This window comes from Paenibacillus sp. R14(2021) (assembly GCF_019431355.1).
Taxonomy (GTDB): domain Bacteria; phylum Bacillota; class Bacilli; order Paenibacillales; family Paenibacillaceae; genus Paenibacillus_Z.
Genome location: NZ_CP080269.1, coordinates 1,552,817 through 1,610,487, shown reverse-complemented (window position 1 = coordinate 1,610,487; position 57,671 = coordinate 1,552,817). Strand labels below are relative to the sequence as shown.

General features: G+C 45.5%; 55 protein-coding genes, 5 pseudogenes and 1 riboswitch (1 of these 61 cut by a window edge). Of the genes and pseudogenes, 44 read left to right on the top strand and 16 right to left on the bottom strand.

Features of this window, described 5'->3' with window-relative positions; genetic code table 11:
• Nucleotides 1–1,321, top strand: the 3' portion of a protein-coding gene (ltrA, locus tag KXU80_RS07745) for a group II intron reverse transcriptase/maturase (protein ID WP_219837646.1). It extends 59 nt beyond the left edge of the window; 1,321 of the gene's 1,380 nt are visible here — the last part of the coding sequence; its start codon lies beyond the left edge, outside the window; its stop codon occupies nt 1,319–1,321.
• A gap of 146 nt (nt 1,322–1,467) precedes the next feature.
• Nucleotides 1,468–1,635 (top strand): hypothetical protein, encoded by a 168-nt coding sequence (locus tag KXU80_RS07740; protein WP_219837645.1) that lies wholly within the window; start codon nt 1,468–1,470, stop codon nt 1,633–1,635.
• 113 nt (nt 1,636–1,748) lie between these two features.
• Here the strand turns inward: KXU80_RS07740 and KXU80_RS07735 are convergent, their stop codons facing one another.
• Nucleotides 1,749–2,252: an RsfA family transcriptional regulator gene (locus KXU80_RS07735; protein WP_219837644.1), complete on the bottom strand. Its 504-nt coding sequence runs from the start codon at nt 2,250–2,252 to the stop codon at nt 1,749–1,751.
• Between the two features lie 1,275 nt (nt 2,253–3,527).
• Between KXU80_RS07735 and KXU80_RS07730 the strand changes: the two genes are divergently transcribed.
• The 9 genes from KXU80_RS07730 to KXU80_RS07685 all read left to right on the top strand — a co-directional run bounded on the left by KXU80_RS07730 (nt 3,528) and on the right by KXU80_RS07685 (nt 10,415).
• Nucleotides 3,528–3,698 carry a DUF2524 domain-containing protein gene (locus KXU80_RS07730; protein ID WP_219837643.1) on the top strand — a complete coding sequence of 57 codons (171 nt, stop codon included), beginning with the start codon at nt 3,528–3,530 and terminating at the stop codon, nt 3,696–3,698.
• 465 nt (nt 3,699–4,163) lie between these two features.
• Nucleotides 4,164–4,979, top strand: a complete 816-nt coding sequence (locus KXU80_RS07725; protein ID WP_258171313.1) for an SDR family oxidoreductase — start codon at nt 4,164–4,166, stop codon at nt 4,977–4,979.
• Nucleotides 4,980–5,256: 277 nt separating this feature from the next.
• Nucleotides 5,257–5,532, top strand: coding sequence for a hypothetical protein (locus KXU80_RS07720; protein WP_219837642.1), 276 nt, complete (start codon nt 5,257–5,259; stop codon nt 5,530–5,532).
• Between the two features lie 311 nt (nt 5,533–5,843).
• Nucleotides 5,844–6,296 carry a hypothetical protein gene (locus KXU80_RS07715; protein ID WP_219837641.1) on the top strand — a complete coding sequence of 151 codons (453 nt, stop codon included), beginning with the start codon at nt 5,844–5,846 and terminating at the stop codon, nt 6,294–6,296.
• A gap of 185 nt (nt 6,297–6,481) precedes the next feature.
• Entirely contained in the window at nt 6,482–7,288 is an 807-nt protein-coding gene (locus KXU80_RS07710; RefSeq protein WP_219837640.1) for a class I SAM-dependent methyltransferase, read from the top strand.
• A 651-nt stretch (nt 7,289–7,939) separates the two neighbouring features.
• Nucleotides 7,940–8,365 (top strand): MarR family winged helix-turn-helix transcriptional regulator, encoded by a 426-nt coding sequence (locus KXU80_RS07705; RefSeq protein ID WP_219837639.1) that lies wholly within the window; start codon nt 7,940–7,942, stop codon nt 8,363–8,365.
• 64 nt (nt 8,366–8,429) lie between these two features.
• Nucleotides 8,430–8,780: a DoxX family protein gene (locus KXU80_RS07700; RefSeq protein WP_219837638.1), complete on the top strand. Its 351-nt coding sequence runs from the start codon at nt 8,430–8,432 to the stop codon at nt 8,778–8,780.
• A gap of 227 nt (nt 8,781–9,007) precedes the next feature.
• On the top strand, nt 9,008–9,289 hold the full coding sequence (locus KXU80_RS07690) for a hypothetical protein (RefSeq protein WP_219837637.1): 282 nt from the start codon (nt 9,008–9,010) through the stop codon (nt 9,287–9,289).
• 217 nt (nt 9,290–9,506) lie between these two features.
• A complete protein-coding gene (locus tag KXU80_RS07685; RefSeq protein WP_219837636.1) occupies nt 9,507–10,415 on the top strand; it encodes an AbiTii domain-containing protein in 909 nt (302 codons plus the stop codon).
• Between the two features lie 318 nt (nt 10,416–10,733).
• Here KXU80_RS07685 and KXU80_RS07680 read toward each other — a convergent pair.
• The 3 genes and pseudogenes from KXU80_RS07680 to KXU80_RS07670 all read right to left on the bottom strand — a co-directional run bounded on the left by KXU80_RS07680 (nt 10,734) and on the right by KXU80_RS07670 (nt 13,972).
• Nucleotides 10,734–12,067: pseudogene (locus tag KXU80_RS07680) on the bottom strand (transposase).
• A gap of 125 nt (nt 12,068–12,192) precedes the next feature.
• A complete protein-coding gene (locus KXU80_RS27930; protein WP_258171312.1) occupies nt 12,193–13,017 on the bottom strand; it encodes a squalene/phytoene synthase family protein in 825 nt (274 codons plus the stop codon).
• 271 nt (nt 13,018–13,288) lie between these two features.
• Entirely contained in the window at nt 13,289–13,972 is a 684-nt protein-coding gene (locus KXU80_RS07670) for a TetR/AcrR family transcriptional regulator (protein WP_219837635.1), read from the bottom strand.
• A gap of 166 nt (nt 13,973–14,138) precedes the next feature.
• On the opposite strand from KXU80_RS07670, the gene KXU80_RS07665 reads away from it, so the two are divergent.
• Nucleotides 14,139–15,377: an NADH:flavin oxidoreductase/NADH oxidase family protein gene (locus KXU80_RS07665; RefSeq protein ID WP_219837634.1), complete on the top strand. Its 1,239-nt coding sequence runs from the start codon at nt 14,139–14,141 to the stop codon at nt 15,375–15,377.
• 19 nt (nt 15,378–15,396) lie between these two features.
• Here the strand turns inward: KXU80_RS07665 and KXU80_RS28410 are convergent, their stop codons facing one another.
• Nucleotides 15,397–15,537 (bottom strand): hypothetical protein, encoded by a 141-nt coding sequence (locus tag KXU80_RS28410; protein WP_374987781.1) that lies wholly within the window; start codon nt 15,535–15,537, stop codon nt 15,397–15,399.
• A 96-nt stretch (nt 15,538–15,633) separates the two neighbouring features.
• Here KXU80_RS28410 and KXU80_RS07655 point away from each other — a divergent pair, with 96 nt between their 5' ends.
• The 3 genes from KXU80_RS07655 (at nt 15,634) to KXU80_RS07645 (ending at nt 19,431) form a co-directional block, all read left to right on the top strand.
• Entirely contained in the window at nt 15,634–16,488 is an 855-nt protein-coding gene (locus KXU80_RS07655) for an SDR family NAD(P)-dependent oxidoreductase (protein WP_219837633.1), read from the top strand.
• A 550-nt stretch (nt 16,489–17,038) separates the two neighbouring features.
• Nucleotides 17,039–18,028 (top strand): oxidoreductase, encoded by a 990-nt coding sequence (locus tag KXU80_RS07650; RefSeq protein WP_219837632.1) that lies wholly within the window; start codon nt 17,039–17,041, stop codon nt 18,026–18,028.
• 380 nt (nt 18,029–18,408) lie between these two features.
• Nucleotides 18,409–19,431, top strand: a complete 1,023-nt coding sequence (locus KXU80_RS07645; protein WP_219837631.1) for a quinone oxidoreductase family protein — start codon at nt 18,409–18,411, stop codon at nt 19,429–19,431.
• A 655-nt stretch (nt 19,432–20,086) separates the two neighbouring features.
• On the opposite strand, the pseudogene KXU80_RS07640 reads toward KXU80_RS07645, so the two are convergent.
• Nucleotides 20,087–21,420 (bottom strand): annotated as a pseudogene (locus KXU80_RS07640) (transposase).
• Between the two features lie 243 nt (nt 21,421–21,663).
• Here KXU80_RS07640 and KXU80_RS27925 point away from each other — a divergent pair.
• The 4 genes from KXU80_RS27925 (at nt 21,664) to KXU80_RS07620 (ending at nt 25,827) form a co-directional block, all read left to right on the top strand.
• Nucleotides 21,664–22,038: an HAD-IA family hydrolase gene (locus tag KXU80_RS27925; RefSeq protein WP_308858297.1), complete on the top strand. Its 375-nt coding sequence runs from the start codon at nt 21,664–21,666 to the stop codon at nt 22,036–22,038.
• Nucleotides 22,039–22,151: 113 nt separating this feature from the next.
• Nucleotides 22,152–23,603, top strand: coding sequence for a spore germination protein (locus KXU80_RS07630; RefSeq protein WP_219837630.1), 1,452 nt, complete (start codon nt 22,152–22,154; stop codon nt 23,601–23,603).
• A complete protein-coding gene (locus KXU80_RS07625; protein WP_219837629.1) occupies nt 23,596–24,690 on the top strand; it encodes a Ger(x)C family spore germination protein in 1,095 nt (364 codons plus the stop codon). The genes KXU80_RS07630 and KXU80_RS07625 overlap by 8 nt, the downstream gene beginning before the upstream one ends.
• Nucleotides 24,691–24,708: 18 nt before the next feature.
• The gene (locus KXU80_RS07620; protein ID WP_219837628.1) at nt 24,709–25,827 is read left to right on the top strand and encodes a GerAB/ArcD/ProY family transporter; all 1,119 of its coding nucleotides are present in this window, start codon (nt 24,709–24,711) and stop codon (nt 25,825–25,827) included.
• A 407-nt stretch (nt 25,828–26,234) separates the two neighbouring features.
• Here the strand turns inward: KXU80_RS07620 and KXU80_RS07615 are convergent, their stop codons facing one another.
• Nucleotides 26,235–27,596 carry a catalase gene (locus KXU80_RS07615; RefSeq protein ID WP_219837627.1) on the bottom strand — a complete coding sequence of 454 codons (1,362 nt, stop codon included), beginning with the start codon at nt 27,594–27,596 and terminating at the stop codon, nt 26,235–26,237.
• A 515-nt stretch (nt 27,597–28,111) separates the two neighbouring features.
• On the opposite strand from KXU80_RS07615, the gene KXU80_RS07610 reads away from it, so the two are divergent.
• From KXU80_RS07610 to KXU80_RS07600, 3 genes and pseudogenes are all read left to right on the top strand, one after another.
• The gene (locus KXU80_RS07610) at nt 28,112–28,468 is read left to right on the top strand and encodes a VOC family protein (RefSeq protein ID WP_219837626.1); all 357 of its coding nucleotides are present in this window, start codon (nt 28,112–28,114) and stop codon (nt 28,466–28,468) included.
• Between the two features lie 91 nt (nt 28,469–28,559).
• A complete protein-coding gene (locus KXU80_RS07605; protein WP_219837625.1) occupies nt 28,560–28,877 on the top strand; it encodes a hypothetical protein in 318 nt (105 codons plus the stop codon).
• Between the two features lie 171 nt (nt 28,878–29,048).
• A pseudogene (locus KXU80_RS07600) lies at nt 29,049–30,330 on the top strand (IS110 family transposase).
• 566 nt (nt 30,331–30,896) lie between these two features.
• Here the strand turns inward: KXU80_RS07600 and KXU80_RS07595 are convergent.
• From KXU80_RS07595 to KXU80_RS07570, 6 genes are all read right to left on the bottom strand, one after another.
• Nucleotides 30,897–31,328, bottom strand: coding sequence for a hypothetical protein (locus tag KXU80_RS07595; protein WP_219837624.1), 432 nt, complete (start codon nt 31,326–31,328; stop codon nt 30,897–30,899).
• Between the two features lie 406 nt (nt 31,329–31,734).
• Nucleotides 31,735–32,031 (bottom strand): spore coat protein, encoded by a 297-nt coding sequence (locus KXU80_RS07590; RefSeq protein WP_127462733.1) that lies wholly within the window; start codon nt 32,029–32,031, stop codon nt 31,735–31,737.
• Between the two features lie 13 nt (nt 32,032–32,044).
• Nucleotides 32,045–32,248: a hypothetical protein gene (locus tag KXU80_RS07585; RefSeq protein WP_219837623.1), complete on the bottom strand. Its 204-nt coding sequence runs from the start codon at nt 32,246–32,248 to the stop codon at nt 32,045–32,047.
• 31 nt (nt 32,249–32,279) lie between these two features.
• Nucleotides 32,280–33,416 (bottom strand): zinc-dependent alcohol dehydrogenase, encoded by a 1,137-nt coding sequence (locus tag KXU80_RS07580; RefSeq protein ID WP_219837622.1) that lies wholly within the window; start codon nt 33,414–33,416, stop codon nt 32,280–32,282.
• Nucleotides 33,413–33,799 (bottom strand): spore coat protein, encoded by a 387-nt coding sequence (locus KXU80_RS07575; RefSeq protein WP_219837621.1) that lies wholly within the window; start codon nt 33,797–33,799, stop codon nt 33,413–33,415. Before KXU80_RS07575 ends, KXU80_RS07580 begins: the two co-directional genes overlap by 4 nt.
• 12 nt (nt 33,800–33,811) lie before the next feature.
• The gene (locus tag KXU80_RS07570) at nt 33,812–34,054 is read right to left on the bottom strand and encodes a spore gernimation protein GerQ (protein WP_219838920.1); all 243 of its coding nucleotides are present in this window, start codon (nt 34,052–34,054) and stop codon (nt 33,812–33,814) included.
• Between the two features lie 190 nt (nt 34,055–34,244).
• Between KXU80_RS07570 and KXU80_RS07565 the strand changes: the two genes are divergently transcribed.
• From KXU80_RS07565 to KXU80_RS07540, 6 genes are all read left to right on the top strand, one after another.
• On the top strand, nt 34,245–34,526 hold the full coding sequence (locus KXU80_RS07565) for a hypothetical protein (protein WP_219837620.1): 282 nt from the start codon (nt 34,245–34,247) through the stop codon (nt 34,524–34,526).
• 1,007 nt (nt 34,527–35,533) lie between these two features.
• Nucleotides 35,534–36,622 carry an L-dopachrome tautomerase-related protein gene (locus KXU80_RS07560; RefSeq protein WP_219838919.1) on the top strand — a complete coding sequence of 363 codons (1,089 nt, stop codon included), beginning with the start codon at nt 35,534–35,536 and terminating at the stop codon, nt 36,620–36,622.
• A 692-nt stretch (nt 36,623–37,314) separates the two neighbouring features.
• Nucleotides 37,315–37,530, top strand: coding sequence for a CDGSH iron-sulfur domain-containing protein (locus KXU80_RS07555; RefSeq protein WP_219837619.1), 216 nt, complete (start codon nt 37,315–37,317; stop codon nt 37,528–37,530).
• A 165-nt stretch (nt 37,531–37,695) separates the two neighbouring features.
• Nucleotides 37,696–37,941, top strand: a complete 246-nt coding sequence (locus KXU80_RS07550; protein ID WP_219837618.1) for a hypothetical protein — start codon at nt 37,696–37,698, stop codon at nt 37,939–37,941.
• Nucleotides 37,942–37,967: 26 nt separating this feature from the next.
• Nucleotides 37,968–38,174, top strand: coding sequence for a UPF0158 family protein (locus tag KXU80_RS07545; RefSeq protein ID WP_219837617.1), 207 nt, complete (start codon nt 37,968–37,970; stop codon nt 38,172–38,174).
• Nucleotides 38,175–38,746: 572 nt separating this feature from the next.
• Complete coding sequence (locus KXU80_RS07540; protein WP_219837616.1) at nt 38,747–39,871, top strand: PLL family lectin; 1,125 nt, start codon at nt 38,747–38,749, stop codon at nt 39,869–39,871.
• Nucleotides 39,872–40,393: 522 nt separating this feature from the next.
• Here the strand turns inward: KXU80_RS07540 and KXU80_RS07535 are convergent.
• On the bottom strand, nt 40,394–40,594 hold the full coding sequence (locus KXU80_RS07535) for a hypothetical protein (protein ID WP_219837615.1): 201 nt from the start codon (nt 40,592–40,594) through the stop codon (nt 40,394–40,396).
• Between KXU80_RS07535 and KXU80_RS28405 the strand changes: the two genes are divergently transcribed.
• From KXU80_RS28405 to KXU80_RS07475, 12 genes and pseudogenes are all read left to right on the top strand, one after another.
• Nucleotides 40,572–40,973 carry a M55 family metallopeptidase gene (locus KXU80_RS28405; RefSeq protein ID WP_374987758.1) on the top strand — a complete coding sequence of 134 codons (402 nt, stop codon included), beginning with the start codon at nt 40,572–40,574 and terminating at the stop codon, nt 40,971–40,973. The two genes, KXU80_RS07535 and KXU80_RS28405, sit on opposite strands and share 23 nt — an antisense overlap.
• Nucleotides 40,904–41,059 carry a hypothetical protein gene (locus tag KXU80_RS07525; RefSeq protein ID WP_219839288.1) on the top strand — a complete coding sequence of 52 codons (156 nt, stop codon included), beginning with the start codon at nt 40,904–40,906 and terminating at the stop codon, nt 41,057–41,059. The genes KXU80_RS28405 and KXU80_RS07525 overlap by 70 nt, the downstream gene beginning before the upstream one ends.
• A gap of 264 nt (nt 41,060–41,323) precedes the next feature.
• Nucleotides 41,324–41,767 (top strand): GyrI-like domain-containing protein, encoded by a 444-nt coding sequence (locus tag KXU80_RS07520; protein WP_219837613.1) that lies wholly within the window; start codon nt 41,324–41,326, stop codon nt 41,765–41,767.
• Nucleotides 41,768–42,454: 687 nt separating this feature from the next.
• Nucleotides 42,455–43,366 (top strand): P1 family peptidase, encoded by a 912-nt coding sequence (locus KXU80_RS07515; protein WP_219837612.1) that lies wholly within the window; start codon nt 42,455–42,457, stop codon nt 43,364–43,366.
• Between the two features lie 161 nt (nt 43,367–43,527).
• A complete protein-coding gene (locus KXU80_RS07510; RefSeq protein WP_219837611.1) occupies nt 43,528–44,019 on the top strand; it encodes an NUDIX hydrolase in 492 nt (163 codons plus the stop codon).
• A 92-nt stretch (nt 44,020–44,111) separates the two neighbouring features.
• A complete protein-coding gene (locus KXU80_RS07505) occupies nt 44,112–44,777 on the top strand; it encodes an HD domain-containing protein (protein WP_219837610.1) in 666 nt (221 codons plus the stop codon).
• Nucleotides 44,778–44,938: 161 nt separating this feature from the next.
• A pseudogene (locus KXU80_RS07500) lies at nt 44,939–46,224 on the top strand (IS110 family transposase).
• Nucleotides 46,225–46,719: 495 nt separating this feature from the next.
• Nucleotides 46,720–47,133 (top strand): Imm63 family immunity protein, encoded by a 414-nt coding sequence (locus KXU80_RS07495; protein ID WP_219837609.1) that lies wholly within the window; start codon nt 46,720–46,722, stop codon nt 47,131–47,133.
• 158 nt (nt 47,134–47,291) lie between these two features.
• Nucleotides 47,292–47,492, top strand: coding sequence for a cold-shock protein (locus KXU80_RS07490; RefSeq protein WP_219837608.1), 201 nt, complete (start codon nt 47,292–47,294; stop codon nt 47,490–47,492).
• A 495-nt stretch (nt 47,493–47,987) separates the two neighbouring features.
• A riboswitch (TPP riboswitch) is annotated at nt 47,988–48,099 on the top strand.
• 67 nt (nt 48,100–48,166) lie between these two features.
• Nucleotides 48,167–49,471: an acetylornithine deacetylase gene (locus KXU80_RS07485; RefSeq protein ID WP_219837607.1), complete on the top strand. Its 1,305-nt coding sequence runs from the start codon at nt 48,167–48,169 to the stop codon at nt 49,469–49,471.
• 15 nt (nt 49,472–49,486) lie between these two features.
• A complete protein-coding gene (gene tenA / locus KXU80_RS07480; protein ID WP_258171310.1) occupies nt 49,487–50,158 on the top strand; it encodes a thiaminase II in 672 nt (223 codons plus the stop codon).
• Between the two features lie 127 nt (nt 50,159–50,285).
• On the top strand, nt 50,286–51,293 hold the full coding sequence (locus tag KXU80_RS07475; RefSeq protein ID WP_219837605.1) for an ABC transporter substrate-binding protein: 1,008 nt from the start codon (nt 50,286–50,288) through the stop codon (nt 51,291–51,293).
• Between the two features lie 806 nt (nt 51,294–52,099).
• Here KXU80_RS07475 and KXU80_RS07470 read toward each other — a convergent pair.
• On the bottom strand, nt 52,100–52,225 hold the full coding sequence (locus KXU80_RS07470; protein ID WP_258171426.1) for an aspartyl-phosphate phosphatase Spo0E family protein: 126 nt from the start codon (nt 52,223–52,225) through the stop codon (nt 52,100–52,102).
• A 302-nt stretch (nt 52,226–52,527) separates the two neighbouring features.
• Here KXU80_RS07470 and KXU80_RS07465 point away from each other — a divergent pair, with 302 nt between their 5' ends.
• The 4 genes from KXU80_RS07465 (at nt 52,528) to KXU80_RS07450 (ending at nt 55,877) form a co-directional block, all read left to right on the top strand.
• The gene (locus tag KXU80_RS07465; protein ID WP_219837603.1) at nt 52,528–53,112 is read left to right on the top strand and encodes a phosphotransferase; all 585 of its coding nucleotides are present in this window, start codon (nt 52,528–52,530) and stop codon (nt 53,110–53,112) included.
• 411 nt (nt 53,113–53,523) lie between these two features.
• Nucleotides 53,524–54,159 carry an adenylyl-sulfate kinase gene (gene cysC, locus KXU80_RS07460; RefSeq protein ID WP_219837602.1) on the top strand — a complete coding sequence of 212 codons (636 nt, stop codon included), beginning with the start codon at nt 53,524–53,526 and terminating at the stop codon, nt 54,157–54,159.
• A gap of 12 nt (nt 54,160–54,171) precedes the next feature.
• The gene (locus tag KXU80_RS07455; RefSeq protein WP_219837601.1) at nt 54,172–54,897 is read left to right on the top strand and encodes a Stf0 family sulfotransferase; all 726 of its coding nucleotides are present in this window, start codon (nt 54,172–54,174) and stop codon (nt 54,895–54,897) included.
• A 200-nt stretch (nt 54,898–55,097) separates the two neighbouring features.
• Complete coding sequence (locus tag KXU80_RS07450) at nt 55,098–55,877, top strand: alpha/beta hydrolase family protein (protein ID WP_219837600.1); 780 nt, start codon at nt 55,098–55,100, stop codon at nt 55,875–55,877.
• A gap of 375 nt (nt 55,878–56,252) precedes the next feature.
• On the opposite strand, the pseudogene KXU80_RS07445 reads toward KXU80_RS07450, so the two are convergent.
• Nucleotides 56,253–57,518: pseudogene (locus KXU80_RS07445) on the bottom strand (IS110 family transposase).
• Between the last annotated feature and the right edge of the window lie 153 nt (nt 57,519–57,671).

Sequence of the window (57,671 nt, the reverse complement as noted above, 5' to 3'; positions counted from 1 at the left end):
CCTCTATCTTGCGGCTAAGGTAAACCCCAAGCGTAAGTTTCATGCCCTATACGACAAAGTTTTCCGGAAAGATATCCTACAAGAAGCTTGGGCAAGAGTGAAAACCAATCGCGGTAGTGCCGGCATCGATGGACAAACGATCGCATTTATCGTTCGAGAGATTGGCGAAGCATCCTTCATCGAAGAGATCAGGCACCAGCTGATGAATGGGGAATACCGACCATCTCCAGTCAAGCGGAAAGAGATTCCGAAGCCGGACGGAAAGACACGTCCCTTGGGTATTCCAACCGTCCGTGACCGGACTATTCAGATGGCAACGAAATTAGTGATCGAAGGCATATTCGAAGCAGATTTCAAAGATTGCTCGTACGGATTTCGCCCCAAGCGGTCGGCTCACCAGGCGATTAAGAGCATCCGGGAAAGCATCAATTGGGGTGTCGTCAACTGGGTGGTCGACGTAGATATTACAGGCTACTTCGATAATATCTCCCACAGCAAGCTGATGAAACTGGTCGAAGAACGCATCTGCGACAGGCGCATTCTGAAGTTAATTAGACAGTGGCTTGAAGCAGGTGTAATGAAGGATGGTGTATGGCACAAAACGGCGATTGGCAGCCCGCAAGGCGGCGTAATCTCTCCGCTTCTGGCCAACATCTATCTCAACTACCTCGATACGATATGGGAAAAACGATTTTCTCATCTCGGAAAGCTAGTAAGGTATGCCGACGATCTTGTCATTCTGTGCCGATACAAACCGCAGGCGCTCGAGGCGATTCGTACCCTTAAAGCGATCTTTGGGAAACTGGAATTGACCATGAACACGTCCAAATCAAAGCTAGTGTGTTTGTGGAAGAACCAGGACGGGTTCGACTTCCTTGGCTTTCATCATCGGAAGATGCCTTATCTCCATAAAAACGGGACAAAGTATCGACTGCGAAGCTTTCCATCGAAGAAAGCAATGAAGAAGATGCGCACTCGTGTGAAGGAAGAAACGGCATCCAGAGGGCGGCTGCAATGGCCGCTCAAATTGATGGTCGAGTTGCTCAATCCCATGATTCAAGGATGGCGCAATTACTACGCACATCTGGATGTGGATCGAGGAATGGCAAACCGATTCCTCGCCAAGATCGACTGGTACGTCCTTAGGAGACTTAGACTTTTCTGGAACAACAAACACAGAAAGCGTAAGCAGAATTGGTCAGAGATGCACTTACTGCTTCAACGTACAGGATTGAAAACTTTATGCACATGGAAAAACCGTACTGCCCTTGATGAAGAACGTCGGAAAGCCGTATGCGGGAAAACTGCACGTACGGTTTGATGAGGAGGGGCTGGGATTCTCAGTCCTTTACTCTACTTGGAGCCAGGCGTCAACAACTGCCTGTTTTATTTTGACCCCCAGTCCAAACTTCAAACTTGTGCATAGTTTTTCTAATGCATTGAGTGACATGGAAGGATGAGGGGAACATGAAACCAAATCGCAAATGGAAAAATAATACACATACGAAGAAAAAAACGAAAAAAGAGGAGCAGCAACCCTCAGAACAACAGCTTGATTCAAATATCAATGAGCTCGAATGGTTAGACGAAAAGGACGAAAAGAAGGTAAAGGAAAGACGAAGGACAAAGTATTAAATTCCTCTTTCGTAACGAAATCCGTGAATTGAGCGTTTTTTCGCTACAACGAATGGTAGCGGGATAATCAACGCAGCAAAAAACCACCGCTACTCACGGTGGCCCTGGTTGAACTAAATGAGGTGCTTCGCTCGTTGAAAGATCTGAAGCATTGTATCGAAATCTTCCTTTAAGGTCACTTCATTCATTACTTTTGGTACCTTTATTAATTGTTGCAGTTCATCATTCTTAATCCTTATTTCCTCTTTTAATTCACCGATCTGTTTGGCCATGTTCTCTATAAGCTTTTGTTGTCTTCTAGCCAACTCAACAATTTGATCAGTGATTGTTAATTTGGTGTCCTGTTCATCGATTGCAGCAATAGTAACTTGCTTACTAACTGAAGCCCTTTGAATTTGATTCCGCTCTAGCTTAGCTTCCTTAATTTCATTTAAGTAACTTTTTCTGACTTCTGAATTCCATCTAAATCCGCAAGCACTTTCTGTACGTCCTAATAGTTCGGCTGCCTCAGCAAACCCCACTAATTGGGTACTTTTATTTCGAATGTGTTTAATTACAATATTAGCGAGAAGTATATCTTCCTCTGACCGCCAACCATCTTTTCTGGCTTCCTGCATGGTATCCATCACCTCAACAACGAATTAGTAGCCATTGTTACCTGTTCTCTTATATTTATGCAGAGATACAAGGAAACAGCAAAGGCAGCCGATAGGCACTCTAAACGGATTATTGAGACATGTCCATCATGCAGAGCCGTTTCATCTTTTACGAGATCAAACACTAAAAACCCTGAAATTATCACTGCTCGAGCGTGTATCAGACTATTCGACCGAACACATGGACGCCATCGAACGAGAATACAATCGGTTGCTCAATTGCGTAGAGGGGTTTCCGATCAAACCCGAGATCCATATTTTCATCAGGAATACGGCCATTCTACAACGAAAGCTAACTTTATCCAGTTCATATGAACGAATCAAAAAATGATCGTTGCCGGCCACGGCATATCGGGGAATGATTCACGTGCCAAACCCAGACTTGAAAGGAAAACACCATTAGATGGTCAAAACACCGGAAGGTCGCAATGAGCAATTTAATCTGTTCGAGAGCATGTGTCGGCCAGTGGAGACTGGTAACAACTTCTACATTCCCTCTCTCTTACCAGAGTGTACCGTATGAAGGATACAGAAAAAGAAATATTTCGAATAGGTTAGATTTTCAAAGTGGAGGAGTGAGCTATTGAAAAGGCAGCTCAGAAGGCAACTACATAGCTCAGGAACAGGAATTCTCGCACCGATCGTAGCTTCGATCAGCTTAATCGTACTACTACTAATTATAATGTCTGTTACAGTAACAGCTACGTTTTTTGCCGTTGTAATCGGAGGGATAATATCGGGGCTAATTATTATGCTTCTGGGTGAGAAATTATTTTTCATGAAATCTTTCTACAAAAGACTAGATTCATCGCTGAGGCTATCTTCTTTTACTTCGTAGTTTCGTGTCTTGTTCCGGGGGTCATAATCATCATTTTGCGTGGATAATCGTGATCCACCGGCAACCAAGAACTCGAAACCGACAGGATTCGAAGAACGAGTCACGATAACAACAAGGAACAGGCTGCCTTTCATTGGCAGCCTGTTAATATTACTTCGATTTCTTTTTTGCTGCGGACCTGCCTTGCTTCTTCGGATCATCCGATGGCGGTGCGGCATGCTGTGAACCGTTAGGCTTTATGTCGACCAAGCTCAACTACTCCTTTCCTAAGATTCTCCATTAGTAATGCGCAGATTCGCATGAACTATGCCGTAAAATCTGGGTCAAATGAATAAATGAAGTCATTTTCACCATAATAGTTCAAGTACTACACCTACATATCGATTGGAGGATAAAGCATGCTTGAAAATCTCGAGAGTAATTATGATTGTGCCAATGCAGGCGATGATTTGCATCAACTCAAGCAGGAACTCGAATCGCTTCGTGCTCAGCAAGCAGATCAAGAAACGATCAATCGACTAGAAAATCAAATTTCGTTCATATTAAACAAATGCGATATTAGCCATTAGTCAGAATATGAAAAACAACAAATCTCCTTCTTTCCCCGTAAAGTGGTGAAGCAGGGGATTTGTTTTTTGTCGGGTGAAAAGAACTTGTCTCGTTAATGCCGCATTAAATGCGGCTTTTTGCGTTATGGGTTAAAGTTCTTGTCAAATTCGAACGACAAGTACTTTATCTCATTTCCCAACAGAACAAACAAAATGACGAATAAGATCCGTACCGGAATCATTGTGATTGATACTGGTCGATCACAAGAAAGCATAGCATTCCGATCTGTGGAGTTATTTGGATTTGGTGTATAATTCGTCTTTATAGCTGGACAAAATAGTTAGGTCAATTATTTTTGGACTTTGACGTGAAGATATGGATGGTAGACATTGTCATGATGTCTACCGTCTTTTCAATCTGTAGGGGATATTAAGAATGGGATCGGCAGATCCCCAATTATTGAACGAGAGGTTGGGATGAAAGGAATGAATGTACATCTTAAACAGGCAGCGGCAATGATACTTCCTGATTTGAAAGATAAAGTCGCGTTAATTACAGGAGCCGGTTCAGGTATCGGAAGAGCTGCGGCGATGATGTTGGCGAAGCAGGGGATGAAAGTGTGCCTCGTTGATTTGAAAGATGAGAGAAGAGAGCAGACGAAGGAGGAAATCGTGGCAGCAGGCGGCCAATCCATCACGGTTGATGTCGATATCTCAGACCCCGCACGGGTGGCGCAAGCGTTTGAAGAAACGGCGAAAACCTGGGGGAGACTTGACGTTGTTTTTGCCAATGCGGGAATAAACGGAGTTCTGTCGCCAATCGAAGACATGGAGCCAAAGGATTGGGAGCGGACCCTTAACGTTAATCTTAAAGGTACGTTTTTAAGCGTAAAGTACGCCATTCCGCATATGAAAGAGCGCGGCGGAAGCATTATCATTACGAGTTCCATTAATGGAAGCAGAGCATTCGCAGGTTTTGGGATGGCGGCATACAGCACCTCCAAAGCTGGACAGGTTGCATTTATGAAGATGGCGGCGCTTGAGCTCGCCAGATACAATATTAGAGTTAATGCGATTTGTCCTGGAGCAATCGATACGAATATAGGTGAAAATACTAAGTCAACGCCTGAGCTTGAGAAAGTCATTATCCCCGTTAAGTACCCTAAAGGGAATCAGCCGCTTGAGCATGCAGCCGGCCAACCGGAGCAAGTAGCCGACTTGGTAGCATTTCTGGCATCAACAGCTTCGAGCCATATTACAGGTACGGAAACGTATATAGATGGGGCGGAATCATTGCTGTAAATTGAGGGATTAGATGAAGAAATTGCGTCGGGGCATGTCATGTGACAAGAACATTATCTCATTAAAGGCCGCGAATATCGCGGCTTTTTGCATTTATGGGATCGGCTTAGACCCGTCCGCTAAACACAATTCGGTCTCCACACCTTGGATAAGTATGACGATGGAATGTGAGGGCCTAGACCCGTCGAGCCATGGGATGGTAAACACCAGGGCACTTGTGGAGTTTGCGTGCAGTAAGTTAAGCAGAAAGGAATGGTGTCGGAGGACAAGAACATATATGTTTAAAAAGCCGCGTGGGTGCGGCTTTTTTTATTTTAACGATACATATTTAAGGAAAGCATTCTTGCCTTTTATTGATCAAATAATAGCGGCGTTGTCGGAGGACGACGAAGAACCCACGACCAGAAAACCAGAAGAAATCCTGTCGGGTGACAAGAACATTATCTCATTCAAAGTCGCGAAAATCGCGGCTTTTTTTATTTATGGGATCAAGTTCTTGTCAAAACCAAATGACAAGAACTTGACCCCATTACCGAAATTGACAAGAACTTGATCTCATTCCCGACAATAGGATAGGAAATTAAATAATAAAGTCGCAAACAGACCCGACTGGATCCACACATAACTGACCTATAGTTGAATAGTGCCTTTCTAGACCTTCAATAATCGCTGAATAATATAAACCTCATTGTGCTAACTGGGAACGATAGTTCAATTCTAAAGGCTGCCGGATAAATCGGCTTCATTATGCTAACGGGCAGGATAGTTCAATCATTTCGCAGAATACTTCGAGTATGAATTTTTCGAAGTTCGTACATAAGACGTTATCTGAGTCCAAATGCTGATTAAAGAAAGGCGAATAACATGAAATTTCGAGGAACACAAACAATAATTATCTGGTCAATTATTAATATTGCAGTAATTATTGTGAGCCTTATCTATTTAAACAGGGCAAGCTCCATAATTTTTATGAGTGTACTAATATACGCTTTTATATATTTTTTCTCATATGATGTTGAAATTAAAGAATCAAAAATTATAGTGAGGACTTTCTTCATTAGGAGACAAATTTATGATATTAATGAGTTAAAGTTTATTCATGCAATAACAATCAGAAAGGCTGGTTACATTTATATTCAGATTGGAAAGTCATACGCAGAAGAATTCTATATATTGGTTTTCAAGAATAACTCCAAGATAAAAGTAAATGCTTTTTTGAAATATAAAGGAACAAGTTTGGGGCGTTACTTAAAGAAACAATATCATATTCCATTTAAAGAATTTGAAGAGACTAAATACATTTACGGTAATCCGTAGGTTATTCAAGATGTGGACCTCCTTCAAATAACAGCATATTCACGCATCGGGTCCAGTCGGCATAGTTCATTCAGCTAACTGGGAACGTTTGTTCAATAAAGAAGCGAAGGCAGCCGATCGGAAATGAAGTGACCCCAAAAAGTTAGACATATATGTTTAGGCTCATATTATAGGAGGGCGTCGGCATGGACAAGAATTCTGTTTTTAAAACAAACGTTATAGGCGCTGGCGAGGTTGGCAGCGCCATCTCAGTCGACATGGACAAGAATTCTGTTTATAAAACAAACAGCTTCTATTGGGATACTAAAGGAAATGACTTCTTAGGAGCAATCTCACTTCCTTTATATGGAGCATTTGTCTCAGAAGAAAAATGCCATCTTTTTGGCGATGTCTCAGGGAAAAAGATGCTGGAGATAGGCTGTGGAAACGGTCAATCCTTGCAGTACCAGGGGGAACGCAAAGCATCTGAACTATGGGCTATGGATATATCAGAAAAACAAATCGAAAAGGCATCGCAACATTTGAAGGCATGTGGTCTTTCAGCAAAACTGATCTGTTCTCCCATGGAAGAAGAATGTGGCATACCCGTGGATTATTTTGACTTTGTTTATTCGATTTATGCCATCGGCTGGACCACCGACCTTGAGGGTACTTTTTGCCGGATCGCTTCTTATCTTAAAAAAGACGGTGTATTTATTTTCAGGTCTCACCCTATACACAAATGTGTTGTCGCAGAAAATGATAGGCTTGCTTTTAAAAAAAATTATTTCGATGAATCTTGGTATTCGGTATCTCTTGATGAAGGTGCGCTAACATTATCGGACCGTAAACTATCAACCTATGTGAATGCGTTGGCAAAAGCGGGACTTGTAATTGAACAAATGATTGAGCAATCTGATGATGAAATTATCTCGAGGGACGATAACAGCGAGTTTTCAAAAAAAGCAAAGATGCTTCCTGTAACTTTTGTTGTCAAAGCAAGAAAACTATAGTATCCGTTAGCGCATGATGCAAGCAATAATCGTATTGTAGGGCTTGATAAATATGCATAATCGATTGAACTAACTGGGATCGTTTCTTGAATAAGCACCAGGTAGCGAGGCTACCAACAGATGAATGGTAGCCTTCGTTATATTAACGGAGATGCTGTGAAAGAAGAACAGACTAAATCAGTCATGTTGTTAACTGTTGAATAGATGAGGAGAGATAAAGTGAACTATCGAGACTATGAACGATTGAAACAAGCAAGCGTTGGTATCTGAGGGAATATTTTGTTTATGAGATACGTACAGGTTTCGCGGAAATCTGAATCGTTTGAATAAAGGCAGAATAATAATGCTTTTATAGGTGGCAAAATCCAAAGCTGGAGATGTGTTTATAGCGCCTACAAAGGTCTTGTAGACAAAAGATTTTTTATCAGAATAGGATCTTAAACGGAGATATGTTTAACAATATATGACTGTGGAATGACTGTAATTTGTCATAAAGCCGGCAGACTAGCATAACAACACCACTTGCCGATTGGGCCTTCTGTTCAGATAAGGGGCAGGATTGTTCAACGAAGTTGACAATCGGGAGCATCAGCATTAATATATGCTATAGCATATAGATGGGAGAACATCTTAGTTTACGGGAGGGCTACTATGGATTTATTTGATCTTACCGGATTCCTTATCCATCGAACCGATATGAAACTAACAAATTACTTCATCAGAAAACTGAAACCCTATGAAGTCACGCCAGAACAGTGGGGAATCATCAGCGTTCTTGATTGCGATCGAGCAATGACACAGAAGGAAGTTGCCGAAGCGATAGACAGAGATCAAAGCACGGTTGTCAGGATGATTTCTTCGCTCGAAAAAAAAGGTATGGTAAAGCGACTGCAAAACAACGACGACAAACGTTCCCATAACCTGTTTCTCAGCGCCAAAGGCATGCAGCATAAAACGAGCCTTTTACCTGTGGTAAAGGAAGCACATGATTTTTTGACCCGTAATTTAAGTCAGGATGAACTTGCGCTGCTTCACGAAACGCTTCATAAACTCTATCTTAACGTAAAGGGAGAATAGTGCTCCATGTTTTATACATGCTATAGCATGTAGTTTTACAATACCTAATTATCCGAGAAAGAGAGTGATTCCAATCGTCACGTTAATTATTATTTTTCAAGCTGTGTTGGGGATATTCTTTATGTTCACAGGCACTACAATTATAACTGGAAAAATGGCAAATGAGTTCAAAAAACTTGGCCTCCCGTCTATATTTAATTTGTTAACCGGCTTGATTGAGATTGTGGGGGCGATTGGAATGATTGCGGGATATTGGTTCCCGATCACAGCTATATTATCAGGATTAATGTTGGGCTCGACAATGCTGGTTGCCGCCTTTATGTTGATTGTGATTGCGAGAGATCCGTTTAAGAAAACACTTCCGGCAATCCTATTGAGTTTATTGTCTTTTGCTACTGCAATTTACATGCTATAGCAAGTAAATGCTCTCGATAGTCAAGATTCACAGGCATATGGAATGGCTATCACGCATACCGGAAAGATAGCTAGCTACGGTATTTAATTGGCTTCATTTGTTCAAATAACGGTTAGCGCAGCCATGAGTGTAATTTACATCAGTATCTACTGTAGATTCAACGTCTGGAGTTCTTGAGTGCCCCGTGTCGTCTACAGCATTACGAGCAAGACACCGGAGACGATCGAATGGAAGTAATGAAAGAAACTCCGAAAACCCACTACATTCAAGGGTTTTCGGAGTTCTTTATAGAGTCAACCCTGCACAGGACTGGTTCATTGGGGATAGAGATAGCTCGAGCAGATGGAGTAACCTTCGGAAGACCTCGGCTAGAAATTGATGGATTGTTTATAACAGCTTATCAAGAGTGGAAAGGGGGGCAAATTACTGCAACAGAGGCAATGAGGAGAAGTGGAATGAAAAAGCCTACATTTTATAGACGTGTCAAGGAGTATGAAACTTCTCAATGAGATTGTGAACGAGTTAATATACTACCTGTATAACTGTACAGGTAGTATATTAACTCGTTAGCCAAATTCTCGGATAAGGCATGGTATTATTACTCTCTTAAAGTGAGAATCATTATCAAAAAGGTCTGAGAAGATGTATTGGAAGATATGCCCAAGTAAAGTAAGATGAGATATGAGAACAACTATAGCATAACTATAATGATTGGGGGAGTGAGGGTTGGATTCTCTTGTTTTAGAGCTACAGAGAGAAGCGTACAATGCTTCTAGTTCTATTTCATCATTGCTGCGGAAAGCGTATGTTGTTGCAAAAAAGCTAAAGATTGTTGACATAGAAAATTGGCTAAACTACGAATTAAACGGGTATCCCGAGAAAGGTATTGAGATTCCTGACTATCGTTATATAACAGGTGAAATACAGGGTTGGAATCCTTACCATGGTTGGATACCAGTAACTTTTGAAAATCCGAAAGAGGTTGCGCTTATCTCAAAAAGAAAAGTTGTGCAGCCAATAACAGAAATAGAAGTTCTGTCAAAGGATGAAAGTTCAGTACTATCAATGTCGTTGCCGGCAGAACTGGTAAGTCGGTTATCTAGGGCAAATGGTGGGTTAATTACGAAATTTCACTTGTCTTTTAGTATTACTCAAGCTATAAAAATGATAGAAACTGTTAGGAATATTGTACTTGACTGGGCACTTAAGTTAGAAGATGATGGCGTTTTGGGCGAAGGAATGAGCTTTACTCAGGAGGAGAAACAAGTGGTGAACGAAAAACATTATAATGTAAATCACTTTTATAATGTTCAAAACTTACAGTTCCAACAACAATCAAACAATTCAACTCAGCAAATGAACCACCAGCACGTTGGTGGTTCAATTAACGACCTTAAGTCACTTCATGAGATACTTCAACAATTAAAAAGAGATATATTTCAATTGAATCAAGAAGACCGTGAAGAAGCCCAAGCTGAGATTGCAACAATTGAGGCGCAGGCAACTTCCCAGAAGCCAAAATCAGTCATTCTTAGAGAATCAGTTTCAACGTTGAGAAAAATAGTCGAAGGAGCTGGTGGTAAATTAGCGGCAGATTACTTACCCAAATTAGTTCATTTTCTTTCAAGTTTATAGCGATGATCCCGAATCCAGATGATCTAAACTTGAAACTTGCTGGCTGACGCAAACCGATCGCTCCACCGAACACAGAAAATTGGAAGCAGTGGTTTAAGAAGGGCGAAACAAAAAACAAGCGCTCTGGTGATCAGGATCGCTTGTTTCTCTATTTGGAGATGCTGAAGTATGAATATATAGGTCTCGTCTTCGTAATTGGCTTAGTCGAATCCGGCTTCGACAAAATCACGTCGATCTGTTCATTACATCCTATGAAGGTAAGGTGCTGACTGCTTGATTATCAGTGGTGGAAAGCAAGCGCTCAATGAAGTTAATTACTCAACTTTCGCAGCTTAAATTATCGAACAAACCCTTGATGTACAAGGGCAAATCGGCTATCCACTGCTGGAGTTGACACAACACCGTTTGTTTGCCATCTTTGCTCGTTGCTCCAGCCAAAGTTAAGAAAAACGTCATCAGTTGTTGCAGAGCAGTCTGGCAGTCCAGGTCACGAACTTCATCCGCATACAAGAAAAATAGTCCACCGAGTGTACGCGGATCTCCGGTCTGCCGTCGCTCAAATTCCATCGCCAAGTAGCGGCTAAACACGACGGTTGTATGGCTGATCATCATATCGAAGGAACGGCCTTGAAACTCGGTTCCTAGTTTCAAGTAACTTTTGGTTACTTTAAAGAACGTCTCAATGCTCTACCGCATGCCATAAATGCGAACAATCTCGTTCGGTTCTAAAGCAAGATCCGTACTGAGAATGGCCAGCCATTCTCGCCGCTTGTTCCGGTTTTGAACAAAGACGAGTTTAACAGACATGCCGCATGAAGTCCGGACAAGGACAGAACTCCAAATGGACGTTTGCTTGTTCTTCGGCAGACTTCTGTAAAGTTCATTCAGCGTCAGACGTTTTCCTTCGTACACATAGCGCTGCTTCATTTCCTTGACCATGCCAATCGCGGCCAGTCCTTCTTTTACAAGTCCGCGAATGAGTGGCATCTGAGTAAACCAGCTGTCCATCAATACGTAATCCGCATGGAAGCCAGCTTGCAACGCGCGCCGAATCAAGTCGAGGGCGGCGTAAGGCTTACGCGTAAGCGCCTCGACGCGTCGCTTATACCCGTGGCAACGCTTCGTGATCGTTGTCGTCATCTCGTTTAGGGCGATTCACAAGTTTCGCTGACGAGAGCATAACAAAGTCGATCGGAGCAAAGCTGAAGCCGTCGGACCAGCCAAGCGTTAGCAGCGTGTAGCCTTTGGTAAATCGACCTGTGGTATGGTCGAATACTCTGGCAAGCAGTTCTGCTTTCTTACTGCGATTGCGCTGCAGCGTGGAGTCGTCGATGATAAACACTTTAACACGCTTGGCTGACGTAAGTGAGGCAAACTGCCGAACCACCGTCAAACTAAGCGAATGAAGAAAAGAGCGCCAAGCAAAGCCGGGATGATTCAAGAAGCGGTAGACGACATCTTTGCCTGGTAACGAGCTACCACGGTTGCTTTCCAGCAGTCGAAACCAATTCTTCCCCTCAAAAACAAGCGAGAATAGCAGCTGAAAGACAAGACTTGTGAATCCTGGCCTCTCGAAGCAGTTTACCGATTTTCAGTGCATGGAAAACAGACGAAAAACGAGACTGGTCAGACAGGGAACGATGGTGTACCATAGATTTACACACCTTTCTTTGTTTGCATGGTTGCTAGACACTTCCATGATACCAAACGAAGAAGGTGTTTTTTGTCAAGTGAAGGAAAAAATAGGATCTATCCCTACAGCCGCAAGGCATCCAAGCTAATTTGCAGCTGCGAAAGTTGAGTCAATAATAAAACCATACCCAGAGCGTTGCCGATTATTCATTTTCCGAAACTTGTTAATATCATCATCTTTAATATATGTCAGCACTTCAGAATAAGTAAGTTTGCTAAATGAAGAAGCCATTTGTTTAAAGATAAATTTAGGAAACAGGTTGCTCATCAATCCGATTAGCTTCCATGAATATTGCTCCAATGAAGGAGAGAACAATATTTGAGCCACCTTGTATGCTTTATCCTTAGAGGTGAACCATTCTTTCGATACCGCAGCTTGAAGCGTAAGACTTCTTACACGCTCAGGATAATGCGAAGAAAAATAAATTCCACTTGGTCCGCCAGCAGAAATCGGTATTTTAATATTTCCAGCTAATTGCTTAATAATTTCCATAACGGCGGCTCGGTTTAGTTTGTTTTCGCCGGCAGATAGAGCATTAAGTGTTCCATGGGCAAGTGCTAATGGTATCCTGCAAAACTCAAGGACCGGACCCGGCTTAAGTTTTGAAATGTACACATCACCAAAAGCAAGATTACGGCGGGTATATAAGAACATCTCCTTCGGTCCCCAATCATCGGGGAAGAAGTTAACACCCCGGGCCAGATCTTCTGTGCGATTACGAAGAATATTAACTGCCTGTAAACCGCGGCCGAAGCCAACAGATTCGATCGGATCTGTTTTGGTATCGTCGAACCAGAACCATATCTCCGAAAGTAATTCACTTACTGCACCTGCGACGCAATATGTGTAACTGTCCAGGTCTTCCTCAGTGTGGAGAGTCAGCTCTTCCGCGTACGGCTTCTTGTACATATAGACGGCCCGCCGGAGCGCGATGCACTCGCAGTCGTCCCGACGGTGACGGTGGGCGCGCTGTCCGAACTGTACGGGCTACTGCAGGACTTTAAAAAACTATCGTCATATTTGGCGACGATGGTTTAAAGGCATATATTGCTTATAGGTTTTTGATGGGATGTATTGCGTCTCGTTGGTTTTGATTTGAATTGTCTGTTACGCTTCCACTTCTTAATAGTTGTTGCTGCATCGCCGCCAATCCTTGATGCAGGATTCGAACCAATCGGTGCTACAATTTCCCCGCCTTCAGTAAAATCAAAAAGCATTCGGCCGCCGATTGGGCCTGCCGCTCCACGTCAGAGCCGTTCAAGGTGCGGAGGCCATGCAAGACCTCCGTGAATAGTCCAGTCCGCAGCAGTGAGAAGAAGACATTCGCCGCGCGCGGGTAGTCCACCGGCTTCCAGTCCTCTCTAGTGGCCAGTTTCTCCACGTACTCGCGGAAAACGCGATTCCGGCCATCGACGACTTCCTCACGGTACATCCGCCCGATCTCCGGGAAACAGTGCGCATCTTGTGTGACGACCCGATACAGCGCAAGCTGCGTTTCGGACAGCGCATGATTTAGATACCGTATGCCCGCCGCGGTCAACACCGCAAGTGCGGGCTTTACTGCCTCCTCGCCGGACGTTCCCGTAATCATCCCGGTCCCATCGCCTCCCATGAAAGGCAACTCAGATTCCGAAAGATTGGTTTCACTGCAAGCTGCTTGAATGACTGTGTCGAACAGCTCATCCTTGTTTTCGAAATGACGATACACCGTTTTGACCGAAACACCAGCTGTTGCAGAAATCCGATCCATCGACGTTCGTGCATAGCCATTCTCCAAAAATTCCTTGATAGCCGCGGCCACGATCGCCTCCCGCTTACGCTGCATGAGCGCGGCTTTCGGATTGTCGGACGCCCAGCTTCGCAAAACGAACCCCTCCTAATCAAATGAACAAACTTATTTTCTCCATCTTAAACGGATTCCGTCATCTTGACAAACAAAACGACAACGCATATTGTTATATCCATAACAACAACGATCGTTGTTGTTAATTACATCGGATTTTCGTCCGATTCCGGAGAGGACTGTTCATATGTCATCCATTCTTTCTCAACCTCTTGTTTTGCCTTCAGGAGCCTTACTTGCGAACCGTCTCGCCAAGGCATCACTGAGCGAGGGCTTGGCCGACACGGCCAATAACGCCACACCGCGCATGGCGGCTCTCTATTCGCGATGGGCTAGGAGTGGAGCGGGACTGCTGCTGTCGGGCAATGTGCAAGTCGACCGCCTGCATCTCGAGCGTCCTTCCAACATCGTCCTGGACGAACGCAGCGACCTCGCGGCGCTTGCTGTTGTCTCGAAGGCTGGTACAGCGGGTGGCGCGCACTTCTGGCTGCAGCTTAGCCATACCGGAAGGCAGGTGTCCGATCTCTTCAATCCTGCGCCGCTGGCGCCGTCTCGCGTTACGCTTGTGCCACCGCGTGTGCTTGGTCTTTCGTTCGCCCCGCCAAAACCCATGACGGAAGCGGACATCGAGCACGCGATCGGCCAATTTGCCAACGCGGCTCGATTGACGCGGGAAGCCGGCTTTACGGGTGTTCATCTGCATGCGGCACACGGCTATCTATTCACCCAGTTCCTCAGCCCGCTGACCAATCACCGCACCGACCGCTGGGGCGGCTCCCTACCCAATCGCGCACGGTTCCTGCTGCGTGTCATCGAAGCGGTCCGAGAAGCAACCGGTCGTGATTTTCCCATCGGTATCAAACTGAATTCGTCCGATTTCCAAAAAGGCGGCTTCACCCACGCAGAATGCATCGAGCTGGTCAAAATCCTGAATGGCACCGGCCTGGACCTGCTCGAGCTGTCCGGCGGCACGCTTGAGCAACCGAAGATGATCGGAGTGACTTTGGCTGAAGAAGAGGATGCTCGCAGCGACAGCACGATCAAACGCGAAGCCTTCTTCGTCGAATACGCCGCCGAGATTCGCGCCGTCGCCAATATGCCGGTGATGGTCACGGGCAACTTCCGGACCCGCGCGGGCATGATTCAGTCGCTGGAGAACGGCGATCTGGACGTCGTCGGCCTTGGGCGGCCGGTGATTGCCGATCCACGTTCGCCCGCTAAGTTGCTCGCGGGCGAACTTGAAGCCGTGCCAACTCCGGAGCGCGCGATAGATGCTCCCTATGACAATCCCTGGTTCAGCATGCAGTTAGAACGATTGGCGGACGGGCTCGATCCGGATTTGTCGTTATCCGGGGAACAAGCAGCTGCGGACTTCAAGGCCATCGAGCAGCGTAATTACGCCGCTTTGTTAAACCGTCAGGTTTGACCGGCGGCCGGTTGATTCACTAGTCCCGGCGGATCTGAAAGCCATAATGGTTCCAAGCCCACCGAGTGCGCTTTATCAAGTAACCGACGTTTATTTTCGTTCCCCACGATTCCTGTATCAAATCTTGATCCGTATAGAAGCGAAGCGTATGCGGAGAAATATGAAATTTTTTTGTAACTTGTGTTATGGATAAAACATCATTCTACGGACACCCTTCCAATATAACTAAGATTAAAGAACCTTAAGGTGAGTGAAAATGGCAAACAAAACGTGGTTTATCACCGGGAGTTCTCGGGGATTAGGACGTGAGATAGCACTTGCAGCGCTGAAGAAAGGTGATTCCGTAGTGGCCACGGCCCGCGAACCTTCTTCATTGGGAGACCTATTATCCCACTACGGCAAAAAAGTGTTGCCGATTAAATTAGATGTATCTAACAATAATGAAGTCCGTGCAGCGGTAGAGGAAGCCTTCAAATATTTTGGCCAGATCGATGTTCTTGTTAACAATGCCGGGTATGCGAATTTGGCATCTATTGAAGATATAAGTATTTCTGATTTTCAAGATCAAGTGGCTACAAATTTCTTTGGTGTTGTATATACAATGAAAGCTGTGCTGCCCTTTATGCGAGATCAACAAAGAGGCTCGATCATTAACATTTCATCCATTGGTGGACGTTTCGGCAATGCAGGTTTGAGCGCTTATCAAAGTTCAAAATTTGCAGTAAATGGTTTTACGGAAGTGTTAGCTCAGGAAGTTTCCTCTTTTGGAATTAAAGTGACAACGTTGGAGCCCGGAGGCATTGCAACCGATTGGGCAGGATCATCTATGAATATTCCGCCGATTAGTGAACCGTATCAGCCGATCATCGGGGGTACAGCCAAGCTACTGCGCAATATAAATTCTGCTGCGCCTGAAGAAAGAATTGGACGTTTAAGCGATCCTGCCAAAGTAGCGGGAGTCGTGATTCAGTTAGCAGAAATGCCCGAGCCTCCCCTGCACTTATTAATGGGGTCAAGCGCCTTTAAAATAGCGCAAGAAGGTGCAAAAAAACTGGCGGAATCCGATAAACGATTTGAAGAATTGACTAAATCGACTGATTACACAGATTAAGTTACACGAGTCATCGACAGCTATATTGGTGATCAGATAAGAGGTCGCCATTACACCTATCGGAGAACGTTTGTTTAATAAATAGATTAGTTTCACCGGGATTTCGGTAATCGCTGGGGTGGTTTGTACCATAAACCCCGAGCGCTTCGATAACATGGGATCGAGCCCAGGCGGAATTCCAGAAGCAGTTCGGCGAGAAGCATGCAGCATCCATGTGGCAAATGATGGACGAGTTTTAACTTTGATATGAAATGATCTGCCAGGTCATCAATACGGGTTTGACGCGCGTAATTATTCAAATGGGGAGCACAGATCGCATATTAACTCTGCTTCAACGGTGCACGGTTCGAGCGCATTGGCGGTTATAGACACCAATATACCGGCAAAGATAAGTATGGATTGATATTTTTTATTACAAACTTTTCTGCCACCGCGCGATCAACAAATATACGAGCGAAACTATTATAGTTTTTACATTAGGAGGCATTCGCTTTCATGTCATTTGTTGCAATCGCCGGTGAAATCGAACGATAGAATTAGGAGGAAATACATGGATGCGAATAAAGGATTTCAGTTTACGCCTCAGGCACCGATTTCTTCAGGCTTCGGGCCGCAATCGACGGCGCAGGAAGCGCTTGGGGGCCGCGACCTGACCGGTAAGACCGCCATCGTAACGGGCGGGTACTCCGGACTTGGCCTGGAGACCGTCCGCGTTATGGCGGAGGCTGGTGCGACTGTTATCGTACCCGCACGTTCGTCAGATAAAGCGCGGGCATCGCTGGCGAACATCCCACGTGTGGAGCTGGAGGAACTGGATCTGATGGACCCCGTTTCGATCGACGGGTTCGCACAGCGATTTCTCGATTCGGGACGGCCGCTTGATATTCTCGTCAATTGCGCCGGCATTATGGCTGCGCCGCTCGTACGCGACGCACGCGGTTATGAATCCCATTTTGCGACGAATCACCTGGGACACTTTCAACTGACCGCACGGCTATGGCCGGCTTTGAAACAGGCGGGGGGAGCCCGAGTCGTTTCGGTATCTTCCGCGGCGCTTTTCTTCGCAGGTGTAGACTTCGACGATCCGAACTACAAGCGGAGAGCATACGATAAGTGGCAGGCGTACGGCCAATCCAAAAGCGCCAACGCGCTGTTTGCCGTTGCGTTGGACAAGAAGGGTCAGGCGCATGGTATTCGTGCCTTCTCCGTCCATCCCGGCAAAATCGTAACGGACCTATCTCGATTTCTTTCGGATGATGAAATGCGGGCCGCAGGCGCTCTCGACGAGCAGGGACGCCGTATTGTCGATCCGTCCTACAAGTCCGTCCCCCAAGGGGCGGCTACGATTATCTGGTGTGCGACAAATACGCAGCTGGACGATATGGGCGGGGTTTACTGCGAGGATGTCGATATTGCGTCGGCGGTTCCGGCAGACGCTCCGATGGGCTGGGGAGCACCGCCTTGGGCCGTCGACTCCGGCTTGGCGGAACGGCTGTGGCAGCTCAGCGAACAGCTGACCGGCGTAACGTTCCCACTCTAATGCGGGTTCGGATTACCATCCGTTGATGCCGCATTCGGCAAAGATTGAAGCATATTTGGGATAAAAACTGTGGGAATCTGTGCTAACCAAAAAGAGGTGATTGCAATGCAACAAAGCCGTATGATTTCAGACAAGGACTGGCAACGGTCCAAGCGTTACGCGATCACGGTGCCGGGTAAGCACTTCGTGCAGGAGGACTCTGGGCCGCGTATTGGAGCGGCTGTCGCCCACTGGCTGAAAAGCATAAGCTGAAAGCCGGAACGCCGGTTTTTACGCAGGCGAACGGCATGCCGGCGCAGTTCGCGGCGAACGGGCTTGCGAAGACCGTCCGGGCGGAGTTACACTGAGTTAGACGTGTTGGACAAAGGAGCGATTAAAACGTGCCGCAATTAACGGTTGAAAGGGTTCAGAAGTTTTCTGGTCGTGCGTGGCGTTTGGTGAAGTTTGGCGACCCAAAGGAAGCGATCGAGCTTCGGGAGATGACCTGGGGTGCGCCATCGCCTGGACAGGTGCTGATTCGGGTGCGGACTGCGGGGGCGGGGTTCCCTGACGTGATGATGGCGGCGGGCCAGTTCCCGCTGCTCGGTGATCCTCCCTTCGGACTCGGTGAGGAGGCTGCGGGCGAAATCGTTGCCGTACCGCCGGGCTCGCGGTTCGCGGTCGGCGAACAGGTGATGGGCATCACCGAATTCCTGGAGGGATGGGGCGGGTACGCCGAGTACGCGTACGTGCGTGAAGGGTCAGCCATCCGTATTCCGGCTGCTATGACGGACGAGCAGGCAGGCGGCTTCCCGATCGGTTTCCGTACGGCGTACGCGGGCCTCGTCGAGCGCGCCCCGGTCGAGGCCGGGCAGACGTTGCTCGTCTTAGGTGCTGCGGGCAGCAGTGGCTCCACCGCCCTGCAGCTCGGCAAGGCGCTGGGCGCGACGGTGATCGCGGTGGCGGGAAGTCAGGAGAAGTTGGAGTTCTGCACGAGCCACGGTGCGGACCATGTCGTGAATTACCGCACGGACGATTTGACGGCCCGGATTGCCGAGATCACGGACGGACGTGGCGTCGATCTGATCTACGATCCTGTTGGTGGTGAAACGGCGGCCACGGCGCTTAAGAGCATCGCGCGCAACGGGCGTATCGCCCTCATCGGCCTCGCGAGCGGAACTCCCGTTCCTCTCGACTCGATGGACATGCTGCTGCGGAACTACACAGCGGTCGGTGTGCTTGCGACCCCCGGCAGCCCGGAAGCCGAGGCCACTATATGGGGTCGCCTGGCAGAACTGGCTGAACAAGGGGCGATCACCACACCTGTGGGCAAGGTTTACGAGTTCCAAGACGTGCCGCAGATGATCGCCGAACAGACAGCCCCAGGGGCAGGCAAGTCAGTCGTCCGGGTCGCATCGAAGTAAGGGGTCTGACCCAGGGTCCTTGAGCGGGCCCGGCCGGCTTCTTCGATTAGCTGTCGGTTCGGGCCCGGTGCAAGTCAACCGCCCGGTCATTGAGGTGATCAGTGACCAGGTCATATGAGCTTCACTACGAAAGGCCCTCCCGGTATCTCTTCGCCAAGCGCCGGGAGGGCCATGTAGCGCGCTGGGGCGCTGTGCCGCGGTTCAAGAGGATCCGGCGGGAAACATCTTCTCAACAGGTAGGTGCATGATGTGGAGCCCGACGTATCCTCATCGGGTGTCTAAAGGCGTCGGGCACGGTGCCCACGACAGCAAAACCGAGCGACTCGTAGTCGCCCGGAAGCCGGACCCACCGGCCCACTGGATGGTGTACTCGACCAGCGCTCGCCCACGCCGCACCCTGAATGCACTGGGTCGACCATGTAACTGGCGCTGGCCGTCGTGCGATTGATCCGGCCGCCATGGCCCGTGTCAGCGCCGCTTTGGTGGAGGAGCTGGCTCATATATGCGAGTGCGGGACAGACAATTTTAATTGTTTTCACGTATCGTCCGTATTCGCGGGCGGCAGTGATTACTTATTTTTATGAGAGCACAAACCAATTTTTAAAATATAATTGTGCGCGGCCAATAATAAATGGGCCGCGCATTTTTTTATTACTCAACTTTCGCAGCTTAAATTATCGAACAAACCCTTGATGTACAAGGGTAAATCGGCTATCCACTGCTGGAGTTGACACCATACCGTTTGTTTGCCATCTTTGCTCGTTGCTCCAGCCAAAGTTAAGAAAAACGTCATCAGTTGTTGGAGAGCAGTCTGGTAGTCCAGATCACGAACTTCATCCGCATACAAGAAAAATAGTCCACCAAGTGTACGCGGATCTCCGGTCTGCCGTCGCTCAAATTCCATCGCCAAGTAGCGGCTAAACACGACGGTTGTATGGCTGATCAGCATATCGAAGGAACGGCCTTGAAACTCGGTTCCTAGTTTCAAGTAGCTTTTGGTTACTTTAAAGAACGTCTCAATGCTCCACCGCATGCCATAAATGCGAACAATCTCGTTCGGCTCTAAAGCAAGATCCGTACTGAGAATGGCCAGCCATTCTCGCCGCTTGTTCCGGTTTTGAACAAAGACGAGTTTAACAGACATGCCGCATGAAGTCCGGACAAGGACAGAACTCCAAATGGACGTTTGCTTGTTCTTCGGCAGACTTCTGTAAAGTTCATTCAGCGTCAGACGTTTTCCTTCGTACACATAGCGCTGCTTCATTTCCTTGACCATGCCAATCGCGGCCAGTCCTTCTTTTACAAGTCCGCGAATGAGTGGCATCTGAGTAAACCAGCTGTCCATCAGTACGTAATCCGCATGGAAGCCAGCTTGCAACGCGCGCCGAATCAAGTCGAGGGCGGCGTAAGGCTTACGCGTAAGCGCCTCGACGCGTCGCTTATACCCGTGGCAACGCTTCGTGATCGTTGTCGTCATCTCGTTTAGGGCGATTCACAAGTTTCGCTGACGAGAGCATAACAAAGTCGATCGGAGCAAAGCTGAAGCCGTCGGACCAGCCAAGCGTTAGCAGCGTGTAGCCTTTGGTAAATCGACCTGTGGTATGGTCGAATACTCTGGCAAGCAGTTCTGCTTTCTTACTGCGATTGCGCTGCAGCGTGGAGTCGTCGATGATAAACACTTTAACACGCTTGGCTGACGTAAGTGAGGCAAACTGCCGAACCACCGTCAAACTAAGCGAATGAAGAAAAGAGCGCCAAGCAAAGCCGGGATGATTCAAGAAGCGGTAGACGACATCTTTGCCTGGTAACGAGCTACCACGGTTGCTTTCCAGCAGTCGAAACCAATTCTTCCCCTCAAAAACAAGCGAGAATAGCAGCTGAAAGACAAGACTTGTGAATCCTGGCCTCTCGAAGCAGTTTACCGATTTTCAGCGCATGGAAAACAGACGAAAAACGAGACTGGTCAGACAGGGAACGATGGTGTACCATGGATTTACACACCTTTCTTTGTTTGCATGGTTGCTAGTCACTTCCATGATACCAAACAAAGAAGGTGTTTTTTTGTCAAGAGAAGGATGAAAATACGCTCTATCCTTACAGCCGCAAGGTATTCAAGCTCATTCGTAGCTGCGAAAGTTGAGTTAATTAATAAGGATGTATTAGTTTTTCTATCTAAAGAATTAATACCCTGTTGAATCTGTTCCCAGGTGTGATCGAGGGCGCCTTAGAGGTCTGCCAGCGCTTATCGGAGACCCATCGCTTGTTTATTGTGACGAACGGGATCACCCACACGCAGATAAAACGATTGAAGCAGTCAGATGCCTGTACGAATTTTTTGAGGATATTTTCGATTCGCAGAGCATCGGCTTTCAAAAGCCGTCACCGGATTTTTTCGATTATGTGACGAGCCGAATCAAGGATTTTAATCGAACGGAAGCGCTGATCATCGGGGACTCGCTGAATACGGATATTAAAGGCGGCATTCAAGCCGGCATAGATACCTGCTGGGTGAACGGGGGGGCGCAAATAAGTCCGCCGGAAATTCGGAGCACCTACACGATCACAAGCTTAGTAGAATTATTCGATATCTGCCTTCCCTTAATGTAAGCATGGTTGATCTTTGGGCCCTTCGATTGGAGACGGGCTATTTTAGCGAATACATTTTTCCAAATTGAACATAATATCGTTACATTTCGCGTTAAGAAAGGGAAATTCGGGTGATGTTCAATAACGAAATTTTCCGTCAGGCGATTAAATCCGTCGATTTTCTTCAATTTCACCCAGTTGATGAGAGTAAACCTCTTCAAATCAGTTATTACAGCTGCCTGGTAGACGCGGAGAAAGTCAATCAGTACCTGCTTCCCGGGATACAAGAAAATATCGATAGACTGGGGCAGTTAAGCGATATCAAAGGATTCATCCCCTTCGATGAGGTGACGGTGATTGCCGATACGGTAGAAGTCGTGGACAAGCTGATGAAGGGCTATGTGATCATTCAGTTCGAGGGCGACGACCTGCATTATCTATTGGTGAATGTTAATCATGCTTCCATGGGTCATCGTAAGAGCAATGAGACCGAGAATGAATTTAGCGTGATTGGCCCCAAGGTAGGCTTTGTCGAGAACATCGAGGTCAACATTCATTTAATGCGCCAGCAAATTAACACGCCTGCGTTGATCCTTGAACAAATAACCGTTGGTGCCTTGTCCAACACTAAAGTGGTGCTTGCCTATATCGATGGAGTCACGAATCCCAGACATATTGAAACGATGCGTCAGCGTCTTCAAGCCATTGATTTCGATGTCGTGTTCGATAGCTCTCAGCTGACGCAAATTATTGCGGATCATACCAAGACGCCTTTCCCGCTTCTCGTAACGACGGAAAGAGTCGATCGTGTCATCTTTGCTATTCTTTCGGGTCAGGTGGCTGTGTTGTCGGACGGTTCGCCTTACGCAATAACAGCTCCGTCGACACTGCTGGACTTTTTTGTCTCGGCCGAGGATTATTATCTTCCCTGGATTTTGGCATCCTTTTTTCGCGTGATCCGGATTATGGGCGTGATTTTCTCGATCATTGCGTCGCCCCTTTATGTTTCCATACTCACCTACCATTTTGAAGTCATCCCCGAGAGCTTGCTGCAACCTCTCATTAATTCACGCATTCATGTTCCGTTTCCGCCTGTAATGGAGGTCATCTTCTTGGAAATTACGATTGAGCTCTTACGAGAAGCAGGTGCCCGGTTGCCTTCAAAGATCGGTCAGACGTTGGGCATTGTAGGCGGTATTGTAATCGGTCAAGCGTCGGTTCAAGCCGCGTTCACCAGCAATATTTTACTCATCATCGTGGCCCTGTCGGCACTCGCCTCCTTCACGACACCCATCTTTAATATGGCGAACACCATTCGTCTCCTACGATTCCCTTTTATCCTGCTTGCGGCTTTCTGGGGAGGACTCGGACTGATTGTTGGTCTTGTTGTACTCTTAGGGCACTTAATGAGGCTAAAATCGCTCGGGATGCCTTATCTGGTTCCTTTTTTTCCTTTTCGGACGGGGCATACTGCAGACAGCTTTATCCGGTTATCTTACAAGCATACGGCAAATCGAAGCCAGTTCTTAAAGCCACTTTCGAAGAAACGGTACACGCCTGACAAGGAGAGTATTGAAAATGATTAACGTCGAGCGGATGCGCCGGATTGCTTATTCAGCACTGTTTGTTCTAACTCTGACGGGCTGCAGCAGCCAACGGATCGTGGATGATAATTATCTTCTAACGGTACTCGGACTCGACAAAAGTAACGCCGGGTATAAAGAAACCGGGCTTTATTCCGATTTTAACCTTGGGGGCAGAACTGAGCTCCTGCAGGGTATTGCTGCGAAACCCTCTCTTCTCATAGACGAACTGGACAATCAATCCTCGCTGCCCGTCATGATCACCAAGCTGAAGCTGTTGATTATTAACAAACAATTAGCGGAAGAAGGCTTGGCTCCCTTTATTGAATCCATTTGCAGGGATCCCTTGATCAGCCATTACCTCATTGTCGCAGTATCGGACGGCTCGACTTCATCCATGCTGGAGAGCTTGGTGGATGTAAAAAGCGAAAGTCTGCCGTATCGTACGGTCGAGCACAATATGCGTTCGGGGAGAACTCCGGATTCCAATTTGCACAATTTATTGTTTGATTATTACGGGGAAGGAAGAGATCCGTCGGTTCCGTATTTAAAGTTAAATGACAATGGAAAAATTGAAATAACCGGCCATGCCATATTCAAGGATGACCGCTTGAAATTAACGATTAATCAGGAAGAAATAGCGCTCTATAAGATGCTTCAAGGCCGCCTTGTACGAGGGAGCATGCCATTTGCCATCAATAAAGGGCAGAACGAAGGGACGGCCGTGTTCAACAGTCTTAGCGGCAAGAAATCCAGAATGCTGTCGAAAGCTTCATCGGGCTTCAAAGTTACCTACAACCTTACATTGAATGGCATGGTTAAGGATTATCCGAAATGGATAGAATTAAAAAAATCCGGGGATCCCGAGTTATTGACGCAGCAATTGGAGAAGCAGCTGCGCAGCAAGCTCTTAGCGCTGCTCGATAAATTCGTGAAAAACAAAGTGGACCCTCTCGGAATCGGGGATTTTATTAGAGCGCATCAACGCAAGGCTTGGCAGGAAAAGCAGTTTTACGAAGTCGAATATCCAAGCCTCGTATTTGACGTTCACGTGAAGATTCATCTTATCAAATCCGGCATTGTAGAATAGCAGGCAGCGGGGGTATCCGTGAGTAAACAAGTGAGTGAAAACCTGACCGTTACTTCCTTTTATCTATGGTTCCTCCTTCATGGGACGCAGACGGGAATTGCCATGTTGAATTTTCCGGGCAAAATCATCCTTGGCGCCGAACGGGATGCATGGGTGTCGATATTGATTACAGGTGCAAGTATTCATTTGATTGTTTGGATGATTTTCTATGTGCTGGACCATTCGGAGCATGGGGACATCATTTCGCTGCACCGGCAGTTATTTGGAAAATGGCTCGGAAATGTCCTGACTTTGGGATTCTACGGGTACATCCTCTTGTTTATATCGACGGAAGTCCGTTCGTATGTAGAAGTGCTGCATGTCTGGGTGTTTCAATGGTCGCCTTCCTGGGAGCTGACGCTTATCATTCTACTTACGTCCATCTATATCGTTGCCGGAGGATTCCGAGTCATCACCGGTATTTGCTTCTGGTGCGTGATGATCCCGTCCATAATGTTGATCACGCTATATTTTCCCATGAAATATGCCCATTGGATGAGTTTCCTGCCTTTATTGACGCATGATGCCTCCGACTACGTTAAATCTGCTCCGCGTGCGGTGCCTTTATTTCTGGGCGCTGAATTTTTGCTGCTTTACTATCCTTATATCAAGAATAATAAGAAAGCGCAGAAATGGGCGCATCTTGCGGCAGCGCATACAACCTCGCTTTATTTGTTTTTTGCCTGCGTGGTGTTTACTTATTTCAATATCGAAGAGCTGAAGCATACGATATGGCCTACGCTGATTTTATCGAAAATTATTCGCTTTCCGTTCTTTGAACGATTCGATTACCTGTATGTGTTTAACTGGTTTCTCATTATTTTGCCCCGGATCTGCATCGCCTTGTGGGGAGGGACGCAAATCCTGCGAAAAACAGTCAAACTTAAAGCAAGACCTGCGCTATGGCTAACCAGCATCCTTTTATTCGTTGTTATCGTGCAATTGAAAGGTCCAATGACGATCGACCGATTGGACGCGCTGCTGTCCGTATCCGGAACGATTTTGCTGTACGGGTATATTCCCCTGCTGGTGATATGGGTCAGCATTATTCGCATGTTCAAGAGAAGCAAGCTTTCGGCAAGAATCGAAAGCGAGTGAGAAAGTGTGGCAGTTTTGATTTTGTCTGTTGTCGGGTGACAAGAACATTACCGCATAAAAAGCTGCGTATATCGCAGCTTTTTTATTTTTTGACATCAAGTTCTTGTCACAATCAAATGACAAGAACTTGATGTCATTCCCGACTTTTACAAGAACCTGATGTCATTCCCGACGGAGCAGGTTCCAAGCATGCTTTGTTAAACTCCCTCGGTACGATGCAGTTTCCTCACGAATACTCGCTTATTCGCAGGATTTCTCCAATGGATGAATCGTGATTCGGAAAGAAGAAGGGATGTACCGTCAAATTCGGCAACCGAAGCGCATGCGGGATATTTATGGGATCAAGTTCTTGTCAAAACCAGATGACAAGAACTTGATCCCATTTCCGTAATTCCTCGTAACGCAACCTAGCCTTTAGGCTGTGCCTGAATCTTGCGGGCGACCCGCTGACCGAGCCCGGCATCTGCTTGGGTGAGGTAGCCGAGTACGAACGTTTGCGTGCCGGGAGAGACAGTAGCCAGATTGGCACCCAGGTTATCGACGAGATGCTCCTGCTGAATTGGCGGAAGCGCCCTATAATACTGACCAGCCTGCATAAAATCATCCTGCTTCGGGATATCGGATCGCGTCAGGCGTCCTTCAACAAATCTCCCGTTGCCGCTGGTGATCTGCGAGTCAGGCGTCCAGTTCAACTGATGATTAATCGGAATGCTACGGAAATCCGGTCCAAGCCGCCGCCGCTGCGAATCCGTGTAAATATTGGCGCGGCCTTGCAGCATTTTATCGTCGGATAGTTCAGCGCCTTCCAGCAGGTTGGATGGGGAGAACGCGAGTTTCTCCACTTGCTCCTTATAATTGCTCGGATTGCGGTTCAAGACCAGCTTCCCGACCGGGAGCAGCGGGTACTGCCGTTCATCCCACAGCTTCGTATCGTCTAACGGATCATAAGGGAGGGCGACCTCGTCTTGGGGGTTCATCAGCTGCACGTAGAGCCCGTATTCAATCGTCTTGCCGGCGTGCAGCGTGTCATACAAGTCTTGCGCGGCATAATCCGGATTCTCACCTGCGAGCCGGGCCGCTTCACTGCTGTCAATATACTGCGTGCCGGCGAGAGGCAGCCAATGATATTTGACGTAGCTTCGGAAACCTTGCGCGTTGACCCAGACGTATGTATTGACGCTGTGGCCCGGAATATGGCGCAGACTCTTGGCCGTGCCCGCGTCGGAGAAGAGCCAGAGGATAAGATGGGTCGCTTCCGGCGCCCGGGCGATGAAGTTCCAGAAAATTTCCGGGTTAATGAGGTTGTTGACGGGCGACGGAGAGAGCGCTTTAACCGCTTCCGGGAAACGGACGGCGTCCCTGACTAGGAACACGGGGATATGATTGAAGACCAGATCGAACACGCCATGATCCGTATAGAACTTTGTGGCGAAGCCACGTATGTTTCGGGACGTATCCGGCGTGCCTTTGTTGCTGACGGCCAGCGAAAATCTCACCGTGACAGGGACTTGCTGTCCCGGCTGCTGCAGAAAACAAAGCTTCGTGTGCGCTGACATGGCATGCGTCGTCTGAAAGAAGCCGAACGCGCCGCAGCCTTTGACGTGCACGGGCCTTTCCAGCAAGGTCGAATGCACGAATGTCTCCAGCGTTTCATGCAGCTGGCTGTCCTGTTCGAGGACGGGGCCTCGTTCGCCGACCATTTGCGAGTGCTGGGCAGGCGGAGTCTGGCCCGGCCTGTTATCCGGGCGATGGTCATTATTCTCGTTCATCCCTCTACCTCCTTTGGGTATATAGAAAGGTATGAGGAGGGATGCTTTTGCATGATTGAAGAACGACAGAAATATTGTTCTTGTCATCCGACAGAAACTCACAAAAATATGCCCAATTGGCAGCGTTTTTTATTTAAATCGAGGAGGGAACAAGAAAAGTATCGAGGGGTAACGATATATGTTCTTGTCCTTTAACGATATATGTTCTTGTCATCTGTAAACCTGTCGGGTGACAAGAACATTATCTCATTAAAGGCCGCGAAAAACGCGGCTTTTTGTATTTATGGGATCAAGTTCTTGTCAAAACCAAATGACAAGAACTTGATCCCATTACCGAAATTGACAAGAACTTGATCTCATTCCCGACAATAGGCTGGGAAATTAAATAATAAAGGCGCAAACAGACCCAACTGACGGCACTTCGTTGAACTAACGGGCAGATTAGTGGAGGAATTTTCCTTTCCTTAGTCGAATACGACTTATGTCAAATTCCAATAAGAAGGGCTGGGTTAGATATGAGTATTATTCTAAATAAAGCTGGCGCGATATTTATACCTGTAAGTAACATAATCAGTGCACGTGCGTGGTACTGTTCCATTCTTAATCTGGAACCCAACTATGAAATAATCGCAGGTCATTTATGCTGTATACCGTTCGATAATAATGGATTAAACCTTGTTCTCGACAGCCGAATATACAACGAGGAATCCCTCTACAAAAACCCCTCATTCCATTTCAATACTGACGACATACATAAGGCATATGACTACTTAAAAGAACGTAATGTTGAACTTGTGACCGAAATAGAGCATGGACAGTGGTTTAACTTTAAAGACCCTGATGGGAACGTATTGATGATTTGTCATTGTTAGAATAGCAATCGTCTATTGCGCTAACGGGTACGATAGCGGAATAATTAGAATAGGAGTGATTGTACTGAATACAACGGATTTAATCAAATTCATGGATGAAAAAAATCCTTTCGAGGAAGCAAAGAAGGGTTTTTGGAACTGGATAAATTCTTGGAAAAAGGATGACCAAGAAGATTATTTTGTGCTATTCGGAGACGAGGATATCTCCTTAATTGAGCTAACAAGAGAGCGAATTGCACTTGTAATCAATTGTCGTTATGATACGCCCGTTGAGTTCGTACAAACCACATTAAACGTGATTTATAAAGAAGGCCTTATTGCTCAGTATCACTATATGCAGAATTTTCATGGCGAAGCGTTAGATGACGTCCTACGTTTCGAAAAATCATTACTCACGAGAAAAGATTAAGCTAACGGAGAACGTTAGTTCAAGTCTTCTTGGAGCAGTTTGCCCGGCGGCAGCTGCTCCATTTTCATTAACCTAAACATTCCTGTTAAGGCTAAGAAATCACCTTTGTAAAAAAAGGAGCGCCTCGGTATGATGGGTTTGTCCACAACACATCAAGGAGGCGCTCTTATCATGAAGTTTAAACAATCAGACGTTCAAAATCAACGTATCGAACGAATTACCACCTCGCATCTAATTGTAGGGATCGACATGGCAAAGGAAACACATGTGGCACAGGCTACAAATTATCGTGGGATCGTACTGACGAATCGGCATCTATCATTCAGCAATACCATAGAGGGGTTTGAAAAGCTGCAGCGGTGGATGGAAGGTATTCAGCAAAAGCACCGTTTAGGCCATGTAATCATAGGCATGGAGCCGACAGGTCATTATTGGTGGAACCTGGCCAACTGGCTTACAAGTAAAGGGTTGCAAGTCGTCGTAGTTAATCCAGCAACGACAAAACGAAATAAAGAAAACCGTGACAACTGTCAATCGAAGAGTGACCCTAAAGATGCGCTCGTCATTGCAGATGTAGTAAGCCGAGGCTACTACTACGAACATACGAAACAGACCCACGTTTTTCAGCGGTTGCGGACCCTGATGAGCGATCGAGAATTTTGGGTTGCAAATAGCGTTCGGCTGCAAAATCGCATCATTCGGTGGCTGGATATTCGTTTCTCGGAGTACAGTTCGGTTTTTAAGGATTGGACCTGTAAACGTTCGATGGCTACACTGAAGGAATTACCTACGCCTCAGGATCTTGCAGGACGGTCAACACCGGAGATCATTTCGATGTGGAAAACACATATGCAGAGGGCAGGAGGCACTAACACAAAAGGCTGCTGAGCTCATTGCGCAAGCTAGGCGGAGTGTAGGAGACATTACAGCTTTAGCCGAAGCAAAGCAAGATTTTGTACGTCTAATCGCAGAGTTTGAACGAATTACAGAACTGTTAGCAGACATCGGAAAGCAGCTCCACGCATTGCTAGAGGAGATTCCCATGGCCGCTCAGCTCCGTTCTATTAAAGGCTTTGGTCCGATCTTCGTCGCGGCTATCCTGGCAGGTGCTGGTGACCTTAGACAGTATGCACATGGACGTCAGTTACTGCGCAAAGCCGGTCAGAATCTAGCAGAAAGTACATCGGGGAAAAGGAAAGGACAGATCGTCATCTCCAAACGGGGAGATTCCAGTCTGAGGAAATATCTGTATCTGGCGACCATTCAGCTCATCGGAATTAATCCGATCTTTCAAGAATTACATCAGCACAATGTTCAAAAAAAGCACATGAAGAAGCAACAGTCTGTCTTTAAGCTTGTAGGTAAGGTGGCACGAATTCTGATCGGTATGGTCCATCGAGCAGAAACATTTTCATCTGAAAAAGCCAGCCATCTCGTTTCACAAGCGGCTTAACGTATTGATCCGTCACGTATATTGACTCATTCGCGGGATTTTAACAAAGAAAGCACGGAGAACCGAGTTCCTGCCCAAAAAGGGCATAGACCCGTCCGCTAAACGCAATCGGTCTCCACACCTTGGATACGTATGACGATGGAATGTAAGGGCATAGACCCGTCGAGCCATGGGATGGTAAACACCAGGGCACTTGTGGAGTATGCGTGCAGTAGAGTGAACCGAAAAGGAATGGCTGAAGCGATTCCTCTGTTCCCGCATGTCCATATGCTGGACTGACGGCTCTCACCCTATGCTTTCCTCACCTTCATTACTAAACCAAGGTGATGAAATCCTGCGAATGAGTGAGGATATGTGAGATAAACCCTTAAAACCGAGGGACGGGCAGGTTAGTTGAACAAGGATTTTTCAAAAATACAAAATGGGTATCCTGGAAGATGAAAGGGGTAATTCAGCAAATAAAAGAAGTCCTCAAAGTATATAAATCTGAGGGCTACTTTGAGTACCAGTATGAACGATTTTATTAACTCTATTTGTATGGGATGCAAATAAGGAAAATCCGTTTGTCAGCGCCCAACTCCCCCTTGAAGTAAACTTGATGTTAAAAAGACTCCAACAGGAGGCAAGGCATTACTAATAATGGGAGATCCAGTGAGACTTGTATCGGTTGTAGCAAGCCAAGTTCCATACTCACCTGCTTGTAAAGAGGGAGGCTTCATAATAAGCCGTCCACTTAAAATAAAATGTCGAATTCTGATCGAGGGATCATCAAATATAGCTAAATTACCAGAATACGAGGCATAAGGTGAATCAACTCTTATTTGTTTGGTGCTTTCATCCCAATATCCATTAATTGGGATATCCCTGCCGCGAAAATTAACTGTACCAGTTACCCTGTTACCTGTAACAGAGTTGATGTTGAATGTGCCATAAACCACGGGTCTACCACCTACAGAAGCGTGGATACCCCACCGTGAGGGGGATGGTACACTAACCATGTTGATCCTCTCCTTATATTTAAAAAATAAGAAATACACAAATGAGACTTAATAAACTTAATAGCTGATATTGGAATGATGGGTTAGGTAATTCAGATATTTATTTACTACCCTGTTGAAAGGACGATTAAAGTATATGCATTAAGTATCAAATTGGGAATACAGAAATGTATAAAAACTCCATCACTATAGTTGGTAACATCCATACTTCGGGGTAATTAATCAATGGTGGATATTATTCAACCAAAGGATACGATAGCTAAGTAAACACGAAGAAACGGCAGCCAGCTTATGGCTGCCGTTTTCTCAACTAACGGGCAGAATAGTTCAATTAATTCTACAGAATGCCGCGGGGATTGAGTATTTTTAAAATCACAAATCAGACGTTATCTGCAAAGATTGCGTGTCAGGACGGAATGTTCATAGCGGTCTGAATATTTTTCAGATCGAGCTGAATTTGCTCCGGAATATGGTAGGGATGGTATAGGCCCCGCTGCATCATGTAGTTTGTTATCTTTTCATGGGAGTCTATAGCTTCGTCGAGCTGTTTCATCAAAATTTGCTTGATTTCGGGGGTGGCACATTCGGTCACGGCCATGGCGTAGTTTCTGACTCCGCTCTTGGCGTTCATCAAAAAATCCATTGCGATCACGTCGTCGGTCAGCGTATGAAGCCCTGTCAAGTGTTCTAATAGGGTGTTCATGTATCTATCTCCTTTAGGTTAGGGTCACTTTAGACAGCACTCCACCGAGCTCCTGAAGCTGCTGCTGTGATAATTGCACGTCTTGCTGCAAAATTTGCTTTAGCTCCGGGTCGGTTATCAGAGCTTGCATGGTTTTGGATTTGGTCATGCAAACGGTCTTGAACGCAGCCATTTCATGAACCTCCAGTATCTCATGCAAAGCGTAATTGGAATTCATTCGGATTGTCCTCCCAAGTATCTATCCATATTCAAGGCTTTAAGACGACTTTGATGCAATTGTCCGTTTTCGTATCGAACGCTTCATAGCCGCGCTTGGCCTCGCTAAGCGGAATGACGTGCGTAACAATGTCTCCAGGGTCCACTTTGCCGGACGTAACCAACTCGTACATATACGGCATGTAGTGAATGACCGGAGCTTGTCCGGAACGAATATTCACGTTACGCTGCATGATGTCGCCGAGCGGGAATCCGTTATAGCGTCCGCCGTATACCCCAGTGACTTGGATGGTCCCGCCTTTGCGGACAGCCTGTGACGCAATGATAAATGCGCTCATGGTGCCGCCTTGCAGTTTCAAACCGCTTGCTAGAAATTCGAGATCGCTCATCTTGCCGTCCATTCCTACCGCATCAATCACGACATCGGCGCCGCCTTTGGTCATTTCCTTGAGATTGTTGCCGATATTCTTATCCTGTTCGAAGTTTACGATTTCCACATGGTTCGTTCGCTTCGCATGCTGTAAGCGGTAATCGACATAGTCGACGGCGATGACCCGCTTTGCTCCTTTCAGCCAGCAGAATTTCTGTGCCAGAAGTCCGACCGGACCGCAGCCGAGCACGATGACCGTATCTCCATTCTTGACGCCGGCGTTATCTACGCTCCAGAATGCCGTCGTCATGGCATCGGCGATCAAGCTTAGCTTCTCGTCCGGTTGTTCGCAGTTCTCGGGAATCTTGAAGTGGGTAAAATTTGCAAACGGAACTCGTAAATACTCGGCTTGCCCGCCAGGGTATCCGCCGGTCGTTCCGGAGTAGCCGAAATATGCGCCCATATCCCCGTGTTCGTTTGAATTGTCGCATTGGCTTTCCAGCTGATTTTTGCAAAAAAAGCATTCCCCGCATGCGATGTTAAAAGGGATGATTACACGGTCGCCTTTCTTTACCTTGGTCACTCCAGGGCCTACTTCTTCTACGATCCCCATCGGTTCATGCCCGATGACATAGTTTTCCTGAAGGTTAGGGATCATCCCGTGAATCAGGTGAAGGTCCGAACCGCAAATGGCGGAACTAGTGACTCTTACGATCATATCGTCCGGTTTCACAATCTTCGGATCCGGCACCTCTTTCACCATGACATTTTTAATCCCTTGATACGTTACCGCCTTCATGCTTTATGTCCTCCAATATGTTCATCTGGGGTCCGATCAAACATCCCTTTACGCGACGTATCACCCGGGAACAAATTCATTTGACCGATCATTACCGTATTATTCGCTGAAAGCTGGTCGAGTTGGTACTGTTCGTTCAGCTCATAAGGATGGAACCATTTTTTGCGAATCATAAGCTCCGTGATTTCTTGGTGCAGTGCAATCCCCTGCATAAGATGATTGCGCAGCAGCGCTCTTACATCGGGAGAAGCCGTTTCCGTCAGGGCGATGGACAAATTTTGCACACCTTCCTTGGCACGAATAAGGAAGTCCATTGCAAATGTCATATCTGCCATCTCCGGCATATTTAATGAATTAATCGGGTCTAAATAATCGGTATTCATTTGCGTTCCCCTTTAATGTGTTATAGGTGTGGGGCTATTCGGAACATGCGTTTGGAAAGGAGCTCTTGCGTAGATTGCTTGCAGCTCGGCGATCTGTTGTGTGGATTGAATTACGTCTTTCTGCATTAACGCTTTTAGCTCTTGGTCAAAGACCAAGCCTTGCATAAGTTTTGACTTAGCGAGGCAGAGCGTTTTAAAGTTTAACGCTTCATGCAGTTCCATCGATTCGTGCGGCGCTAGCGTTGGCGTATTCATTGAGAAATGATCCCCTCCTTTTTTCATCAACGTTAGATTCTCCGACTCATCGGATCCTATACTAAAAATGATTGCCGGAAAAGTGGGGTCCGGATATTCCCATGCAGTCGCAGGAATATAAACAAAATATCAACCGCATACTTATTTCTGTTTAAATTAATGATCTTTTCTCAAGGGAGGAGGACTCGCTTTGCCCAATGAAAACAAAATTGATCTAGCAACCGTAAACGCAAGAAAACCGGCAGAAGGAACACTTAACTCGAGCGGCAATACGCTGGAGCAGCATGCATCTAACGCGGTTTCTGAGACGCAAACGGCTTTAAATCAGGCGATAAGCTCGATAAGTGAATCTAATGCGGCAACAAATTCACAAGCTTTGGAGACGGCCCGGCAGCAATTGACCCAAGCAGAGGAATTTTTAGATCAAGCGCAAACTTCAGCTAACGCATTACGTCTGCCAGACCAACAATAAAACGGTAGCTTGGTAGTGGCAGAAGCAGAGATTTGCCTTCTTTTTCGGATACAAGTGGAGTCAAGTTCAATAATGTCGAGGTATGGTCGTCTGTCTATGTAGAGCTGCGTATACTCTCCGCATGGGCAAATGACCTGCGTTGACGCTCGGAGCAACGGTTTTGAAGGCTTCTTCAAAATAATTCTGGGACTGGCCCACTGCACTACACCCTTTTGGGATAGCCCCTCTTTCTTCTGTTTTCCTAGGGGGCATAGCCCCACATTTAAGAACGTGTCGTACTGGCTGCGTTCTATTGTTTTGTCGTTTCCACTCGTGTCATGGTTCCGAAGTAGATCACGCAGAACACTCGAGTCATCAGGAATGTGAGGAAAATCGTAGCCGTCATCGGATAGGCCATATATTCATAGGTGAAGCTCGTCCAGCTAACGTCGACAAGCTCCCAAATGTACATAATCCACCAAGTCGGTATTTGCTGCTAGCAACCCGTCAATTAAGATGAGCAGTGAAATCCAGGCGGCAAAGTAAAAACATCGCACGAGGTCTAGTAGATGTAATAAAGACCGCTCGCAACAGGCGTCCACACCACTTTGAACGTAATATTCAAATCGTAAGCTTTGGGAAATTCACGCACGGGTAGGCCACCAAATCAAAGCGAACGAGCAGCATTTCTACCGTCCATACCACAGCCTGACACGCAAGAAAGCACAACACAAATTCATGAGCTTTTGCTCTTGGAACAAGAAAATAGATGGTGGTTATACGATGTCCATGGCCATAGCTTGTACAAGGAAGGAGGCTCCTATGTATAGTGTACTTCTTTTTATTCATACTTTCGTGGGCGGTGATTCTTAGGCAAAAACACAACACCGTTTACTCGTTGTCCGTCCTAGATACGAACTTGCGGGGTTCCCGTAAAATTATTTTATTATCCAGGCACTTGAACCACATTCAGCCATATAAATAGGTGATAGAAGTTCGAACCTGTTGAGGAGGATTTTATACAAGTGATGTTACCGAGTGAAAAGTATTTTGGTAAGTTTGAGGCGGTTTTTTTATTTTACGGAGCCATGCCTACAGGCGTTGCTGTTTCTGAAACCGGGCGTATTTTCATTTGCTTTCCGAAATGGGGAGACGACGTTAAATTTACAGTGGCTGAAATCGTTCACGATACATTACAGCCTTATCCTAGTTTAGACACTAATGTGGTAAGCCCATCGAATATCACATCGTCCTTCATTAGTGTCCAAAGTGTCGTTGCTGATGGAAATGGTACGCTTTGGGTACTGGATACAGGAGCTCCTAATTTCTCAGAACCCATCAAAGGGGGGGCGAAGTTAGTCGCTGTAGATTTAAATTCAAATACCATAAGAAGTGTATATACATTTACGGAAGATGTTGTCCTGCCGACCACTTATCTGAATGATGTCCGATTTGATTTTCGTGTTGGTAAAGCAGGTTATGCTTATATAACGGATTCGTCTTCCCGAGGACCAGGAGCCATTATTGTCGTTGATTTAGAAACCGGTTATGCCTGGAGACGGTTAAACGGGGCAAATGCAACTTCGCCTGATCTCTTTCTCTTACCGAAAGTTGAAGGTAAAATCCTGATGAATCGAAACAAAGACGGATCTACTTCACCCTTTAGATTGGCATCCGATGGTATAGCGATTTCCTCGGACGGCAAGATTTTGTATTTTTGTCCTCTCTCCAGTCGTCATCTGTATTCGATTTCAACGGAAGCCCTAAGAGACCGAACGATACCGGATATGAATTTACAGTGTCACGTGAAGTATTGGGGAGAAAAAGGTGCTTCAGATGGAATGATCACCGATGCAAAAGGAAACGTTTACGCTGGAGACTATGAAAACAATAGTATTCGAAAGATATTGCCGAATGGAATAATGGAAACCATCGGACATGATCCGAGGATTTTATGGCCGGATACTTTTTCTATTGGTCCAGATCAATACTTATATTTCATCGTGAACCAATTACATCGGCAGGCAAGATTTCATTATGGAGATGACCTGCGGCAGAAGCCTTATAGTTTACTCCGTATGAAAATAGACGAACCACCTGCTCCTACCTTTTGCTAAATATTTCGCTTTACAAAGTTGACTCTATTTGCATAGAAAATGTATTTTATGACTTTATAGTTATTAAGAATTTGGAGGCTGCCGCCCGGCAGCCTGTTCAGCTTAACGGGAGGCGTAAGGTCAATGAATATTTAACAACTGTATTCCAAACCCGGACCTTTCTATAGGCCGGGTTTGTTTCGTTTATAACGGCATTTTAAACGACCTTGCTATCGGGCAATAACAGTTGTAACAAAAAGATATATAAATTTATATTATTTTAATGATTAGTAGGACCTTACCTATAAAGGAGCAACTATACTTGATTCTCATCAAAAGTTTGGCATAGTTTATTCCATTTACGGAGCCAAGCCACCACAGATAGCCGTAGGCAGCATAGTCGGACCAGCCCTTGGATTGCTTTGTGAACGACGATTGCCGAAATGCAAGCGACGACTACGACCAGCTGCCTAGCTGCATCTTCTTAAAACTAACCGATATAGCATTGGGTGTAGTGTCACGTGACACTTCCCCTGTTAACTCCCAGTAGTTCAGTGAAATATTTTGGGAAACCTTAAACGAGTAGAGATATCAACACAATAGATATAGATTGCGCTCGGATAAACTGCACAAGCAATACTCAAGGCGGCTCGTCTTTTCCTAGCGATCGATGGATATACTTGTATTAACTTACTATACATAGGAGGAAGCTCATGGAAGACGAAAACAAAGTGATGATTAAAGTGAACGACAATGGATCACTTAGGGTAATAGGGCAGGTCGAGCTAGTGGATGCAGAAGGCAACCCGTTCGAGCACAAAGAATCGTTCTCGCTATGCCGGTGCGGAGGATCGGGCAACAAGCCGTTCTGCGACGGCACGCACAAGTCGATCAACTTTGAAAGTGCGCCGAGAGCGAAGAAGGACTAAGTCGGATATGATAGCACAGTGACATGAGGCTGCCGGCATAGGCAGCCTATCGTTCAATTAAGGAGTAGTTTGTTATTCCTTTGACGATCAGCCACAATCATTAGGTAATCGTCTTGTTTTTTAGAGATGATGTTTATCGAGAAATAGTTATAAGGGGAGAAATCGATGATGAAGGCTAAGAAACCAGTTAAGTTAATTGATTTAGTTGATGAAATTGAGATGCAAATGAATGATACTTTTACATATATAAATTCAGCAACAGGAGATGTTTTTACGCTCTCAAGAGAAGAAATTGGAGCGGCTGAAGATGAAATGCCATTCGAAAATTTTCCTGAATGGCAAAGAGAGAACATTGAAATAGCAAACCAGATTCTTGAAGATGAAGACGGCATCTTCGTCGACTTACATTAAAAAACGACTTTAATGGATATGAACTCATGGAAGATTTTATTGGGGCTTTAGAGGATGAAGAAATTCGAGTAAAACTGTTTGAAGAAATTCAAGGGCGAGGAGCATTCCGCAGATTCAAAGATAATATTATTGAACATGGTGTTGATAAACAATGGAATGACTACAAAGAAAGAAGGATAAAGGAATTAGTAATTGAATGGTGTAAGGGTCACGATATTGAAATTCAGATTTAAGCTAACATAGGTGTATTTTTATTCCAAGGTGATCTCACCAAGGCACTTGTGGAGTTTGCGAGCAGTAGTATTAGGCAGAAAGGAATGGCTGAAGCAATTCCTCTGTTCCGCATACCCAGATACTAGGCTAGCGCCATCCGCCCATAACTTTCTCCACCTCCATATCTAATCCAAGCTTATGAAATCCTGCGAATGAGTGAGCATATGTGAGATAAATCCTTAAAACCGAGGGACGGTCAGTTTTCTCCCTCAAGCCAAATGGTAAGTACCAGCCTCTCGTACAAAATTTTGCGGTATTCTGCCTTATTATCATCTTTGAGATCATTGGAATATTATCCAAAGAGCGGAGGATCCACGCTTTTACGTAGGACAGCTGGCGGACGCTAGCCGTAGAAATACGAGCGACCATCTAAAACACTTAAATTCTATTTAACTTCTCCAATGGAAGAAAGAGAAATTGAGGTCTTCATTGACGATTGTTAGTATCAATTTAGAAGAACGGCGGCATAAAAATCTGTGTCTTGTGTTATGTAATTGCCCAAGACAAATATATGGAGATGGATCTGATATTCGTGGATAAGATTTCGAAAAAGAAAAAGAGATGGCAGGCGGGGGCTGCCGCAGTCGCCCTTATGGTCGGAAGCACGTTAGTGTTCGCAACATCTGCTGCCGCGAGCACAACTACATTCTGGCAGCTTCTCAATGATAATGGCTCAGCGAGGACTAGCGAGGGGGCCGCTGCGGCCTACAATCAAGCAAGCAATGTAGATGCAACCGTTTATGTTTGGAGAGGAGCTACCAATAATAACATATATTTCCAGTCTGGTTATGGTGACGGTCGAAACGGAACGCCTGAGGCGTTTCCCAATACCTCTTCGGTAAACGAACCTTCCATCACTGCAGTACGAGACGGATGGATGATCCTGCATCGCGGATCGGATAACAGAATTTACTATACCACAAATGCCGGCCATGGTGGAAGTCACAGTATTAGCTCCTTCCCAGTATGGCAAGCTATTCAGGTGAACGGACAGTTTGAAACTACGAATGATACTCCTTCTGTAACCGCTACGCCTGACGGTAATGTTACTGTCGCGTACCGGGGGACAGACAGCAACCTATATTCAGTTGAAGGCCACTTCGATAGTGCGGGGGTTGTTGCTTGGAACAGCAACAGGGCTCTTTATAGATCCCCCGGTGTACGACAGTCGACAGCCTGGGGGCCAGCTGTTGTTTCATTGGCTAACGGTCACCAGTACATGTTCGGTAACTTACAAGACGCGGGACACGAGCCATTTTATATGACAAGGAGTAGCGCGTATACGGATTGGGAAGTAGCTCCCCGCGCAATCCCAGGAACAATCGCAGGATCTCTTCAGTATACCGTAGGTAGGGCAACTGCTGCTATTGGGAACACGTTTGAGGTAGGTTACCTTCAGGCCGACTACAACGGTCAGAGAATTCCAACCTCCGCCGAGGGATACAATGTGATGCGTACTGGTTATGACGCAGCAAGAGGGTGGGTTGGTTACTGGACTCCAGACGAACAAGGCTGGCGCACCAATGCGTCGTTTTCGATTGACTTGCTGGATGAAGGACACAGGGTCAGATATGGCGAGTTGCTGCATAGCGCGAATCTCGCCACGATAGATCGATTATATGTTGCCTACAAGGATATTCAGAATCTCGGTCGTTGACACAACAAGTACTTGCTTTTGCAGTAGGAGATATCCTACTGCCAGACTGTAGAAAACCCCTTGGTTTTTAAAAGGGCCTAAATTTCTCGAATGTTTCGTTTAAATGTGGTCCTCAGATCATTTTAAATCGATTTTTCTTCGACGAGACGAGAGCCAACCAAATAAAATAAAAGTGCCGAAAAGTCCGTTGAACTTTCTCGACACTCTGGCAGTAGGAGATATCCTACTGCTTTTTTGTTCTTCTTGAATAGAACAAATTTACTTTTAATTATAAAATAATAGACTACTATCCACCACTGTCGGGTGACATTCACTGGTCTCTTTGATGAAGGAGTAGTAACCGTTTTTCACCATATCGGCGATAACGAAGGCATCTTTGATGTCGCTTGTGGAGAGGATTCACCAACACGACCTCGAGTTATTTGCGGTCTTTGAGCCAGGCAGCAAGGCTGAGCCAGTAGTGGCCGGTTGGTTCCATGCCGATGATGGTGTCGCATAATTGGTGCGTTTCCTGCAAATATTTCATCCGCTGCAGCAGTAGGCAAAAGCACGTACACCATTGCCCAATTCAAGCCGAATAAGACCGATTCCAATCCGTCCACAACGGAAAACCATCTGCAGCGCAAGTTCACTCAGAACGAGCCCTATGCCGTTGTGGTGAGCGATTTGACGTACGTACGCGTTGCCGGCAAATGGCAGTATGTCTGCCTGTTTGTCGATCACGATTGACCTCATAAATGTTGTCCAGTTTTCTGTTGACAATCCAACGATCAATGAAACGGAAGTCGGGGAGATCGGGTTTAATGCGATATATGCGGGCTTACTGGGCGTTCCGTTGGTTCTCGTGACCGGAGACGACAAAGCTTCCGAAGAGACGAACGGAATTGTACCTGATGCGATTACAGGCATAGTCAAGCATGCATTGTCCAGAACTTCTGCGATTTGCCTATCGCTGGAGCAGAGTCGTAAGGAACTCGTAGCCAAAACCAAAGAAGCTATGGGGAAAATCAATCAGAGGTACACATCGAATTCATGCATAGCGGTCAGGCGGAAATCGCTTCGAGCATATCCGGTGTACGGAGATTTCCGGACAGTATCGTAGTCTCTTACGATGCCAAAGACGCCCTCACGCTCTACCGCACGATGGAGAGCATGGCGGCACTTGCGAACACGACAAGGTTTTTCTAACAAACGAGGATACCTTTATAGGTGTCCTCGTTTTTCGCTGTTAGAGAGATATAGAAAACCATATCATAGCTAAATAGCGATTTACGCTCCCTCGAAATGATTCGGTTTGTTCTGAGAAAATAAAGTATTAGACCGTGTAAATAAAGTTGTAGACTGCGGGCGGGCATTAAGCTAACGGGCAGGATAGTTCGAATGAACAAGAGGAAAATAATGGGTACATCCCGAATTAAATTACAATTACGAATATTAAGGAGACGACGCGAAATGAGTAATGCACAGATTGAAGTAGTTCAATTGGGAGAGAGAAAATATATCGGTATTGCGGTAACTTCTCCCTTGAAAAACGTTAAAGGTATTGATGAAGCACATCAACTTTTCATGGAAAGAAAAGATGAAATTCATGGCAAAGTTGACGAAAGCACTTATGTTTGTGTTCACTTTGCAAATGAAGTGTTATTCACTTATATCTATTGCATGGAAGTCACCGAACTACAACATATTCCAGAGGATATGATTGGTTTTGAAGTACCTAGTAACCGATATGTAAAAGTTCATTCAAATGGTGAAGAACCATATGGACTTATTGATACATATTTAAGAGACAAAGGAATGCAAAATAATTCAAATTCTGTTTCGTTTGAAGTGTTTGAGTTTGGAAATGAGGAAAGTAAGTATAATGCTGAAATCCTAGTTCCAGTTTCTGCATAAATCTACGGCAGCCGGCTTCAGAACGATCGGCTGTCGTCGTTGCGCTAACTGGGCAGTTTAACGTTAAATTTCAAAAGGAAATGAATAAGATTGAAACGAATATTAATAGGCAGGATTTCTCATTGATTTCTCGCATAATTTTAGGATTTCTTGGAGGTACTACATTGAAATTAATAACATTTTTATATGGGAGACCGTGTGAAAACGATGGTACATTTAGATCGAAATATTTTCGTTTTGTCTACTGGTTTTCTGTGGTGTTTTGTACACTCGCATTAGTAGCCGCAGTCGTATATTGCTTTTTTGATGTAGCCCTAGTCCGTTCCACCAGTATTTCTCTATTGGTCGTTCCAATCTTCGTAAGATTTGTTTATTCGATAAACTTAAACCTTCAAGGACTAAGACGAGAAAAATAATCAGCCAAATCTGCTTTTCTTTATTAAGTAAACGGGAAGAATGGTTCAATCCAATTACGAAGAAATGGTCCCTTCTTCAGGGTACATTAAGCTAACGGGTACTATAGTTGAATGGAGACGCAACGCCAGTCGGCCACACGATCGGCTGCTGTTTTTCATTAAACGGGAGGATAGTTTAATGAATTGGCGAAATTTAAATTATACTTACTTCGCGAGGGAATGAGGTGCTGTCATTAAAAAGTCTAATGATAATACAAAGTTAGAACCTACTATGCAAATGACGGGAAAAAGTATCACTTTTGACTTCCCATCAATTAGGATTGGTATTGCAGAGTATGAAGAAGGACCGACTGGTTGTACTGTATTTCATTTTCCCAATGAAGCAACTGCTGCAATAGATGTCAGAGGGGGATCACCTTCAACATTTACAACGGACAATCATAACTTGTTTGCTGGGGAACGAAAGCTTGATGCAGTTTGTTTTACAGGTGGATCCGTTCATGGGCTGGAAGCTACGTCTGGGGTAACATCAGCTTTATTGCAACTTAAAGAATATTCAACTAGTTGGATGCCTAAAGTAGTTGGAGCGACTATTTATGATTATGTAGACAGAGATAATGCTGTATATCCAGATAAGTTATTGGGTCAAAAAGCATTTGAGTCCGCCAAGAGCAACATTTTCCCTATTGGGAGACAAGGTGCTGGAAGATCTGCAATTGTAGGTAAAGGATTTCGACACTGGGAATATTCAGGACAAGGTGGAGCTTTTAAGGAAATTGGTCAAACGAAAATCGCTGCGTTTACAGTTGTGAATGCTATGGGTGCAATTCTCGGACGAGATGGACATGTTTTAAGAGGATATAAAGATGAATTAGGAAATAGAGAACCAATACAAAAAATGTTGAATGATTTGGAACAGAGCATTCAATTAAATGAAGAACAAAACACAACACTTACACTGGTTGTTACTAATCAAGTGTTACCTTCTGTGTACTTGCGACATTTATCTAAACAGATTCATACCTCAATGGCGAGAGCGATTTATCCTTTTCATTCTATATTTGATGGAGACGTTCTGTTTTTTGTTTCCACAAACGAGGTTGAGAATTCAAGACTTGATCCAGTACATTTAGGTTTATATGCATCTGAAGTTGTTTGGGATGCTGTATTAAATTGCTATTAATTGATTGGATAACTACGCTAACGGGGAACGTTAGTTGAACTCATCTGGGAGCAGTTTGCCGATGGCAGCCTGCTCCATTTTCGTTAAGCTAACGAGCAGGAGAGTGCGAATAGGTTATGGAATAAATATACAAACGTTACCGCATAAGGAGGTTGTAATATATGCCATTTCCAACGCACATCGTAGCCGCAGGTGGGTTTGTGGAAGACGGGCAAGGAAATATCCTATTAGTCAAAACTCGTGATGGTGGTTGGGTTTACCCTGGTGGACAAGTGGAAGTTGGAGAAAATCTCATGGATGCTTTGGTTCGTGAAATCAAAGAGGAAAGCGGAATTGACACAATGGTTAGCTACTTAATTGGTGTCTATTCGAATACAGGGATTTTTAAGTGGTATGATGGCGTGACTGATGTTCCCACGCAAGTTATGTTTGATTTCGTATGCAAACCCATTGGTGGGGAGTTGTTAGCTGTTACTGAAGAAACAACCGATAGCCGCTGGGTGGCGAAAGATAGAGTTCTTGATTTCATTACACATCCAGCTATTCGCACTCGCTATCAGGCTTTTCTGGAGTTTAACGGAACAGTAAATTACATGGAGTATGTAACGCACTCCGAGTTCATAATAAAACACCAAACATATATATCGAAGTAGATTGTTTCACGTTAACGAGGAACTAATAGTTCAATGAATAGGGGCATTTGCTGCGGCAGCCGCTCCCTGTTTTTTATTAAGGAGTTGATTAAATGAGGTATGTTGAAGATAGATTATATGCAGAGCAATTATTAAATGAAGCAGCAATATTAAATCCGGGAACTTGGGTTCAACACTCAATAAACGTGGCAAAAGCGGCGGAATATATAGCAATAGATTTACTAAAGGCTGGATACGAAATTGACCCAAATATAGCTTATACAAGTGGACTATTACATGATATCGGTCGGTATGTAGGTTTTACCTCATCAGTCATTCATTCACTGGATGGTTATTTATTTATGATTAATAAGGGCTTCGAGGGAACAGCTAATGTTTGCGTTACGCATGAAATTCCATCAACGATCTTAGAGGCAATTAACGGTTGGAATGAAATCCCCTTGCACGTACAAATACAATTAAGTGAGATACTAAATCAAATTGAATGGAATATCTATGACAAACTAATTAGATTATGTGATGCATTAGCAGACGATAAGGGATTTTCAACAATAGAAAAGCGAATTGTATCGGCTGCCATTAGAAATGGAATCACTTCTAATTCACCAATTTCATGGAAAAACTATTTCACTATTAAGCAAGAAATTGAAAATATGATTCACAAATCAATTTACAGGTTGCTTCCTAATATTGAGGAATCTATATATACCGATATGGCGTTAATAGGAACAGTAAGTACAAAAAATAATCAAACTTAGAACTGCGATATAAGCACTCCTTCATTCAACTAACGGGCAGCATTCCTATTATGAAGAAATATGAGGTTTGAGAAATAAAAAGACTCCTTGGTATGATGTTAATGGGTCCACGACGCTGGCCGGCTGAACGGATCCCAAAAACAAACCAAGGAGAATACAACATGAATATTAATCAAAATGAACGAATTAATCAAATCACATCTTCTACCTTAATTGTCGGTGTAGACATCGCAAAGTTCAAACATGTGGCTCGCGCACAAGACAACCGCGGAGTCGAGTTCGGGAAGCCAATTACGTTTGAAAATACCCAGGCAGGATTCGAGTTGTTTGTGAGCTGGTTCAAGAAGATCTTTACAGAACAAGGTTTCCAAGACGTCATGGTAGGCATGGAACCAACCGGTCACTACTGGCTGAACCTTGCTCATTTCCTTAGAGAAAAGCAAGTTAAGTACGGCGTTGTGAATCCGCTGCACGTGAAAAAGAGCAAAGAGTTAGACGACAACTCTCCAACTAAAAATGACATTAAGGATGCGAAAGTCATTGCACAGCTGGTCAAAGACGGGAGATACGCCGTTCCAAGCCTTCCGCAGGGCATTTATGCAGAATTGAGGGAAGCGATGAAGATTCGCGATCACCTAACGACTGACCTTTGTGTGGTCCAAGCGCGTGTCCATAACTGGCTAGATCGGTACTTTCCAGAGTTTCTAACGGTATTTAAGGATTGGGAATGCAAGTCTGCCATCCAAATGCTGAGCCTCTATTTACTGCCATATGAGCTTGTGAACGTACCGGATAAAACCTTGCTGCAGCACCTGAGAGAGGTGGCAAAGCGAGGACTTGGCCTAGGTCGGATCAAGAATTTGAAGGAAGCAGCGTGTCGTTCAGTAGGCATAAGAACGGGCTCGGAGTTAGCGAAAATGGAGCTAAGCTCTTGCTTACCCAGTACGAATGGCTTCATAACAAGCTCGAAGAGTTGGGAGCAAGATTGAATGAATTACTCATACAGATTCCTCATGTGCAGCAATTGCTGGCCATTAAAGGGATTGGAAGAGACACCATCGCAGGATTCCTTGCGGAGGTAGGTGACATTAGCCAGTACCGTCATCCCAAACAGATTACGAAGCTAGCTGGATTGAATTTGAAAACGAACTCATCTGGTACACATACAGGACAGACCAAGATTACAAAGAGAGGCCGAAAACGCCTTCGCGCCTTACTCTTTAGAGTAATGATGCCGTTGGTCGCTAAAAACGCCGCCTTCCGTGCCTTGCACGAGTACTACACCAAACGGTCGATAAATCCGCTCAAAAAGATGCAATCTCTCATCGCGTTGTGTAACAAACTCATACGGATCCTGTTCGGTATATTGAAGAAGGGACATGAGTTCAGTGAAGAGAAAATGATGCAGGATATCCCTCGATTCGTAGAATTACCGCAAGCAGCTTAATTGAACGTTTTTCTTTTGACTTAGTAATGAAAGAAGCAGATAACAAGAAGCACGGATGAGTCGGAACGGCACTAACATACGGACGAAGATCCTGTCGGGCAGCATATCTGACCTCCACCTCATGGACAGGTTGAATGAAGGAATGTGGGAGCGTAGACTCTGCGAGATGTGGGAGGGTTGACCGCCATGAGCTTATGTGGAGATCCAAAGGTGCAACCATATTTTACCGAAGCAACCACTTTTTTCGGTGAGTGGTCTAGGTAGAGGCTTTTTTGCGCCTTAACCAGCCCCATAAATTTCTTCATCTACAACTTCATTCCAATGATCTGTTATCTGCGAAGATGAACACTTGGTCAAAATCTAAGAAAACGAGAGCATTTAAGAGAAAAGCGATTCTCCATAGAGGGAGATTAACGCAATAATATGTATTTATGAAAGCCATTTTACTGTAATATTTGGTTACCGATATTTTTACGGGAGGAGGTTGAAAATTTCTTGCAACACCTAACGCTTGAACTAATAAAGAACGAAGTAAACGAATTGGCTAAGAAGATACAAGCCCCCAGTAGTCTTTTGCCGACATTCGGAGGTACTGAGGATGGTGCAAGACCTCATATTGAGGTCGGTAATCGAGGGTTCCACTATGTTGTGGTTGAGAGAGGAAATGAAATTGAACGGAAAACTACCTCTAATAAAGATCAATTGATTTATTGGATTTTTAACTCAGTTACATTTTCTATGGCATGTGAATATGAACTACGTAATCGTATCCCCAATCAAGACTTCCGCAGACTGTTATTCAAAAGGCAAATTGAACTAATGAGAGATGTTAAACCTGATTTTGCTAAAGAATTAGAAATGGAAAAGCAGAGAATATTGATAAATCATCCTTATAGGGATGAAGTTTGAATTACGAACGGGCAGGATACAGGATACCGCCATTACTTTATAAATGGCCGCCAATTATTTTAGACAAATTTCAACAGCTTTTTCGTTTTCTTTGGCATATACTTGTGAATAGTCCGCTTTGTTAGGGCATAATGTTTAAACTTTGGAGGTTGAGATTAATGGAAACAGGTACAGTCAAATGGTTTAATGCGGAAAAAGGGTTTGGCTTCATTCAAAGGGAGACCGGCGACGATGTATTCGTTCATTTTTCTGCGATTCCAGGCGAAGGGTATAAATCTTTGGACGAAGGGCAACGTGTTGAATTCAATGTTGTTAAGGGCCAACGAGGACCTCAAGCCGAGAATGTTGTAAAACTGTAATACATAAATCAAGCCTGGACTTGACGAAATGTCAAGGAACAGGCTTTTTATTATTAATTACCCAAAAAGTTAGTGAACCTCCTCGGTACGATTCCGTTTTCTCACGAATGCCCGCTTATTCGCAGGATCTCTTCAGTGGATAAAATGGCTTTCCGGATAGAAGAGGGGATGACTGTCAAGTAACCGAAGGGTATGCGCGAACAGAAAGGGTGAGTTTTCGCTCCTTTTTTACTGCTCTGTTGCACGCTGCTCCACGTACCCCCGTAAGCTTTCATTTCTCGAGGGATTGATGCGCTTTCATTCCTTCGTTACGCCTATCCGGTGGGCGGAGGCCGGTTATCCTAACGGTGACCACAAAGAGTAAGTGGAAGCCAGGATCCATGGCGTTCCGAATGACTTGGACATAATTTGCACTAGACCAGGATGAGCCTATTCTGACTCGCAACACGAATTCTCCTTGTCATTCCAAATATCATGAGCTATAGTAAAACTAATTTAATAGACTACGGGTGCTGGATGGAATCCGGCTGAGATAGGGAATGTTGTTTCCCTGACCGTTAATCTGAACCAGGTAATGCTGGCGTAGAGAACGTATCGAATTCAAACCATTCGTTTATTCTCGAATGGTTTTTTCTATTGTTCATGCCCGCTGCCTAAGCGAAGGAGCACATACGATGGATACTTTGATTGCACGCATGCAGCACCAGGTGGAGGAAAGACAGGATGAGTTAATTGCTCTCGTGGCTAAACTCGTTGCTTTTCCGACGGTAAGCCCGCCAGCGCGAAATACGTTAGAAGCGCAGCAGTTTCTGGAGCGGCAGCTCCAAGCGAGCGGCTTCGAGACAGAGCTGTGGGAGGTATATCCCGGCGACCCGAACGTAACCGCGGTGAAACGCGGCACTCAGGGAGGCAAGTATCGAAGCTTGCTGCTGAACGGCCATATGGATGTCGCCGAAGTCGGGGACGCGCAGGATTGGCAGAACGATCCGTTCGCATTGACGTTGAAGAACGGCCGGGCGTACGGCAGAGGCACAGCGGATATGAAAGGCGGGCTGGCTGCTCTGCTGTTCGCGGTGAAACTGCTGGAAGAGTCGGGAATCCAACTTAAGGGGGATCTACTATTGCATTCGGTCATCGGCGAAGAGGCCGGTGAAGCGGGCACCCGGGCTTGCATGGAGCGGGGGTATAACGCGGATCTTGCCGTGGTGGCGGATACGAGCGGACTGGCCATTCAAGGACAGGGTGGTGTCATCACTGGTTGGGTAACTGTGCAAAGTCCGATGACCTACCATGACGGGATGCGATCACGAATGATTCACGCGGGCGGCGGTGTTCAAGGCGCCAGCGCGATCGAGAAGATGGCCAAGCTGATAGCCGGCCTTCAGGAGTTGGAGAGACACTGGGCCGTGACCAAATCCTATCCGGGCTTCCCTGCAGGTTCGAACACGATCAATCCCGCCGTTATCGAGGGAGGCCGTCATGCGGCGTTCATCGCGGATCGATGCGCCCTCTGGATTACGGTGCACTTTTATCCGAACGAGGATTATGAAACGGTTGCCGCTGAGATCGAGGAGCATCTGCTCGGTGTCGCCCAAGGCGATCCATGGCTGAGAAATCATCCGCCTACTTTCCTCTGGGGAGGCCGGTCAATGATCGAGGAGCGAGGAGAAATCTTTCCGTCCCTGGAGCTGGTTCCAGATGGCGAAGGGCTCAAGAGCTTGGCCGACATTCACCGGCAAGTGCGGGGCACAGCGCCGAGCGTCGGCATGAGCCCGTCCGTTACGGATGCAGGCTGGATCGGGCGGGCAGGCATTCCGACGCTGATCTATGGTCCGGGCGAGCTCGCGCATGCGCATGCCGTAGATGAAAACGTGGATATGAGAGAGCTGATCGATTATACAAAGATCATGATCGCCTTCATCGCCGACTGGTGCAACCGGATGAAGCCAGAATTTACAGAAGAATTGAGCCATCTATGAATGGAGGGGAAATCATTGAGTCGATTTAGCGAAAGGTTGTATCGTTCCGTGAAGGAAATATGGGCGAAGAGCCATGATCATCCATTCTTGACGGAATTACGTGACGGGACGCTGGATACCGTACGCTTCATCTATTATCTCAAGCAGGACTATGTCTATCTGATCGATTATGCCAAGGTATTCGCCATGGGCAGCCTGAAGGCCAGAGACTTGGAAACAATATCCAAATTCGCCGAGCTGCTTCATTCCACGCTGAACGTTGAAATGGAGCTTCACCGGCAATATGCGGCCCGCTTCGGCATCGCGCGCGATGAACTGGAGCAAACGTTCCCTTCACCGACCACCGTCGCGTATACCAAGTATTTGCTAGATACCGCTGCGCAGGGAGCGCTGTCCGACGTGGTGGCCGTCCTGCTTCCGTGCATGTGGAGCTATCGGGAGATCGGGGTTGCTTACATGAAGATTCCTGGCGCATTGGACCATCCGCTGTACCGAGAATGGATCTTGATGTATAGCTCCGAGGAGTTCGGCGCGCTTACCGATTGGTGCATTGCTCTAATGGATCGACTCGCGGAAGGGCTGCCTGAACGAGAGCTTGCGCAGCTGGAGGAACGCTTCATGGTCGCTTCCAAGCTGGAATACATGTTCTGGGATATGGCCTATCGGCTGGAGGCTTGGCCGGTGTGAATATAGCTCATGTAAAAAAATAGCCAGAAGTGTTATCGATGTTCGGGATAGACTGGCGTGCTGTTACATTCGGCCATGGGCGTGTTGTCATGGAAGCTATACTACAGTTCATTAAAGGAGCGTTACAATGAATGTTCAACGATCGAAAAAAGGCGCATGGCTGGCTACGGTTCTAGCCTTGGCCATCTTCGCAGCCGTCGGCTGCGGCTCCGAATCAGGCAAGCAGGCGGAGGGTGATGAAACCGAGTTGACCGTGCTGCTTGACTGGTATCCAAATGCGGTGCATACCTTCTTGTATGCCGCCGAGGAGCAGGGATATTTCAAGGATGCGGGCTTGAAAATCAAGTTGCAGACGCCAGCGGATACGAACGACGCACTGAAGCTTGTTGCGGCCGGTAAAGCCGATCTGGCGCTCAGTTATCAAATGCAGGTCGCGATATCGCGTGCCGAAGACATTCCGATTGTATCGATCGGCGCCATCGTTCGCCATCCGCTTAATCAACTGCTGGTGCTGGGATCGCCAGACATTCATAGTCCGAAGGATTTGGTCGGGAAGAAAATCGGATACCCGTCTATTCCACTCGACGAGGCGATCGTCAATACGATGGTGAAATCGGACGGCGGAGATCCTTCGAAGGTTACACAAGTGGATGTCGGCTGGGACCTGATTCCGGCGATGAGTACCAAGAAGGTGGATGCGATCATCGGGGGCTATGTGAACCATGAGAAACTGCTTCTCGAGAAGGAAGGTGAGAAGCTCATTGCCTTCGATCCTTCCGAGTATGGCGTTCCGGATTACTACGAGCTTGTTCTGACGGCTAGCGAAGACGGACTGAAGAACAACGGTGCCGCGATCAAGAAGTTCATGGAGGCAGCCGCCAAAGGACAAGCGTATACCGCGAGCCATCCGGATGAAGCGCTGCAACTGCTGCTAGATGGGCAAAGTGATGAGTTTCCGCTCGACGCCGATATCGAAAAAAAGAGCTTGGCGATTCTGCTCCCGATGATGGACGCGGGAAAGGAGCCTTTCGGTATCCAAACTGAACAGTCTTGGCGCTCGATTATCGATTGGCTGAAGGAAAAGAGGCAATTGAGCAAGGACGTCAATCCATCGGACGCATTCCGCAATCTATAAGAGATGGTATAATTAAACAGCCTGCCGGCGTGATCCGGCAGGCTGTTCAACTAACGGGCAGGATAGTCCGTAAGAACAGGTTGGGATATGCGTGAGAATTGTAATGTTTGTTGTTTTGTTAATTTGCTTCATTATGACAGGATGCAAGAGAGATGATTTAAAAATTACGTCAAAGCAGATTAAAGCTTCTTTCGAGTCGAAAGATATTCAGTTATCAGAACCACAAGAATTAAGTGCAGAGAATGTATTTATTAGGACTTTGAATAATGTTAAACCTGAATTTTATGCAATAAATGTAAATCAGCTAATTAGTCTATTCCTCCCGCCAAGAAGCTGAAAAAGGGCTAAAGAATTTCGAAGAGAGTACAGCAGCAACTGAATTGTATAGGCACAGCGAATACCAAGTAGCGAATGTTATATTATTTTACGAATACGCAGGTTCTGCAAAGGATGAACGGGTTGAAGGAATAATGAAGGGATTTCATTTTGCGAAGTAATCTACATTCATACCTAACAAAAAGTTGCAAGAAGTATCATATGAAATATTTGGCTTTAATTTATATGGTCAAGAAAAGATAATGGGAAAGCAGAGGGCGTACTTTCCTCTTTAAGATATACAAATTTAATTTCAAGATTGAGAGCTTTGAGTTTCATTGAAATTACTGAGGGAACTAAGGAGCGACAAATGTATATAACTAGCTTTGGTTCGAAGGCATACGCTGCAATCATTAACGAAAAGAACGATAGCGAGGATTGAGGCAGTATAGGCTAAAGGGTGTAGAGCTGGAACATGGAGAGCATGTTGATTACATCGCTCTTTGTTTTCTTCGTTTCAACTTCTGAAATGCGAGGATATACCTATCCAACTTTTGACTAACAATTACGACTCGTTCATGAGTGAGGCTTCCATAGGTAACTGCACTATCAACCATTTCAAATCGTAAAGATTGAATTTTCTCTTCCAAGAAAGATTCCATTACGTCACTCTCCGTTCTTATAGCAAAAGGTTTATGACTGTTGTTCAAGTGACATAAGAGTATCAAAAGGACATTAGGGAAATATTAGGATGTTATTAGTTTGTGATGAGTTTTATAATGCGCTGGTAACTAGGTTTCGTAGTTAAAAGGCAAAAAACGCCCTGAGACTGTCTCAGGGCGTTTTATGTTCCTTAAACATGTGCAATTGCCAATACTATTAAATAACTGTGCAAGTCGTCGGAGAAATATGTGCAAAGTTGAGCGAATATGAAAGTCAGAAGGACATTAAGTATGATGGAATACCATTTACAAACCTGTATCAAGTACACCCTCTTGTTAGCGCTGAAAATTTAGCTGCTTTTTGGGATCGGCCACCTTTTCCAGTCACTGAAGAACAAAAACACTATTATAAAGAGGCACTGAATTCTATTGAGACAAATCGTGAATCTTTATTATCCTTGCCCCGACAACTAGTCCACCATGATCTGTTGGTCTTCAACTTGTTGTCCGTAGATCGTAGCATTACGGGGGTCTTGGATTTTGATTTACTTGCGGTAGATATCTCATTTTTGGAATTCGTGATTAGCCTTAATCACGTGCTCCAGTTGTCTAGCGGCTCACTTGAAATGGCAGCTGCTTTTATTGAAGGGTTTACCCTTTTTCCGACATTCTCTTCTGAAGAAATACGCCAACTGCGGACATTGACTCAGTTGTACCATATTGCCCTACATATATATGTAGGACAATACGTGCGGGAAAAGACAATTCAGCCGCTTTTATCTACATTGCGAATCAACTTATTGAGCGGGATAAGTGGTTGGAGCAAAATGAAGTGCTGCTAGAAGGGTTATTACGAAAGAGAAGTCTATTCCGCTAACGGGCAGGATAGTTGACTAAGCAGGCTGAGTATCCAAAAAACGAGGGTCTTAATTTTCAACATTAGCATCGAAATAATTATTGACTAATCCAATATGTGGTTTATACTGGTAACAAATAGTTGAATGGTGGGATATGTGCAGTGATGATGATGGTGTTTCTGACGGAAGTTAAAGGTTAATCTAACCTAATAGCACATGAGCGTGACCGAGGCACTCTACTTATCTAGGTAGGGACAGCTTCGCTGTGTCGTCGTTCATGTACTCCGTCATGAATCAAATCATCATCACTGCTTCCGTATTGAATGCACAAGCAAGGCATTGTCTTGTTTATGCATTCCTACGGAATGGAAGCCGTGGGTGAACGATTGTTCATCCATGGCTTTTTCTATTTCCATTTCACTATTTTATTTTCATTTGTATCCCTCAATAAAGGAGGAATTTATCATACCTAGAGAAGTCATAGAAAGAATGAACGGTCACAAGGGTAGAGTTGTTTGGTTTACCGGCTTGCCTGGTTCAGGCAAAACAACGTTGGCTAATGAAGTGGAAAAAGAAATGCTTCAATGCGGTATTCGATGTGTAGTCATAGATGGAGATTGTATGAGAAAGGGACTGAACCGAGATCTTGGATTTTCCGAAGCGGATCGGATAGAAAACCTTCGACGAGCTGCTGAAGTTGCATTTATGTTCGTGGAAGCAGGGTTTCTCGTCTTGGCTCCATTAATAACACCATCCGAGTTCGGTAGGATGATCGTCAGGAAGTTTTTTCAGCCAGAAGATTACACAGAATTATTTGTTAAGTGTTCATTAATGGAATGTAAACGGAGAGATCCGAAGGGGATGTACCGCCTCGCCGAAGCAGGCGAGCTTCCGAACTTCACGGGCATATCTGCACCATACGAACCGCCAGTTCAGCCTGACCTTGTGCTGGATACGGAGAGATTTCATTTACAACATTGTGTTGAGACCCTCGCCGACTATTTACGATTAAAAATAAAACTAAATCGATAAGGAGAATGTTCTATGAAACCTATAGGCAGTTACACAATCTGGTTTTCGCAACGGACCGGAAGTTCCTTGTTGTATAAAGCACTCGAATCGACGGGGGTAGCGGGAATTCCAAGAGAGTGGTTGACGGAGCAAGATCCTGGTACATTCGGCATCCAGGATATTCGGCAAATATGGCAAAATGGCACGACTCCAAATGGCGTATTCGGGCTCAAGTTCTCGCCCTTTAAACTGGATGAATGGTTCCTTGCGTTCCAAAGAGAGTTAGATCTGGCTGAAGGATTGTCCAGACCACAGATTTGGGAAAAAGCCTTCCCGGCGTGTAAACACATTTTTATGACCCGTCGCAATAAAGTGAGACTCGCAGTGTCATGGTGGAGAGCCATGGTAACCGGAGAATGGCATCGGGTACATGGTACGACACCACATCAGAAGGAAATAGGCGACGAGTATTCCTTTGATGCGATCAATCATTTACTTATGGAGTGCACGTTGCGTGAAGCTGCCATGGAAGCGTTCTTCGCTGAGGAGAGTATTGTACCCATGACGATCATATATGAAGACTTTATCCAGAATTACGAAGATACTGTTATAAAAATATTGAACTTTCTGAACATACCGACGGAATTTGTTCAGGTAGCCCCTCCATTTCTCGACCAAATCGCCGATGATATCGCTGAAAGCTGGGTGCAACGTTTTCGGACGGAGCGGCAAGCTGACTGGGAGAACATAGCTTGGTGATCTAAACCAGCAGCATTTAACGAAGAACGATAGCTGAGTAAATACGAAGAAACGGCAGCCAGCTTATGGCTGCCGTATTCTCAACTAACGGGCAGGATACTTACAATATTTGGTTGAATACTTTTATAGACATTCTTGAATAGGAAAGGGATGAAAACATTCTTAATTAGAAAATTAAATAATGAAGAGGTGTATCTCACATGCAAGCTTTTGTAAGGAATGGAAACATTCTTGGAGACTTGTTTTTACCAGAACGCGACAGAGCCAATGGTGTAGGAATCGTTTGGTGTCCTGGTTTGCCGAATACACCTACAGCAGAAGATATGTCTAGTCCACTTTCAAACGCGGGTTTTACAGTATTACAGGCGAGGTATCCTGGAAGCTGGCAAAGCTACGGAAAGTTCGGTCCTTCTTCTTCGATTGAAGGTGCGATACAAGGCTTAGAACTTCTTTCAAAAGGAAGTACTATAGATTTGTCGACTGAAGAAATAGTTGAATGGTCAGTTAATCGTCTTGTATTAGTAGGGAATAGTTATGGCGGTGCAGTAGCAGCCTGTGCTCTTGCTGTTTCAGACTTAGCTGATTCTGCTGTTTTATTTTGCCCTTTGCTTGAACCAGCACAACAGAATGCAGAATTGACCGAACCTGAAAGTGACTTAACTACATTGTTGTCCTATTTAAAGCGGTGTCAGGAAAATGTGTTTCGTCATATAGACGAAAATGAATGGAATGAGTTCTTAGTTGGCAGTTCTCTTCTGAATCCACCATCACATATCTCGAAACTGGTTAACCGTAAAATGCTTTTAATACACGGGAAAGAAGATGACACTATACGTTCTTATCATACTGAGCGTTTCTATAACTCACTAATTGCTGAAAGCAATGATGTTAAGGCGCAGCTTTTAGTTGTTGATGGCGTTGGGCATGGGAAAAACAATTACGTGCTAAGACTTGGGATTATTGGGTCAACTGGATATTAAGCTCCCTCGAAATGATTCAATTTCCTCACTCAGACTCATGAATTCGCAGGATTTCATCCTATAGTTAAATTGAAGAAAAGGATGAGGGGGAGAGCCGGTGGCTAGGAGATGGGTAAATGGGCATGAGGAAATAAGGGTACATAGAAATTACCCATATTGTTCCATTATGCGCACGTCTCCACTTCGCCCTAGCGATTATCGCTCCCATGTCTCAACGGGTCATAGCCCTTTCATTCCTTCGTCACATCTTAACTAAGGGGTGGAGGTCGGTCTTTCTAACGGAACGGGTCATAGCCCTTTTGCGTAACGTATCCCGATACTCCGTGCTTCTTGTTATCCTGCGAATGCTTGAGCCGGTGAGGTACAATCAATTTCTTATGCTGCCTGTGGGAAAACTCTGGTTGAATCATAGGCTTCGTTGCTTTTTGCAAGACCGACAAGCATACGCGCCACTTTACCACATAATTTCATGATGGATTTCATTTTCTTAATTTTCTTTTTCTTTACGTTGTAATGATGTAAAGCTTGAACCTCTGGATTCGTCATTACCATACACATCGTCATAAGGTAGAGGAAATGCCTTAGTCGTGGACGACCCCGTTTGCTTAAGACCATCTTTCCTTTCCATTTCCCTGAGCTTGCTTCGGCTATATTTAATCCAGCATGTCGCAACAGGGCATTTCCGTGCGCATAACCGCTTAGATCACCGGCTTAGCCGAGAATACCAGCAAGACTTGTTGCACTGACACCTTGTATTTCAAGCAGTTTTTGCACATACGGAATACGCTTGAGAATGAGCTGGAGTTCATCCTTAATCTGTTCAAGCTGACGCTGCGCCAGGTCGTATTCTTCGAGCAAGTGCTGCAGATGAAGCTTGTAAGCACGGAGTGCCTGAGTAGTACCGACGCTGCATTTAGCGAGTGCAATAAGCAGATCCGCTCGTTTAACCCCAGCATGACGCTTCATAAATTGCTTCCACCCGGAAATGACTTGCTCCCTCGTTAACCGACGGGCTTCACTCGGTAAGGGAAAGAGTCTGAGCGTTGCAATTGCACTGGCGCAAGTAAGGATTTTAAATACTTGACGAAGTTCAGGAAAGACAATGTCTACCCAGCGATGAATCTGGTTAACTGCAGCGTTGAGGCGCTTAGTAACGGTTTCTCGGTTTGCCATAAGAATACGCAGTTCCTCGTATGCTTCCGGCTGAAAACGAACGGGGGAGTAATACCCGTTTTTAATCATATCTGCAATGACTAAAGCGTCTTTATGATCGCTTTTAGATGGTGTATTATCTCGGTTTTCTTTGTTCATCTTAACGAGATGTGGATTAACCAGAACGGCTTCAATACCTTGATCGATAAGCCAGCGTGCTAGGCTAAACCAGTAATGGCCAGTAGGTTCCATCCCGACAATAACTTTATTAAGTTTGTAGGTTTTGAGTATATCCTGAATCCAGCGGCCTAACTGTTTGAACCCTTCAAGATGGCTGCCAAACTCCAGTGGATGGCCTAAAGCTATTCCTCGAAAGCTGACAGCGCGTGCGACGTGAGCTTCCTGGGCGATATCTACGCCTACGACCAGATGATGAACGGTAATGTTTTCAATGAGTTGATTTTGCTTGTCTTGTGCCTTAAACTTCATAGTAGAGCGACCTCCTGATGTGGATTTAAAGGGCTTTTGACCCGTTGCATAATCCCATCGTACCGAGGCGCTCGTTTTTGTTCAAACGCCAAATTATTCGTTTTACAGGAATTCTAACGAGGAACGTTAGCACCATAACACAAGCTGCTGTTG

Coding starts and splice junctions, on each gene's coding strand:
- KXU80_RS07740 (WP_219837645.1), top strand. CDS start 1,468: ATGAAACCAAATCGCAAATGGAAAAATAATACACATACGAAGAAAAAA.
- KXU80_RS07735 (WP_219837644.1), bottom strand. CDS start 2,252: ATGCAGGAAGCCAGAAAAGATGGTTGGCGGTCAGAGGAAGATATACTT.
- KXU80_RS07730 (WP_219837643.1), top strand. CDS start 3,528: ATGCTTGAAAATCTCGAGAGTAATTATGATTGTGCCAATGCAGGCGAT.
- KXU80_RS07725 (WP_258171313.1), top strand. CDS start 4,164: ATGAATGTACATCTTAAACAGGCAGCGGCAATGATACTTCCTGATTTG.
- KXU80_RS07720 (WP_219837642.1), top strand. CDS start 5,257: ATGTTTAAAAAGCCGCGTGGGTGCGGCTTTTTTTATTTTAACGATACA.
- KXU80_RS07715 (WP_219837641.1), top strand. CDS start 5,844: ATGAAATTTCGAGGAACACAAACAATAATTATCTGGTCAATTATTAAT.
- KXU80_RS07710 (WP_219837640.1), top strand. CDS start 6,482: ATGGACAAGAATTCTGTTTTTAAAACAAACGTTATAGGCGCTGGCGAG.
- KXU80_RS07705 (WP_219837639.1), top strand. CDS start 7,940: ATGGATTTATTTGATCTTACCGGATTCCTTATCCATCGAACCGATATG.
- KXU80_RS07690 (WP_219837637.1), top strand. CDS start 9,008: ATGGAAGTAATGAAAGAAACTCCGAAAACCCACTACATTCAAGGGTTT.
- KXU80_RS27930 (WP_258171312.1), bottom strand. CDS start 13,017: ATGTACAAGAAGCCGTACGCGGAAGAGCTGACTCTCCACACTGAGGAA.
- KXU80_RS07665 (WP_219837634.1), top strand. CDS start 14,139: ATGTCATCCATTCTTTCTCAACCTCTTGTTTTGCCTTCAGGAGCCTTA.
- KXU80_RS07655 (WP_219837633.1), top strand. CDS start 15,634: ATGGCAAACAAAACGTGGTTTATCACCGGGAGTTCTCGGGGATTAGGA.
- KXU80_RS07650 (WP_219837632.1), top strand. CDS start 17,039: ATGGATGCGAATAAAGGATTTCAGTTTACGCCTCAGGCACCGATTTCT.
- KXU80_RS07630 (WP_219837630.1), top strand. CDS start 22,152: ATGTTCAATAACGAAATTTTCCGTCAGGCGATTAAATCCGTCGATTTT.
- KXU80_RS07625 (WP_219837629.1), top strand. CDS start 23,596: ATGATTAACGTCGAGCGGATGCGCCGGATTGCTTATTCAGCACTGTTT.
- KXU80_RS07615 (WP_219837627.1), bottom strand. CDS start 27,596: ATGAACGAGAATAATGACCATCGCCCGGATAACAGGCCGGGCCAGACT.
- KXU80_RS07610 (WP_219837626.1), top strand. CDS start 28,112: ATGAGTATTATTCTAAATAAAGCTGGCGCGATATTTATACCTGTAAGT.
- KXU80_RS07605 (WP_219837625.1), top strand. CDS start 28,560: ATGGATGAAAAAAATCCTTTCGAGGAAGCAAAGAAGGGTTTTTGGAAC.
- KXU80_RS07595 (WP_219837624.1), bottom strand. CDS start 31,328: ATGGTTAGTGTACCATCCCCCTCACGGTGGGGTATCCACGCTTCTGTA.
- KXU80_RS07590 (WP_127462733.1), bottom strand. CDS start 32,031: ATGAACACCCTATTAGAACACTTGACAGGGCTTCATACGCTGACCGAC.
- KXU80_RS07585 (WP_219837623.1), bottom strand. CDS start 32,248: ATGAATTCCAATTACGCTTTGCATGAGATACTGGAGGTTCATGAAATG.
- KXU80_RS07580 (WP_219837622.1), bottom strand. CDS start 33,416: ATGAAGGCGGTAACGTATCAAGGGATTAAAAATGTCATGGTGAAAGAG.
- KXU80_RS07575 (WP_219837621.1), bottom strand. CDS start 33,799: ATGAATACCGATTATTTAGACCCGATTAATTCATTAAATATGCCGGAG.
- KXU80_RS07570 (WP_219838920.1), bottom strand. CDS start 34,054: ATGAATACGCCAACGCTAGCGCCGCACGAATCGATGGAACTGCATGAA.
- KXU80_RS07560 (WP_219838919.1), top strand. CDS start 35,534: ATGTTACCGAGTGAAAAGTATTTTGGTAAGTTTGAGGCGGTTTTTTTA.
- KXU80_RS07555 (WP_219837619.1), top strand. CDS start 37,315: ATGGAAGACGAAAACAAAGTGATGATTAAAGTGAACGACAATGGATCA.
- KXU80_RS07550 (WP_219837618.1), top strand. CDS start 37,696: ATGATGAAGGCTAAGAAACCAGTTAAGTTAATTGATTTAGTTGATGAA.
- KXU80_RS07545 (WP_219837617.1), top strand. CDS start 37,968: ATGGAAGATTTTATTGGGGCTTTAGAGGATGAAGAAATTCGAGTAAAA.
- KXU80_RS28405 (WP_374987758.1), top strand. CDS start 40,572: ATGTCTGCCTGTTTGTCGATCACGATTGACCTCATAAATGTTGTCCAG.
- KXU80_RS07525 (WP_219839288.1), top strand. CDS start 40,904: ATGCATAGCGGTCAGGCGGAAATCGCTTCGAGCATATCCGGTGTACGG.
- KXU80_RS07520 (WP_219837613.1), top strand. CDS start 41,324: ATGAGTAATGCACAGATTGAAGTAGTTCAATTGGGAGAGAGAAAATAT.
- KXU80_RS07515 (WP_219837612.1), top strand. CDS start 42,455: ATGCAAATGACGGGAAAAAGTATCACTTTTGACTTCCCATCAATTAGG.
- KXU80_RS07510 (WP_219837611.1), top strand. CDS start 43,528: ATGCCATTTCCAACGCACATCGTAGCCGCAGGTGGGTTTGTGGAAGAC.
- KXU80_RS07505 (WP_219837610.1), top strand. CDS start 44,112: ATGAGGTATGTTGAAGATAGATTATATGCAGAGCAATTATTAAATGAA.
- KXU80_RS07490 (WP_219837608.1), top strand. CDS start 47,292: ATGGAAACAGGTACAGTCAAATGGTTTAATGCGGAAAAAGGGTTTGGC.
- KXU80_RS07485 (WP_219837607.1), top strand. CDS start 48,167: ATGGATACTTTGATTGCACGCATGCAGCACCAGGTGGAGGAAAGACAG.
- KXU80_RS07475 (WP_219837605.1), top strand. CDS start 50,286: ATGAATGTTCAACGATCGAAAAAAGGCGCATGGCTGGCTACGGTTCTA.
- KXU80_RS07470 (WP_258171426.1), bottom strand. CDS start 52,225: ATGGTTGATAGTGCAGTTACCTATGGAAGCCTCACTCATGAACGAGTC.
- cysC (WP_219837602.1), top strand. CDS start 53,524: ATGGCTTTTTCTATTTCCATTTCACTATTTTATTTTCATTTGTATCCC.
- KXU80_RS07455 (WP_219837601.1), top strand. CDS start 54,172: ATGAAACCTATAGGCAGTTACACAATCTGGTTTTCGCAACGGACCGGA.
- KXU80_RS07450 (WP_219837600.1), top strand. CDS start 55,098: ATGCAAGCTTTTGTAAGGAATGGAAACATTCTTGGAGACTTGTTTTTA.